A 57,671-nucleotide genomic window follows, 5' to 3' on the forward strand; every position below is an offset into this window, starting at 1 on the left:
GCCGCCAGCGTTCAATCTGAGCCATGATCAAACTCTTCAATTTAAGATTTTGTTCGGCTCAATGAATACTGAACATTACATAAGTAATGTTTGAATTGACTGTGCTGAATCCGAAGATTCAATGGTCACTTCGTTTCATTGAAACCTAATTTGATACCGAGGTATCTAATTGGATTATCATCAACGAGTGCCCACACAGATTGATAGGTCTATATTGTTAAAGAGCTTGCTTTGCGAGAAGTTTTTCTCTCAAAGCGGAGGAGCATTCTAGCGATTTAGTTGTTAGTGTCAAACACTTTTTTAAACTAATTTTTTGTAGAAGCTTTTTACCTCTTCGACCCTACTAAAGCCTTGTGGCGTCTGCCGTGTCGATGGATGCGCATTATAGGGAGAAGATTTTCTTTGGCAATACTAAAAATGCATTTTTTCTAAAAAAACATGCCAAATGGATACTTTCCATCCAACCCTAAAATTACCCAGAAATAACACTCAGGATTTATACAATTTACCCACAAAAAGCTGTGGATAACTACTCATCACTATCAAAGAAATAAGAAATACGCGAACGCGGATTTAGATACTCTTTTACTTTATCCGGTAATTTTGACGGATGAATCGCGTTAACTATCTTTATATCTTTTGAGGCAAGATCAATGATTGGCGCTTGCGTCCTTGGTACTGATGGATCGTAAACCAAGACATTCGGGAATAATAAATGCGATGCATTCACTGAGATAACCAGGCCGACCATATTATTAGAAAGCTGAACTACGGTACCCGGAGGAAACACGCCCATAAACTTAATTAGGATGTTCAGGTTCTCTTCTTTATATAGGTGTTTACAGTTCTTATATAAATGAGAGAGTGCGGTATAAGGAATCTTTTGATCTGAGACTATCGGTGTATGACACAAGTTATCAAACGCATTGGCTACAGCAATAATTTGAGCAAACTCGTTGATCTCATCTCCTTTCAGGCCTTTAGGATAACCAGACCCATCTCTTAGCTCATGGTGCTGCGCGATCACAATTCTCGCGACTTCGGGAAAAGCCTCGATTTGACTCGCAAGATCGACGCCATATTTAGTGTGCAACTTTAAGTAGTTGGTTTCTGGCTCTGTTAGAGGTAGTTGCTTTCTTAATATTGCAGTCGGGATTTTTATTTTCCCGATATCATGGAATAGTGCGGAGAAGGAAAGCTCTTTCAACTGTGCTGCTGAGTACCCTTTAGCACGGCCAATCATCATCGAGATAACAGCCACGTTCAATGAGTGGAAATAAATATCTTCAAACTCATTTTTTCCGTTCATCAGATGTAACGTAACATTATCATCGCACATTAACTTCTCGACGATATCTTCAATAAGAAGCTTTGCTTCATCAACTGCTGCTGTCGGACGGTTACGGATTTTAGTCATGACTGAACGCATACGTGCCAGAGAGCGCTCAAACTCTTTTTCACACTGAATCACGCGTCGACGGTATGCACTTAACTTTTCTATGCGGTTCTGTTTTTCTTGCCACATTTTTTGAGTTTCATGATCTAACGACGCTTCATTTGTTACTCTGTCAGCTTGTCTTTGATCAACAGGGAGTGGAACGGCATCGCTTTGCTCTGGATTAAAGTAAACGAACTTTACGCCGAGGTGGCGGATCATCTCGACTTGCTCTTGGTCTTTAATCTTAAAGCTATTGAGTAGAAAGGGGTGATCGTTCCACTTTAGCGGAAGACGGATATGTAATCCGGGTTGAATACGATCGACCGTTAGTTTAATGGCTGCCACTTATTCACTACTGATTTATATTTCTTAAGAGAGTTAGAATACTAGTAAATTTTGTGAATAAATTCATCAGTAACTATCAAAACATCAAACCGTTATTTCTAAGCGACTCACTTAATTAGATAGAAGTAAGCTACTTTAAGGAGCGATCTGCTTTGCGTATTTTAAGCTTGGCCTCGAACACTGGCTTTTCTATTACTTCTTGATCTTTGACTAGCCCCATTAACGTTTGTACCGCTACACGGGCCATGTCACTGATAGGAAAGTGCACTGCTGATACTGTAGGGTAAAGACTTTCACAAAGATCAACACTGTCAAAGCTAGTTAATGAGATTTGCTCTGGTACAGAAATACTGTGCTCGTGTAAGTACTGCATTGCGCCAACCGTCATTTCTTCACTGCACGAAAAGACAGCCGTCACATCAGGGTGTCGTTGTAAAATTGCAGCCATTGCATCATAACCACTTTGCCGACCATAATTCCCTTCTTCACACCAGCTTTCATCAATATCTATACCAGCATCCTTCATTGCATCAATATACCCAAGCTTTCTCAATACACTGTTATGACGTTGGGATGGACCGGCAATACAAGCAATCTTTCGATGACCACCAGCTAAAAGGTGCTCAACGGCAATACGGCTTGCATGATGATGGTTAAAGGTAACACAACGCTCTTCTATTCCTTCCACGTAGCGATCCAGAAGAACGAAAGGTGTTGGCTGTTTAGCTAATTCACGTAAGTCATCATCTGACAAATAACGACTATGAAGTACATAGCCGTCACAACGTAAATCATTAAAACGCTGAATTGCCTCTTTTTCACCTTGTGCAGAATGATGGCCTTGAGCTGTAATCAAAAACTTCTTATGAATATCCAGCTCGGTCTGAACCTGCTCCATCATCTCGCCAAAGAAGCCCCCCGTATAGTAAGTCACCAATAACCCAACCATATTACTGGATGAGGTTGCGAGTGAACGAGCAATTGCACTAGGACGATAATTCAATTGCGCCATAGCTTGCTCTACTTTTTTTCGAGTTTCCTCGCGAAATTTCCCCTCTCCATTAATAATTCGAGAAACGGTAGAGCGATTTACACCGGCGAGTTCGGCTACATCTTTAATCCTTGCCATAATGCTATTGGGTCCAACTGCAATTGTTATTAAATATTCGTTTGTGTAGAACGGCTGCCAGCAATTCGTAAGGTGCTATAGGGGGCGAAGCTGGCAGCCTTTAATCATACACCGACCATTTGATTGGTAGAAACAAGCTCAGAGTAATCCGTGACAGTTATGCCATGATGAGCTAACTGTTCTTTTAAAATGGGAGAGGTAAGAACTTGTAACTCTAGCTCTCGCTGAAGCGCATAGCCACTCTTTAAGATAAGCGCCTGATCGGCCTCTGCCGGGTGGCACATCACCTCAACCAAGTCATAGTCAGCTTTTAAGCTCAATAGATGTGCCATTAAGCCATCCAAGCTCACTTTTTGATCATAAAACTCATCAGTAAAGATATACCTGATTGTCATCGATTCTTGACACAAGCCAGTGCCCCGCAGTGGCACTCTGTATTCATTCGCTACTTCTTTAATAACGGGCAAAATTTGAGGGTGAGTATGCGCGTGATGATGGCTATCTAAGTGGCTTAGCTCTAACCCAAGCGATAAAAAATGTTCCACCTGAGCTTTTGCTTCATCATAAATGACCTGAGTTTCGAAGTCCTGCTTACTCCAAAGTTCGTCATAGTTGATAAAGTGCGCTCGGCCGTTGGTCAAGTTAGGATGCTTCGTTATAGGCACACCTGCTGTAAACCTAAGATGAACGCCAATTTTCAAGTCTGGATTATGGCGAGCTAGTTCTAAGGCATGTTGCTCAGCATCCATACCCACCATCATGGTGGTTGAATGAACCACACCTTGCTGATGAGCTTTAACGATGCCGCTATTTACACCTCTCGTTAAACCAAAATCATCAGCATTAAAAATGACTTTCATCGGCGCCCTTCCTTGTCTTACAACGTCGTTAGTTTAAATTGAGGTAAATACGGAGCGTTCACCGCTAGGATATCATCCAGGATTGACTTGGCGCGGCCAATGTCAGGCACCAATGGGTTATTGGTTAATGCCATAAGCGCCTTGTCATAATTACCTTCGACAGCAGCTTCTATTGTTAGCTGCTCATACGCTTTAACTTGATGGAGTAATCCTTTGATATTGTTTGACAACTCGCCAACCGCAAGAGGTTTCGCCCCCCAGCTACCAATCACGGCACTACATTCAATCACAGCATCGTCAGGTAGGCCGTTGATCGCTCCATTATTTAAAACGTTAACAACATGAATACTATTACGATTGTTATAAATTGAATCAACTAGGTTCAGTGATGCATCAGAATAATAAGCACCACCCCGCTCCTCTAACTCTTTCGGCTTATGATCGAGGGTAGGATCTTGATAGAGCTTAAATAGCGCATTTTCTGTTTCCATTACCTGCTCAGCACGAGTGCCTTTTTCATCGGCACTTTGTTTCTCTTCAGCAAGCATGGCATCAGTTTGGTAGAAGTAACGATGATAAGGACATGGTATCGCCCCCAGTGCTTTTAGAAATGCCGGATCCCACGGCTCTTCCCAGATATTCTTCATACTGAAGTTGGCACCATCACCGACTTTCTCTAATACCGTTTGAGTAATATCTTCCCCATTGAGCCATGCTTTGTGTACCCACACGAGATGGTTTAACCCAGCAAACTCAAGTTGCAGCTCTTTTGGCTCGCACTCCATCATTTCTGCAATCATCATTTCCATTGAAACGGGCACATTGCATAAACCAATACTCTTTACTTTGGTGTACTTACTGACCGCTTCGGAAACTAAACCCGCTGGGTTGGTGAAATTGAGCATCCATGCGTTTGGAGCCAACTCTTCAATGTCTTTACAGATATCCAGAATGACCGGAATGGTTCGCAGTGCTTTAGCAAAACCACCAGGGCCCGTTGTTTCTTGGCCGATGACGTCGTACTTGATTGGGATTCGCTCATCGTTAGCGCGTGCAGCAAGGCCACCAACACGAAACTGCGTCATCACAAAATCCGCATCTTTTATCGCAGCACGGCGATCGAAACCGGCTTTTATCTCAATTTTTGCTCCGGCTTTATCGACCATTCGCTGAGCCAATCCTTTGATGATCTCAAGCTTCTCAGCTCCTGACTCAATGTCCACAAAATGAATCTTCTTAACGGGTAAATATTCTAAGCGCTTAATAACCCCTTCAACCAATTCCGGGGTATAGCTACTACCACCGCCAATAATGGCAAGTTTGATCGCCTCTCTAGACATTTTCATCCCCCTTTATTTGTTCGAGTTTTTTTTGTTCAGTGCGACGATTTCTACAGCCATCTCTTGAGCCAAAATCGTAGTCATTAGGTGATCTTGAGCATGCACCATCACTAACGTCATCGGGACTTTCCCTTCTCCCTGATCTTCTTCAATAAGCTGAGTCTGTATTAAGTGGGCTTTATTAATGCACTCTCTTGCTTGAGAGAGCTTCTCATCAGCCGCTTCAAAATCTTGTTCTCGAGATAAACGCAATGCCTCGTAGCTTAAACTTCTGGCTTCACCAGCATTGCAAATGATCTCCATTACAACCAATTCTTGTTCCATCATTTTCTCTCCGAAAATCGGGCCGCGGTAATTGCGGCCCATTAAGCACAGTTAAGCAGTAACGCCTTCGCCTGACGGCTGCGTGTCACCTTTAGTTTCCTTCGTCGTTGGTAGTTCTTGCTCCAACATTTGCTTCTCAAACATTTTGAAGAATGGGAAGTAGATGATTAGATCAAGAATTAATAAACCAATGACGAGCAATACTGGCGCAAAGGTCCAACCGCTACCCCACGAAGCACCTATCAGTGCCGGTGTTGTCCAAGGTGTTGTAGCGACACCCATACCCACAAAGCCGACATGCACAGCAAAATACGCAATCGTAGCGTTGATGACTGGAGCGAAGACGAACGGGATAAACAAGGTCGGGTTCATCACAACTGGGCTACCGAAGATCACAGGTTCGTTGATTTGGAAAAAGCCAGGCACCGCACTCATTCGACCAATGCTCTTAAGGTGAACAGAACGGCTAAACGACATCAGCATAACAAGAGCAAGTGTTGCACCAGAGCCGCCAATAAAGATGTAAAAATCCCAGAACGGTTGAGTAAATACGTTTGGAATCGGTTCACCTGCAACAAAGGCTTCAATGTTGGCACCAATGTTGGTCAAAAAGATTGGAGAAAGCAGTCCAACAACAATTGCAGCACCATGAATACCCGCAAACCAAAGCAGCTGGCAAAGCAATAAAGCGCCAATAATGGCAGGCAATGAGTTAGACGCACTAATTAGCGGTTTAAAGATAGCCATAACAGCATCTGGAATCAGCATGTCGTACTGGGTTTGTACAAAAAGGCTAAGTGGATATAAGGTAATGAATATCGCTAAGACTGGTAGCAATACTTCAAATGATCGCGCAATCGCCGGTGGCACCTGCTCTGGCATGCGAATCGTAATATTGTGCTTTTTCATAAAACGGTAGAGCTCCACCGAGAAAAATGCACACATCACTGCGGTGAAGATCCCGGTTCCGCCCATGTGAGACATAGACAACGCGCCATCTTTAGCTGGGGCCGCAATGAGTAAAAAAGACATTAGTGACAATACAGCACTCGTGATCCCATCCATCTTGTAAGCCTTCGCTAAACTATAAGCAACGCCCAGCGAAACAAAAATGGTCATGATCCCCATCGACATGTTGTAGGGCATCATTATGGTATCAAAATGTGTAGTGGCGAAATCGAGCCAAATTCGACCAAAAGTAAAGGTTGTATCTTCGGCAAATGGGGGGAATGCAAAAATCAAAATGAAACTACCGACAATAATAAACGGCATTGCGACAATAAAACCGTCTCTCATTGCGCGAACATGGGGCTGATTCCCCACTTTAGCTGCTATAGGGGCTATATGCTTTTCGACTGCGCCTATAATTGCGTCATAAAGCTTCATAGAATCCATCCTTATTTTAGGCAAAAGAATCCCGCATCAAATATTTATATTTGATGTACAGTTATCTTTTTAATTTAAAACTATAGTTTAGTTAATTAATTCTAATGCTTGCTCTAGTACTTCTTCTCCCTTCATCATTCCATAATGCTGAGGAGAAATAGCATCAATGTTTTTACCATGCTCTTGCGCCGTTTTTCTTAGCTCTTCTAGCTGAAAACGTACTTGAGGCCCGAGAAGACAAACATCGTACTCTTTAATTACATCTTCAAACGCATTCACTGACATTGCATCAATTTTGCACTCAATTCCTTTACTTTCAGCAGCTTGCTCCATTTTCTTAACAAGCATACTGGTTGACATCCCTGCGCTACAGCATAAAAGGATCTTTTTCATAGCCTTACTCCCGTTGTGTAAATTTCAACCTGTAAAAACTGTAGCAAAAATAACCAAGACAAAAAAGCGCAACCGGTTGCATTATTCGTGAACACAATCCCAATTTAGAAAATACCACCTATTTTTTTGTAATTATTTAGGTCTAGGATAAAAGTCATAAAATAATTTAAGACATCACATTAAGTTTCAAATTATCAATATTTTACTACTGACAACGTCGTTATTAATTTCTTAAAAGGAATAGAGAATGAAATTTAATAAATTGGCTATTGCAGCGCTTGTAAGTGCCGCACTATCACAGCACTCATTTGCTCAAACCGACTCTAAAGGCACCATTTATCTAACGTTTGATGATGGACCAATCAATGCATCTATTGACGTTATTCAAGTACTTAACCAGGAAGATATCAAAGCGACGTTTTACTTTAATGCTTGGCATTTAGATGGAATTGGTGATGAGAATGAAGACCGTTCGCTAGAAGCCTTAAAGCTCGCATTAGACACTGGTCATATTGTCGCGAACCATAGTTACGATCATATGGTTCATAATTGCGTTGATGAGTTTGGACCGAACAGTGCTGCGGAGTGTAATGCGACCGGGGACCACCAGCTTAACTCGTATCAAGACCCTGTTTACGATGCCTCAATGTTTACGGAAAACTTATCTGTGTTAGCAAAGTATTTGCCGAACATTACAAGCTACCCGAACTACAAGGCAACAGAGTTTGCTAGACTGCCCTACACCAACGGTTGGCGCGTGACGAAAGACTTCAAAGCAGATGGGTTATGCGCCACGTCTGATGACCTGAAACCTTGGGAACCAGGATATGTATGCGATACATCCAACCCATCCAACAGTGTAAAAGCAGCTATCGAGGTTCAAAATATCCTAGCGAATAACGGCTATCAAACTCACGGTTGGGATGTGGACTGGGCACCCGAAAATTGGGGCATTGAAATGCCAGCAAACAGCCTTACAGAAGCAGAAGCATTTCTTGGATATGTGGATTCCGCGTTAAACACTTGTGCACCAACAACGATTAACCCGATCAACTCCAAAGCTCAAGAGTTCCCATGTGGTACACCTTTACACGCCGATAAAGTTATCGTATTAACTCACGAGTTCCTATTTGAAGATGGTAAGCGTGGCATGGGTGCAACGCAAAACCTACCTAAGCTCGCTAAGTTTATACAGTTAGCAAAACAAGCGGGTTATGACTTCGACACAATGGATAACTACACACCGAACTGGCAAGTTGGTCATAACTACGACGCTGGCGATTACGTCTTACACCTAGGTACTGTATACCAGGCTGTAACAAACCATACTGCACAACAAGATTGGGTACCGTCTCCAACCTCTAGCCTCTGGACAAATGCGGACCCAGCCACTAACTGGACTCAGAATGTTTCCTATAAACAAGGTGATGTGGTCACTTATCAAGGTTTGCGTTATCTAGTTGATGTACCGCACGTGTCCCAAGCAGACTGGACTCCGAACACTCAAAATACCTTGTTCACAGCTCTATAGGCTGTTCTTACTATCACCATGTAGTAGTTTGCGCGAGGCATACCCCTCGCGCTTTTTTTGTTTTGAAGATCCAGATACAACAAAGCCCCGACTTCCATCGAGGCTCTGTCTTAAAATATGGTACCTACGAGTGACTTGACTGGCAGGCACTCCTGACGCCACCGGGAAGGCAACGCTAACTTTCTTTTGATATTTACGAACACCTAAAACGACGAAAGGCCGCTATAAAAGCGACCTTTCTAATATGGTACCGGTGGGCGGACTTGAACCGCCACGCCCGAAGGCAACGGATTTTGAATCCGTCGTGTATACCAATTTCACCACACCGGCATCTTTGGGCTATTGCCCTTTGATGGTTGGCATTATACGTAAGCTTTTGACCTGCGCAAGCAGAAATACCTTAAATAACTATCGTTTGCTGATAATTTCGCCACAAAGTGTGACAAAGCTGTACTCATAAGAAACGTACGCTCCATTTTCTACTACTCTTCCAGATGAAAGTGAGTATACGAAACTCTTTTTAAATTCTATTCACTGTAATATCAGAAACATAACCATTCCCAATGCTCGACAACGCATTATGGAGCATCTCTGCGGCATCTTCTGCTTGCATGAAGTGACTCGTGTCCATCGTATTGCCGCTTGTTTTCCAGAATTCCGTATCCATTCCACCAGGATAAACCGCGATAATTTTCATAGGTTTTCCTTTTAGCTCCAAACGAACCGACTCAATTAATCCTTTGACGGCCCATTTCACTGCACAATACGTAGACTCTTGCGCTTTAGGTTGTTGCGCGGCAGTGGACATGATCATGACCACTTTTATTGGATGATCTTTGTAACGCTTTACTAACTCTCTTAACACATGAATCGCAGAATTCAGGTTGTTATCAATCAACTTTTGAATCTCTTCCGGCTCCTGCTCTTCCAGTAAGCCAAAATAACCACTTCCTGCACTATGAATGACCATTTCAGGCGGCTGTTTCATCCCATCAAAGAGCTGTTTCACACCTTGATGTAATGAGAGGTTGCAAGCTTGATAGCCGACGTTATGAGAGAGTTGTTTTGCTAGTGCGGATAGTTTTTCTGTATTTCTTCCTATTACATACGTCTCTTTGCCTTTCGCATCATAACGCTTTGCTAGTTCCGCCCCTAAGCCGCTACTTGCACCTGTAATTACAATCATGCGCTACCTCTTTTCAATCACATACTTTTAATTCATCTATCAATTAAGGTAACAGAATCGTGGTAATTCACACCTCAAGAGCACCATTCTTTGAAGCAAGCAGCTTTCTTACTTTCGTGATGCATGAAATATCAAGCAGAACGACGGGCATTTAACCTATGCTTAAGCAAGAATAACTTTCTGAATTTTCTATCGACTTTCTAGTGAGAACTGAATAGGAGCAAAGAATGACTGGGTCAAAATGGCAGTGGTTACTGAAACAGATGACACGAAAACTGTGGGTCCGGACGTCACTCTACGCATTACTAGCTGTTGCTACCGCCTTAATGTCGATTGTTTTAAACCAGTTCATTACTCTGCCCCCTGCCATCAACGTCAGCAAGGATTTGTTGAACAACATATTAAATATCCTCGCAACCTCCATGCTTGCAGTGACTACATTCTCTCTCAATATTATGGTCTCAGCGTACAGTGCCGCTAGTGCAGGGGTAACGCCGCGAGCGACAAAACTGTTGATGGAAGACAGCACAACACAAAATGCCTTAGCAACCTTTCTTGGCTCTTTTCTATTTAGTTTGGTAGGAATTATCGCGCTAGGTATTGGGGCCTATCATCAACAAGCACAAATTTATCTGTTCATCGTGACTATCGCCGTAATCGTGATGATCATACTCACTCTGCTACGTTGGATTCAGCACCTTTCCGTACTAGGAAGGGTCAGTGAAACCACTTCATACGTGGAGCAAGCCTTGTTAGATGCGATAAGAAAACGGGGCAAAGAGCGTTGGCTAGGTGCTCACCCGTGGAGCCACCCAGAACATAAACCCAGAGGAAGTAAACCTATTTTGAGCCAAGAAATTGGCTACTTACAGCATGTTGATATGCATCATCTCGATAGTATTGCTGAAGCAAACCAATGCACCATCTACCTTGAGCGACAACCGGGAAGTTTTGTGTACGTAGGTCAACCATTGGCTTGGGTTTGTGGAGAATTGCCAGACGAAAGCGAAGTAACGGCAGCCTTCACGATTCGAACGGAGCGTTCATATGATCAGGACCCTCGCTTTGGTTTAGTCGTTATGGCGGAAATCGCCTCACGAGCACTATCTCCGGCTGTAAATGATAATGGCACCGCAATTGACGTTCTTGGGCGTTCTGTACGAGCACTTTCATTATGGGGAGACCTACTCAGTGAGCCTCCTACCAAAACTCGATATCCTAGACTATTTGTGCCCGCATTGAGCTGCCAGGATTTGTTTGATGATGTCTTTTTGCCGATAGCACACGATGGTGCAGCGCAACTCCAAATACAGATTCGCCTACAAAAGGCCTTGCTAGCTCTCTCTAGTATGCACCCTAAGTTATTTTTGTCACCAGCAATCAAGCTGTCAGAAAAAGCTTTAGAGCTTTCGTTAAGCCAACATTATACCGAAGATGAGAAACACCAACTCTCTCAGCTATCTAATCTGGTCACAGACCAAAAAGCCAATGGTTAAGAGAGTCGAATTCAGTTGAAATATATTGCTGCACGGCCTCGTGTATCATGACATGTGCTGATAACGTAGGGCAGAAAAGTCTCTTCGTTTATACACAATTAAAGACTCTGTGCGTTAGGTCTCTTTTCTCTTGGTGAGGGAATCTATATTCTGACGCACAATTTTTAAGGTAAGTGATGGAATAATGACAACGTCTACAACTCTTCCACCTGCTGGTCTCTTTCGTCGACTTGCAGCGTTGATTTACGACACATTGATTATTATCGCAATTGAAATGATGGCCGCAGGTATTGTTATGGCCGTTGTGTTTGCACTAAATGCGGCAGGATTGTTGAGCTATGGCGAGTACGCTGATGCCGCAGATATGCTCGGAAAGCACCCTGTATTGAGCCCTCTATTTACACTTTATCTTGCGGGTGTGTGGATATATTTCTTTGTGTTCTTCTGGACGCGAGCAGGACAAACTCTTGGGATGCGCGCTTGGAAGCTTCGAGTTCGCAATGCCAAAGACGGAGCACCAATTACGGTAACTCAAGCTCTGATTCGTATTTCGACATCTGGCTTTGGCTTGGCAAACCTGACTGTACCGATTGATCCGAAGAAACGTGGTTTCCACGACATTTGGGCCAAAACAGAGGTTGTTGTATTACCTAAGGCAAATTAACTTGTCTAGGAACACAAAAAAGGAAGGCGTAATGCCTTCCTTTTACATTTGGTTCGGTAAAACTTGGTTTATTCGATGATGCTTCAGTTATAGCTTTCTTCGTAGCAGTGCAATCGCAATAGCTAAGAACACCAAACTCGGGGCCAAAGCACCAAACACTGGGGATATGCCATACACCAAGCTTAATGGGCCAAAGAACTCACTGGATATGTAAAAAGTAAACCCGGCAACCACGCCCGACAATACCCTTGCCCCCATGGTCACGCTTCTGAGTGGACCGAAAACAAAAGATAGCGCCATTAACATCATCACAGCAATTGAAAGCGGCTGAGTCAACTTACGCCAAAACGCCAACTCATAGCGAGATGCATCTTGTTCCGATGCTTTTAGGTAAGTCACATAATCATACAAACCGCTCAGTGACAGTTCTTCTGGCTTCACGGTCACCACGGCTAGCTTATCTGGTGCCAAAGAGGTGTGCCACTCCATCTGTTCGATGTCTTGCTTCGAAATTACGTTTTCATTTTCCATGTCCGTAATTTGTACGTAGCGCATCAGCCAGTTGTTATCTTGTTGGTAGTCGACTTCTTCGGCGAACATAACTTTTTGTAGATTCTTATCATCATCAAAACGCCACATATTTAAAGCATAAAGCTTGTCGTCTTCGACTTTACCGATAAAGATAAAGTCGTTTGCGTCACGAGCCCACACACCTGAGCGCACAGACACAATGCTACCACCTGATATCGCAAACGCACGTAAGTCACGGGCCATCTTCTGGGCCTCAGGAGCGCCCCATTGACCTAACGCCATAACGACAACCATGAGCGGGACGGCCGTTTTTAGTACCGATAACCCGATATCTAGCTTAGAGAAACCAGCAGCTTGCATCACCACCAACTCAGAGCTTGAAGCCAACATACCTAAGCCGATCAGGGCACCGAGTAATGCCGCCATTGGAAAGAACATTTCGATATCACGCGGCACACTGAGTAACACAAAGTACAACGCATGAGTGAGGTCGTACACACCTCGCCCTACTTTACGTAGCTGTTCTACATATTTGATGATGCCCGATAAGCCAACAAACGTCGCTAAAACCAAGGCAGTGGTAGAGATGATGGTTCTACCGATGTAAAGGTCTAAGATTTTGAACACAGCTTACGCGAGCCTCTTCTTGCGGAATTTGTCTTTTATTCGTCTAGCAGCAACGCTGTCCATCATATTCGCCATGATAGCAACAATCAGCAACATCGCATTGATTGGCCACATACCAATAGCAGCCGGGATGTCACCATCTTCTAATGCAGATTTGGTTGCACTGATCGCCAAGAAATACGCTAGGTAGATCAGAATCGCAGGCCCCATTTTGGCAAACCGTCCCTGACGCGGATTCACCGCAGACAAAGGAATAACGAGCATTGTTAAGAGTGGAATACACACAAATAACGAAATTCGCCATTGTAGCTCCGCTTGCGCCTCTGGATCTGGGTGACCTATCAAGTCAACCGTTGGGTATGCTTCCCAGTCTCGCCCTTTCTTTTTGACCTCACGTTGGCCGATAACACCTTCGTATTCATCGAATTTCGTGATCATATATTCAACGCGAGTAGGCACACCTTCATAACGCGTACCTTCTTTCATAGTGATGATCTGACGACCGTCCGAAAGCTCTTTTACTTCACCAGAAGATGAGAACATCACACTCGGTAACACTGAATCTCGAGGGCGCATCTGCGCAACAAAAACGTTGCTCAAGGTATTGTCTTTAATGTCATCGATGAACACAACCGATGAACCATCTGGTGTACCTTGGAACTGACCTTTTTTAAGTAGGTCAACGCTGTTTTCTGACGCTACCTGCTCATAAAGCTGCTCAACGCGGTCTTGAGACCACGGCGATAGCCACAACGCATTGAAAGCCGCCACCGCTGAAGTAATCAACGCTAGGTATAAGGCCGCTTGAACCAAGAATTTATTACCAATACCTGTCGCGTTCATTACGACAATTTCGCTCTCTGCATACAGACGACCAAATGTGATCAATATGCCGATATACAGACTTAAAGGCAGCATTAACAGACCCATTGCTGGCATGTTCAAACCAACAATCGAGAAAATCAATCCAGCAGGAATATCCCCATCAGAAGCATCAGCAAGAACACTTATGAATTTCTGGCTTACAAACACCAAAAAAAGTACGAAAAAAATCGCAAATTGGCTCTTGAGTGTTTCGCGGATCAAATATCTAACAATAATCACGCTGAAATTACCTATACAAAACTTGTTTTTTTGGTCGAATCACTATAGTTTCCCGTTGAACCATTTATTTTTTTAAAAATTATAAACTAGATGTTAGTCGCTTAATCAGCTCTGCATGTAAGCCTGGAGCTAAAATTCAACAAGTAAGCGATCATTATCTAACATTTAGAGCAATTTGTCTTCAGGATGTAGGAGTACGCATGGAGTTCAGTGTAAAAAGTGGCAGTCCAGAGAAACAACGTAGCGCATGTATCGTTGTTGGTGTGTTTGAACCACGTCGCCTTTCTCCAGTAGCCGAACAACTTGATAAAATCAGTGACGGTTACATCAGTTCACTACTTCGCCGTGGTGATCTAGAGGGTAAACCTGGTCAGATGCTGCTACTGCATCAAGTACCAGGTGTTTTGTCAGAGCGCGTTTTACTTGTCGGTTGCGGCAAAGAGCGTGAACTTGGCGAGCGCCAGTACAAGGAAATCATTCAAAAGACGATCAGCACACTTAACGAGACAGGCTCAATGGAAGCGGTATGTTTCCTAACTGAACTGCATGTTAAGGGTCGTGATACATACTGGAAAGTGCGCCAGGCTGTAGAAGCGACTAAAGATGGTCTATACACATTTAATCAATTCAAGAGCGTGAAACCTGAGACTCGCCGCCCACTGCGCAAGCTTGTTTTCAACGTACCAACGCGTCGTGAATTGAACTTGGGTGAAAAAGCAATCACTCATGGTCTTGCTATCGCATCAGGTGTCAAAGCCTCAAAAGACCTTGGCAACATGCCGCCAAACGTAGCTAATCCAGCTTACCTTGCTTCTCAAGCTCGTCGTCTAGCGGACGATTACGAAACCGTAACCACCAAAATCATTGGTGAGCAAGAGATGGAAAAACTGGGTATGACCTCTTACCTAGCAGTAGGCCGTGGTTCTAAAAACGAATCTATGATGTCTATCATCGAGTACAAAGGTAACCCTGACTCAGATGCAAAACCGATTGTGCTCGTAGGTAAAGGTCTAACCTTCGACTCAGGCGGTATCTCTCTAAAGCCGGGCGAAGGTATGGATGAGATGAAGTACGACATGTGTGGTGCGGCATCGGTATTCGGTACAATGAAAGCGCTAGCGAAGCTAAACCTACCAATCAACGTTATTGGTGTTCTAGCGGGCTGTGAAAACATGCCTGGCAGCAACGCTTACCGTCCAGGTGACATCCTAACGACCATGTCTGGTCAAACTGTAGAAGTTCTGAACACGGATGCTGAAGGCCGTCTTGTTCTTTGTGACGCACTGACTTACGTAGAGCGTTTCGAACCAGACTGCGTGGTTGACGTTGCAACGCTAACTGGTGCTTGTGTTATCGCACTAGGCCACCATATCAGCGGCGTAATCTCTAACCACAACCCTCTTTCTCATGAGCTAGTAAACGCTTCTGAGCAAGCGAGTGACCGTGCATGGCGTCTACCAATGGCAGACGAGTACCACGAACAGTTGAAGAGCCCGTTTGCGGATATGGCAAACATTGGTGGTCGCCCTGGTGGCACAATTACTGCGGGTTGCTTCTTATCTAAGTTCGCGAAGAAGTATAACTGGGCACACGTCGATATCGCAGGTACCGCGTGGAAATCAGGCGCAGCGAAAGGCTCAACGGGCCGTCCTGTCTCAATGCTTGTCCAATTCCTTTTGAACCGCAGCGGCCAAGAGACAGAAGAGTAATTTCTGAACAGAATCTAAAAGGGCCGCAAGGCCCTTTTTTATTATCCTAATTTTCTAAAATGAAAGTGGGACTTAAGATGGTCTTAGGAAGAGACCCAAGGCAAGTGAGAGAATGATGCAAACTGCAACCTTCTACATCATTAACGAAGAGAGCCCGCAAGCAACGGTGGCTGGCTTTGAAGAATACATCGTGTTTTTGGCTCAGCACTTTGCTCGCCAAGGCGCTAAAGTGTATTTAAACTGCCAAGACAAACCACACGCCGAGCAGCTCGCTGAAGCCTTTTGGCAAGTTGATGCAGACAAGTTCATGGCACATAACCTCGTAGGCGAGGGACCGAAATACGCCACCAACATTGAAATCGGCCATGAAGGTGTAAAACCTAATTGGAACCGTCAGCTGGTAATTAATTTGGCGGAAAATGAGACAACCTTTGCGAACAAGTTTGCTCAAGTGGTAGACTTCGTGCCCTGCGAAGAAAAAGCTAAACAACTCGCAAGAGAAAGATATAAAATTTACCGTCAAGCAGGTTACCAGCTGCAAACGATCGAAATTCAATATCCTTAACGGTCAATCCTTATAGTTAAGGCGATCTTGTTAAGATCCCTCACTTATAAAGATTGACTAAGATTCAACCATCAACGTATCCATTAAAAGAGCGCTATGGAAAAGACATACAACCCAACTTCAATCGAACAAGCTCTGTATCAGACTTGGGAAGAGAAAGGCTACTTTAAGCCACACGGTGACACTACTAAAGAATCATACAGCATCATGATCCCGCCACCGAACGTCACTGGTAGCCTACACATGGGCCACGCGTTCCAAGATACGATCATGGATACGCTTATCCGTTGTGAACGTATGAAGGGTAAAAACACCCTTTGGCAAGTAGGTACTGACCACGCTGGTATCGCAACTCAGATGGTTGTTGAGCGTAAGATCGCTGCAGAAGAAGGCAAAACAAAACACGATTACGGTCGTGAAGCTTTCATCGACAAAATCTGGGAATGGAAAGGCGAATCTGGCGGCACTATCACTAAGCAGCTTCGTCGTCTTGGCGCATCTGTAGACTGGGATCGTGAACGCTTCACGATGGACGATGGTCTATCTAACGCCGTTCAAGAAGTGTTCGTACGTCTATACGAAGACGATCTAATCTACCGCGGTAAGCGTCTAGTTAACTGGGATCCAAAGCTACACACCGCGATTTCAGATCTAGAAGTAGAGAACAAAGACACTAAAGGCAACATGTGGCACTTCCGCTACCCACTAGCAGATGGCGCAAAAACAGCGGATGGCAAAGACTACATCGTTGTTGCAACGACTCGTCCAGAGACCGTGCTAGGCGATACAGGTGTTGCAGTTAACCCAGAAGATCCACGTTACAAAGATCTTATCGGTAAAGAAATCATCCTTCCTATCGTTGATCGTCGCATCCCAATCGTGGGCGATGAGCACGCAGATATGGAAAAAGGTACTGGCTGTGTGAAAATCACACCTGCGCACGACTTCAACGACTACGAAGTAGGTAAGCGCCACCAGCTACCAATGATCAACATTCTGACTTTCGACGCGAACATCCGCGACTCAGCAGAAGTATTCAACACTAACGGCGAAGCAAGCGACGCTTACAGCACTGAGCTACCAGCTAAATACCACGGTATGGAGCGTTTTGCCGCTCGTAAAGCTATCGTTGCTGAATTCGACGAGCTAGGCCTACTTGAAGAAGTGAAAGATCACGATCTACAAGTTCCTTACGGCGACCGTGGTGGCGTGGTTATCGAACCAATGCTAACTGACCAATGGTACGTACGTACTGCGCCTCTAGCGAAAACCGCAGTTGAAGCAGTAGAAAACGGCGACATCCAATTCGTTCCTAAGCAATACGAAAACATGTACTTCTCTTGGATGCGTGACGTTCAAGACTGGTGTATCTCTCGTCAGCTATGGTGGGGTCACCGCATCCCAGCTTGGTACGACAACCAAGGTAATGTTTACGTAGGTCGCACTGAAGAAGAAGTTCGTAAGAACAACAACCTAGAGTCAGTCATTGAACTTCACCAAGACGAAGACGTACTGGATACGTGGTTCTCTTCTGCACTATGGACGTTCGGTACTCAAGGTTGGCCAGAGCAAACTGACGATCTGAAAGTATTCCACCCTTCAGACGTTCTAGTAACTGGTTTCGACATCATCTTCTTCTGGGTTGCGCGCATGATCATGATGACCATGCACTTCGTGAAAGACGAAAACGGCAAGCCACAAGTACCATTTAAAACGGTTTACGTTACTGGTCTAATCCGTGACGAAAACGGCGACAAGATGTCTAAGTCGAAAGGTAACGTACTTGACCCAATCGACATGATCGATGGTATCGACCTAGAGTCTCTCGTAGAGAAGCGTTGTGGCAACATGATGCAGCCTCAACTAGCGAAGAAGATCGAGAAGAACACTCGTAAGACGTTTGAAAACGGTATCGAAGCATACGGTACAGACGCACTGCGTTTCACTCTTGCAGCAATGGCATCAACAGGTCGTGATATCAACTGGGATATGAAGCGTCTTGAGGGTTACCGTAACTTCTGTAACAAACTATGGAACGCAAGCCGTTACGTAATGATGAACACAGAAGAGCAAGATTGTGGCTTCAACGGTGGTGAGATTGAATACTCACTAGCAGACAAATGGATCGAGTCTCAGTTTGAACTTGCAGCGAAAGCGTTCAACAACCATATCGACAACTTCCGTCTAGATATGGCTGCGAACACGCTTTACGAATTCATCTGGAACCAATTCTGTGACTGGTACCTAGAGCTAACTAAACCCGTTCTATGGAAAGGTACTGAAGCGCAACAGCGTGGTACTCGCCGTACACTAATCACGGTACTTGAGAAGACTCTACGTCTGGCTCATCCTGTGATTCCTTACATCACTGAAACTATCTGGCAAAGCATCAAGCCACTAGTTGAAGGTGTAGAAGGTGAGACAATCATGCTTCAAGCACTGCCTCAATTCGACGAAGCAAACTTCAACCAAGAAGCGCTAGACGATATTGAATGGGTGAAGGCGTTCATTACCAGCATCCGTAACCTACGTGCTGAATACGACATCAACCCTGGTAAGCCGCTTGACGTTATGCTGAAAGCAGCAAATGCAGAAGATGCCTCTCGTCTAGAAGCAAGCAAGCAAGTACTGATGTCACTAGCGAAGCTAGAAGCAGTACGCGTGCTTGAAACTGGCGAACAAACTCCTGCATGTGCGACAGCACTGGTTGGTAAGTCTGAGTTGATGATCCCAATGGCAGGTCTGATCGACAAAGATGCTGAGCTTGCTCGTCTAGATGGCGAAATCAAGAAGACTCACGGCGAAATCAAGCGTATCGAAGGCAAACTAGGTAACGAAGGCTTCGTAGCGAAAGCTCCTGAAGCAGTTGTTGCTAAAGAGCGTGAGAAGCTTGAAGGCTACAAAGAAACGCTAGCTAAGCTAGAAGAGCAGAAGACAACGATCGCTGCGCTTTAAGCCTCAGTGAAAGAGAAGAATTAACACTTCTCACTTTTTGGTTCAAAAGGTTGGTCATCATGGCCAACCTTTTTTGTATACATTTCACCAAAACCATCATCAATAGCTTCCCCCTATCACAACAATACTCATTACCCATTAGCATTAATGAGAATTATTATCGATAATAAACTCATCGAAACAAACACGATTGAGTAATTATCATGAAAAAGACACTAACTTTCGCAGCACTGCATTTTACTATCGCATTTAGTGTCGCTTACGTACTCACAGGCGACATTCTAATTGGTAGTTTAATTGCCATGATTGAGCCTTCAGTGAACACCGTAGCCTTCTACTTTCATGAAAAGGCATGGGCAAAAGTCCCAGCACTTAAAGCTCGTCAGTGGATGACCAAATTAAAAACCGCAAGCTTTGCGACCGTGCACTTCAGCGTCGCTTTTACCGTGGTTTACTTACTAACAGGTGATGCATTCGTCGGCGGCGTAATGGCGATGCTAGAGCCGAGTTTGAACACGGTGGCTTACTACTTCCACGAGAAAGTATGGATGCGTAAATCATCAGAAAAAGCTCCAGCACCGCAGTTTTGTTTACATCACCACGCTTAAACATGGAGGCTCACTACGTCTCCTAACGAGAAAAATGACATTTACCATTGACAAGGTTGCGCACCGCAATTAATTTAATTGCGGTGCGCAACTTTATTTTTAGAGGTAAGTGATAATGAACGCTCGTCAACTTCGACACTACTCCCGTCAAGCCGTCCGATTGCTTGGTATGCTTGATAAACAATGCGGCGATGTCGCTCTCACTCCAGTGCAAGCACACGCATTGGGTGAAATCCAATTGCAGCCATTGACCATCAATCAGCTGGCACAGCAGCTTAATGTCGACAAGTCCAACGCGAGCCGAACCGTTACTGGTTTGATTAAATTAGGTTTGGTCGAGAGCATCGAAAACCCAAAAGACAAACGTAGTCAACTCGTAGCGATTACAGAGCAAGGCCAACAGGCGTTATCACAACTGGACCAACAGCAAAACCACTTCTTTGAACAACTGCTTACCCAACTCGATGACAGCGAGCAAGAGCAACTCAAACTTGGTCTAGAGACTTACCTAAAAGGGCTAACAAAAGTGTGTCAGTCTGAGGAATACGTTCTTCGACCTCTTACTAAAGCAGACAACCCGCAAGTCGCAGATGTGATTCGTAAAGTCTCTGCAGAATACGGCTTAACCGCAGACAAAGGTTATGGTGTGGCCGATCCAACGCTTGATGATATGTATTCGGTTTACAATCAATGCGGGGCCGCCTATTGGGTCATTGAACATCGCGGAGAGATCATTGGTGGCGGTGGCTTTGCCCCTTTAGCGGGCGAGCCAAATGTGTGTGAACTACAAAAGATGTACTTCTTACCTCAAACACGAGGGCACGGTTTAGCCAAACGCATCGTCGCATTGAGCTTACAACTGGCGAAACAGTTTGGGTATCAGCAGTGCTATTTAGAAACGACAGAATGTCTAAGAGAAGCGGTAGGCTTGTATGAAAAGCTAGGCTTTGAGCATCTCGATGCCCCGCTAGGACAAACGGGGCATGATGCATGTGAAGTCGTGATGCTTAAAACGTTATAGCGCTTTATCCCCAAACTTAAAGTACAAGGTGGGTAACACAGAGCTCTTGGCTAAGTGCCACTTTAAATGCTTGGCGTTGCCCATCTAATTCCACCACGAGTTCGTAGAGATCTTTTGGATCGGGATCATTAAGATCGGCATACTTTGGTGCTTCGATCTGGAATAAAGCACTCGCATGATCCGCTCGGACATCGATAGGAATATGGTAAGTCATGCCATTAAACTTAACCGATGCCGATACTAAGCCCGGCGCAAAAGTTTGATAGTACAAGTCGACTTTAAACTCACAACCACCACCGTGGTGCCAAATCTGCTCGGTTGCTACACGGTCTAAACGCACATTGCGAATAAACTGCAGATACGGTTCTTGCCATACCCCTAAGCGCTCGTCACTCTTTTGGTATTCATGATCCGCAAGTGAGCACAACTCAGGTTTATCCTCATCCAACAGAAGATCTTCTTCTTCCTCAAGGAACAGGATCTCAAAACGGTTACGCCCCATCTGCATGAACGGACGAATGTCTTTCTTGTACACGCTTTGTGAGCCGTCACAGTCAAACAATGCTACCCCGTTCAAACGCACTTCTGCATGGTAATCCACACCACCCAACACCATTTCTACCGCAGGGAATGCCATCATGGATTCGTCCACTTCAATGTCGTGCATCAGGTGCCACTCTTGCTGACGAATCGCTTCTTCAGTCAGTTCAGCAGGCAATACCTGACTCAAAGGAGCAGGGAAAGTAATGTCATCCTGTGGGATAGAAAGGTCCGTCAGTGGAGAGACTTGCCATAAACCGGCGAGTGAGAGTTGCATATACACCTTGAGCTAGATCAATTTTCACGCATTATAGGGAGAAATCCCCTATAAACTCAATGTGAATTATTTATCGCCTCCACATTCGTCAGTTTTTCAAGGTATAAAAAAACCAGCGTTAAACGCTGGTTTTTCCAAAAGTAGTGAGCTTTGATTACTCGTCGTCTTCATCTTCTTCAGGGTAAAGCGCATCTTCGCCTTCGTAGTACGTACCCCAACCGTCATAGATGATGTCGTATTTTTCTGCCAAGTGAATCAATTTTTCAACTTGCGCATCAATCGCTTCTGCGTCTAGTGCGGACTCCATAGTCGCATCACAGCAAAGCAACTTGTTACCATCTTCATCTTCAGTTTCTTCTGCTTCAAGAACTTCAAAGCCCATCTTGAATGCTTCAACTACCGCTTTTTCTAGCGTGTCAAAATCTTCGGCAAACAGGTGGTGCTCAATTTCGTATAGCGAATCTGGATCGCTGCCATCTTCTAGCAATGCTGCAATGATATCGCGAGTCTCTTCCTTTTGAATCTCAATTAATTCTTCTACTGATAGATATTCATCTTCGTGAGACATGTTTTGGCTCCAGATTAGTTACTTGATGGAAACACAATACCCGATACTGAGTATGCTGATCCGGTGAAATATGGCATGGATTGCGATGAAAAGCCACAAACAAACATCATACCACTGCGATTCTTATCGGTTATTTGAATCTAAATATTAAACCGACCACACAAAGAAACAAAAAATTAACAAAGAATGGCATTTTTTAATATTCAGAACATCCTAATTGACACTTAATGTGGTTATTTTCTCTTTCTATGCGTGTTTATGATGCTTTCTTGAATACACTCACGTGTAAAACGAAGAAGCATAACGAATAAATTCACTTTAATAATGCATAATTTAGAATAAAAATGCAGGTTTTATGCACTGTGCGTATATTCTTTCTCAACGGGAAAATTAGAATAAAAACGCACGCACTCTAATTTTAGCAAAATAGCATTTATATCTAATAATAAATTTAATAAGAATCAAAATAAAAATAAAAAACTCACAAAACCAGAAATACCAGAATATAAACAAAACTTGATAACTTGCATCTTTCTAGGAAGCTTGTCATAACTAATGGCTGGAAAATTTGTAAGGATACAAAATGAGCAAGCTGTACGTTGGATCAGAAGTTGGTCAACTTCGACGAGTTCTATTAAATCGCCCTGAACGCGCCCTAACCCACTTAACTCCGTCAAACTGTCATGAGTTGCTATTTGATGACGTTCTTGCTGTAGAAGCGGCAGGTGAAGAGCACGATGCATTCGCACGTACGCTGCGCGAGCAAGACGTTGAAGTGCTTCTCCTCCACGATTTACTGGTCGAAACCCTCGCTGTTCCAGAAGCAAAACAATGGCTGCTGAACACTCAGATTTCTGACTTTCGTTACGGGCCAACCTTTGCGCGAGACCTACGCCAATACTTTTCAGAAATGGATGATGAACACCTTGCCTGCATCTTTTTAGGTGGCTTAGCTTACTCAGAGCTACCGATCTCCTCATCTTCTATGCTGCCAAAAATGAAGCGTCCTCTCGACTTTGTTATTGAGCCACTGCCTAATCACCTCTTTACTCGTGATACCTCATGCTGGGTTTATGGCGGCGTTTCTCTTAACCCGATGATGATGCCTGCACGCCAACGTGAAACAAACCACTTACGTGCGATTTATCGTTGGCACCCAATTTTTGCTGGCCAAGATTTTATCAAATACTTCGGTGACGATGATCTGCATTATGATAATGCGAATGTCGAAGGCGGTGATGTGTTGGTTATTGGTAAAGGTGCAGTTCTTATCGGTATGTCTGAGCGTACGACTGCACAAGGTGTAGAGAACCTTGCAGCAAGCCTATTTAAAGCAGGCCAAGCGACCGAAGTGATTGCAATTGATCTGCCTAAACACCGCTCATGTATGCATTTAGACACCGTGATGACCCATATGGATGTAGATACTTTCTCTGTCTACCCTGAGATCATGCGCAAAGATCTCGACACATGGCGCTTAACACCAAAAGGCAACGGTGAAATGCATGTTGAAGCCTCACATAACTATCTGCACGCGATTGAGTCCGCTCTTGGCTTAGATCAGCTGAAAATCATCACCACTGGTGGCGACAGCTATGAAGCGGAACGCGAACAATGGAATGACGCCAATAACGTTCTAACTGTAAAACCGGGCGTAGTAATTGGTTACGAACGCAACGTATACACCAACGAAAAATACGATAAAGCTGGCATCAAAGTACTGACAGTACCTGGTAACGAGCTTGGTCGTGGTCGCGGTGGCGCTCGCTGTATGAGCTGTCCAATAGAACGAGACGATATATAACTTACTCGTCCCTTTACATTAGGTGAATCAAAACTAAGGTTGATGTGAATACATCAACCTTTTTTAGCTTTAATTAAAAATAATTATTCACAATAAAAGCATTTATATGTTTTAATGAATTCTATTAATCTAATCACATGTACTAAGGGACGAGCTATGGCTTTCAATTTACGTAACCGCAACTTTTTGAAGCTATTGGACTTCTCAACCAAAGAAATCCAGTTTTTGCTCGAACTGTCTGCAGAGCTGAAAAAAGCTAAATATGCAGGAACAGAGCAGAAGACACTTCAAGGTAAAAACATCGCACTAATCTTTGAGAAATCTTCGACTCGTACCCGATGTGCGTTTGAAGTCGCTGCCTTTGACCAAGGTGCTCAAGTCTCTTACATCGGCCCTTCTGGCTCGCAGATCGGTCATAAGGAATCGATGAAAGACACCGCTCGCGTCCTTGGTCGTATGTATGACGGGATTGAATACCGAGGCTTTGGCCAATCCATTGTTGAAGAGCTTGGTACTTATGCTGGTGTTCCAGTGTGGAATGGTTTAACGGATGAGTTCCACCCAACCCAGATCCTTGCTGACTTCCTGACCATGCAAGAGCACGGCCGTGGTAAACAGCTACATGAAGTAACCTTCGCTTACCTAGGTGATGCGCGCAACAACATGGGTAACTCACTTATGGTGGGCGCAGCGAAAATGGGCATGGATATTCGCCTTGTCGCGCCAAAAGCGTTCTGGCCTGAAGAAGATCTCGTGGCAACTTGTCAAACTATCGCGCAACAAACCGGTGCAAAAATCACGTTAACAGAAAGCGTTGAGGAAGGTGTGAAAGGTTGTGACTTCCTATACACCGACGTTTGGGTGTCTATGGGTGAGTCTGCCGAGGCATGGGATGAACGTGTAGCGTTAATGACACCTTATCAAATCAATATGGACGTGATTAAGCAAACGGGTAATCCACATGTGAAATTCATGCACTGCCTTCCAGCTTTCCACAATGATGAAACCACCGTCGGCAAAGAAGTCGCTGAAAAATACGGTATGAAAGGCCTTGAAGTAACAGAAGAGGTATTTGAATCGGAATACTCCATCGTATTCGACGAAGCTGAAAACCGTATGCACACCATCAAAGCCGTGATGGTTGCGACGCTAGGAAGCTAAACCAGCGCGCAAAAACAGCCGATAAAAACCATGATGTAATCGCTTGCGCTCACGAAAGTTAAGCGTATAATGCTCGGCAATTTGTCTGAGGATTAAGAAATGACCACGCTGATTGCTGACGTAAAAACGCGATTTGCTCTCGCTAAGCGACTACGCTTACGTGGTGTTATTTTCGTTAATTCTATTGAATTTTAAAACCTCCCCATTGGGGAGGTTTTTTTATGTCCAAAATTCCTTTCGGTTATTTGGATGTAGTCATCAATGTTATAGGGAAGAAGATCATGGCGAACTCGCTTTACCAGAAGCACATCATCTCTATTCCAGAGCTTTCACGCGAAGAACTGGAACTTATCGTAGAAACAGCAGGTAGCCTTAAAAAAGCACCTCGACCAGAACTGATTAAAAACAAAGTCGTTGCAAGTTGTTTCTTTGAACCATCAACACGTACACGTTTATCGTTTGAAACAGCGATTCAGCGCATTGGTGGTGACGTGATTGGCTTTGATAATGATGGTAATACCTCTCTGGCGAAAAAAGGCGAAACACTCGCAGATTCAGTACAAGTCATCTCTTCTTACGTCGATGCCTTTGTGATGCGTCATCCACAAGAAGGCGCCGCTCGCTTGGCCTCTGAATTTTCAAATGGCGTGCCAGTGATCAACGCGGGCGACGGTGCAAACCAACACCCAACTCAAACGCTACTCGACCTATACACCATCGCGGAAACACAAGGGCGTCTAGACAACCTGAACGTCGCATTCGTAGGTGATCTAAAATATGGCCGCACAGTGCACTCACTGACTCAAGCCTTAGCAAAGTTTAACAACATCCGCTTCTTCTTTGTTGCACCAGATGCGCTGGCAATGCCAGATTACATCTGCGAAGAACTAGATGAAGCTGGCATTCAATATAGCCTACACACAGACATGGAAAGTGTGATTCCTGAACTGGATATTCTGTACATGACACGCGTACAGAAAGAACGTTTTGACGAATCGGAATACGCACATATTAAGTCGGCTTACATCCTAACGGCGGCACTACTAGAAGGCGCGCGTGAGAACTTGAAAGTGCTGCACCCACTACCACGTGTGGATGAAATTACAACTGATGTTGATAAAACGCCTCATGCTTACTTCTTCCAGCAAGCTCAAAATGGCGTGTATGCTCGCCAAGCACTGCTGGCGCTTGTTCTAAACGAAACACTGTAATCGAGGGGAAAAATCATGGCTAAAGAAACTCAATTGCAGGTAGAAGCAATCAAAAATGGTACGGTCATCGACCACATCCCTGCGCAAATCGGCATCAAAGTATTAAGACTGTTCGATATGCACAATTCATCACAACGCGTAACGATTGGACTGAACTTGCCATCATCAGCACTCGGTCATAAAGATCTACTCAAAATCGAAAATGTGTTTATCAATGAAGAGCAAGCGAGCAAGCTAGCGTTGTATGCTCCTCACGCGACCGTGAATCAAATCGAGAATTATGAAGTGGTGAAAAAGCTCGCGTTAGAGCTTCCTGAGCGCATCAATGATGTATTTGAATGCCCGAATTCAAACTGTATTTCTCATAATGAACCAGTAGAAAGCAGCTTTAGCGTGTTCGAGAAGAAACAAGAAATCCGCCTAAAGTGTAAATACTGCGAGAAAGTGTTCTCACGCGAGATCGTAACCGAGCGATAAACACGCCGCACGACTAGGCTGTGATACGTTTAAAATACCCTGCAATGTCAGGGTATTTTGCTCTTTACCTACCGAGGGTTTAGAGGCAAACTGAGAATCTTTATTCCCTACAACTGATGGAAAAAATCAAATGACGAAAGTACTTCACACTGAGTCTGCACCAGCAGCAATCGGTCCTTACGTTCAAGGCGTAGATCTAGGTAACATGGTTCTTACTTCAGGCCAAATCCCAGTAAACCCAGCGACAGGTGAAGTGTCTGCTGATATCGCAGAACAAGCTCGTCAGTCTCTAGAAAACGTAAAGGCTGTAGTTGAATCTTCAGGTCTTAAAGTATCTGATATTGTAAAGCTAACGGTTTTTGTTAAAGACCTAAATGACTTTGGCACAGTGAACGAAGTTTACGGCAAGTTCTTTGATGAGCACGGCGTAGCAAACTACCCTGCACGCTCTTGTGTAGAAGTGGCTCGCCTACCAAAAGATGTTGGCATCGAGATTGAAGCAATTGCAGTTCGCAAATAATTGTACTTGCTGACAAACATAAAAAACGGGTAGCTCAGGCTACCCGTTTTTTATTGTCTTTTCGTGATGATATCGCAGTAAAACTTAAGCAGCATTACGCTGTTTGACTTCTTCATCTAACGATTCAAGCTTCTCTTTCATCTGTTCACGACAGATATTCGCTAACTCGCGAATGCCCTCTTTACCATAGCCTTCAGTGCTGATTGGAGGTAGCATTTCAACAATCACATGACCATTGTTCCAACGGTTCAGCTTAATTTTATTCGTCGAGCTACATACGATAGGAATGATTGGCACACCTGCTCCAATTGCCGCATGAAAAGCACCTGTTTTGAATGGCAGCAAACCACGCCCACGAGAACGCGTGCCTTCTGGGAACATCCACACCGAAACATCACTTTCTTTCATGCTGCTCACGACCTGATCGATAGTACCTTTTGCTTTAGAGCGATTCGCTCGGTCAATCAGAATGTTACCCGTAAGCCAGTAAAGCTGACCAAACAGTGGCATCCAAGCCAAGCTCTTTTTACCTACTGTCACAACTTTCGGAGTCACAGCCGCAGAAACAGTAAACATGTCCCAGTTGTTCTGGTGGTTAGCAATGTAAACATGTTGGCCGCGTGAATACGCATCTTCAGGGATACGCAACTCTAACTTAATCCCAAACACACGAGACATCTTGGCAAACAAACGGCCAAAAGTGAAAACGTGCTTAGGGTTTCTAGGGCTTAATAGGCAGTAACCACAACCACCAATAAACATAACAATCGCAAAGATAGCGACAGCAAATACACGTAACAGTGCAATCATTCTTGTTCTCCAGGAACCGGCTTTTGCCAGATACAGCTATTAATATCTCTCTTTCCATAAAGGGAAAATATGGTCATGAGAGTGATATAAAAAAGCCGAAACTCAGGTTTCGGCTCTCTTGATATCCAAGTTACCTGCGGTGCAGTTTAACTTGCCTAGCTCACTCGCTCAATATTTGCGCCAAGTGCAGCCAGTTTATTTTCGATTTTGTCGTAACCACGGTCGATATGGTAAATACGATCAACGACGGTTTCGCCTTTAGCAATGCAACCTGCAATAACCAAACTAGCCGAAGCTCGTAGATCGGTTGCCATCACTTGCGCACCGCTGAGTGACTCAACATCACCACAGATAACCGTATTGCCTTCGATCTCAGCTTTAGCGCCCATACGCATGAGTTCTGGTACGTGCATAAAGCGGTTTTCAAAGATAGTCTCTGTGATCACGCCGCCACCTTTCGCCATCATGTTCAGAAGCGTAAATTGAGCTTGCATATCCGTCGGGAAACCAGGATGTGGCGCAGTACGTACACTTACCGCTTTTAGCTCGCGGTCGGTCATATCAACGGAGATCCAATCTTCACCCGTTTCGACAAGCGCGCCAGATTCTTCCAGCTTGGCGAGAACCGCTTCAAGCAAATGAGCATTAGTGTTGCGACATACCACTTTACCGCCAGATACTGCTGCTGCGACAAGGAATGTTCCCGTCTCAATACGGTCAGCAACCACGTTGTGTTTACAACCGCCTAGGCGCTCAACACCTTCAATCGTAATGGTATCTGTGCCAGCGCCAGAGATTTTTGCGCCAAGCTTATTTAGGAAATCAGCGGTATCGACGATTTCAGGCTCACGCGCAGCGTTATCTAGTGTTGTTGTGCCTTCCGCCAGCGCTGCGGCACACATGATGGTGATCGTCGCGCCTACGCTGACTTTATCCATCACGATGTGCGCGCCTTTTAGACGACCATCCACTTCTGCTTTCACATAACCATCTTCTAATGTAATGGTTGCGCCAAGCTGCTCTAAACCAGAAATATGCAGATCCACAGGACGAGCGCCAATAGCACAACCGCCTGGTAAAGAAACCTGACCTTGACCAAAGCGCGCCACCAAAGGACCCAAAGCCCAAATAGAAGCACGCATGGTTTTCACCAAGTCATAAGGCGCACAGTATTCTGTAATACTGCTTGGATCAACATGAACAGAGCCATTGCGGCTTACTTTCGCGCCTAAACGCTTAAGCAATTCCATGGTTGTATCGATATCACGAAGGTGTGGTACGTTTGCCACTTCTACTGGCTCTTCCGCCAAGATAGACGCAAATAAAATCGGCAGTGCTGCGTTTTTTGCACCTGAAATGGTCACTTCACCAACTAGTGGTTTATCTGACCCAATAACTCGAAACTTTTCCATCAATAAACCTTAAAGCGACATCAATTTCTTATCACGAGCCCACTCTTCTGGTGTGAACGCTTTGATTGATAATGCGTGAATGTCGTTACGCTGGATGTATTCCATCAGAGGAGCATAAATTAGCTGCTGCTTCTTAACGCGGCTCATTCCATCGAAACAAGCATCAACAGCAACCACTTCATAGTGGCTACCTTCACCTTTCACATGCACTTCTTGAAGGTTTAGTGCTTCTTCTAATAACTGTTGTACTTTTGCGCTATCCACAATTTACCCCTGATAATTCTGTATGTGTTTGGCCACTAAAGATTCAACATTGCTCAGTTGAAACAAAGTGCGCAGTTGCGCCGGCACGAAACTGAGCATTATATGACAGTTTTGCTTTTTTGCATGCTCTAATAAGTGGATTAACATCACCATTCCTGCAGAGTCGACGCGCTCTATCTCTTTTAGCGAGCATTCCAGCTCCGATTGAGCAGGTTGCCATTGCTGTGCATACGCCCACAATGAAGGCACTGTATCTCTATCAAGTGCCCCTGTTAGCTTAAGAATGTTTTGATCCAATTGCCACTGAGCGGGAGTCTGGGCCATTATTTCTTAGCCTCGAAGCGGATCGGTTCTGCGGCCAATTTTTCTAGGTCTTTAGCAACAGATAGAATACCTTCTTGACGAATTTTACTGTTCCATTCGGATTGTTTACTAGAAAGCAAACTAATGCCCTCTGCAATCATATCGAATGCTTCCCACTCACCAGACTGGTTGTCTTTACGCAGTTTAAACTCAAGTTTGATGTTTGGACGCGGAGTATCGATGATATCAACTTTAATGCTTGTAATACGCTTAGAGTCATCAATGCTAGGCTCAGGACCAAACTCAATTTTTTGGTCAGAGTATTGCGTCAACACTTGTGCATAAGACGCAATCAGGTACGCACGAAATGCATCGATAAACTCAAGTACATCTTCACGCTTAGCACCTTTTAAGTTTGGACCAAGAAGTTTTAACCCTGCATAGCGGTAGTTGACGTAAGGCATTAGCTCTTCTTCAACGATCACTTTAAGTAAATTTGGATCTTGTTTGATTTTCGGCTGTTCGGCTTTCAATCTTTCGAACGTGACTTCAGCTACCTGCTTCATCATCTTATAAGGTTCAGTTTTATCCACCTCTGCTGCTGTTGCTCCAAAGACGCTAAACACAGCACAAACTGAAAGTAGTAATCTCGCTAACATAGTTATTCCTTACTTGAGTCGTCTGAACCACCTACGCTGTATAGTACTTGACCAATTAAGTCTTCAAGCACAAGCGCCGATTTGGTGTCTTCGATGGTATCACCATCCACCAGCATGACTTCATCATCAAAAACGAAGCCAGGTACTAAACCAATGTATTGCTCACCAATCAGGCCAGATGTCAAAATTTGTACGCTCGACGTTTCTGGGAACTGATTGTATTTGCTATTGATAGATAGTGTTACAACTGGCAATAAGTTGTCTGGGTTAAGCGAAATACTACTTACTCGACCAATCACAACGCCCCCCACTTTTACGGGCGAACGAACTTTTAAACTGCCAATATTATCGAACTCGGCTTTGAGGGTATAAGTATCACCAGAGCCAATGCTTTTTACGTCAGCAACTTGAAAAATCATCACAAGAATCGCGCAAATTCCCGCTAATACAAAGCTGCCAACCCATAATTCAGTTTTACGTGTTTGTTGCATGATTAATTCCCAAACATCAATGCGGTCAGTACAAAGTCTAATCCTAGTACTGCTAAAGAAGAATGCACAACAGTGCGCGTAGTTGCTCGGCTGATCCCTTCCGATGTTGGAATAGCATCATAACCGTTAAATAGAGCGACCCAAGTAACCGTAATTGCAAACGCAAAACATTTGATCATACTGTTACCAATGTCTTGTCCTAGCTCAACAGAGGACTGCATCGCTGACCAAAAACTGCCGTGATCAACGCCTTTCCAGTCAACACCAACAAGCTGAGCGCCCCAAATTCCCACAGCCATGAAAATCATAGCCAGTAAAGGCATTGAGATAACCCCAGCCCAAAACCGTGGTGCAATCACTCGTTTCAATGGGTCTACCGCCATCATTTCAAGGCTAGACAGTTGTTCCGTTGCTTTCATTAGACCTATCTCTGCGGTTAACGCAGAACCGGCACGACCAGCAAACAAAAGTGCAGTAACAACGGGTCCTAATTCACGGAGTAACGAAAGCGCTACCATTTGCCCCAAACTGCCTTCTGCGCCGTAATCCACCAACACAACATAGCCTTGTAGACTCAAAACCATTCCAATGAACAGACCAGATACGACGATGATCGCCAGCGACTGAACACCAACAGAATAAAGTTGCTTAACAAGCAGAGGAAAGCTTCTGATCGGTTGTGGCTTAGAAAATAGCGCCCCAATCAACATGAAAGTCGCACGACCAAATGCTCCGCAAATAGAAAGCGTGCGTCGACCCAGCGAGGCGACAAAGTGAATGAAGTTATCGACCATCAAATAAGTCCTTTTCGATACTTTGAGAAGGGAAACGAAACGGTACAGGACCGTCGGCATCACCTTGTAAGAACTGCTGGACACGAGGATCAGAGTTTTGAGTCAGCTCTTCTGGCGTACCATAGGCGATGATTTTTCCATCGGCCATCAGGTATACCCAGTCAGCAATACTCATGACTTCAGGTACGTCGTGAGAAACCACAATAGAGGTCAAACCTAACGCTTGGTTTAGATTGCTAATTAGCTCAACCAAAACGCCCATAGTGATTGGGTCTTGCCCCACAAACGGCTCATCGTACATGATCAGGTCAGGATCAAGTGCGATTGCACGAGCCAAAGCAGCGCGTCTTGCCATACCACCTGAAAGCTCACTCGGCATTAATTGCGCCGCGCCGCGCAGACCGACAGCTTCGAGCTTGAGTAACACCATGGTGCGAATCAAATCTTCCGATAAATCGGTATGCTCTCTCAATGGAAAGGCGACATTATCAAAAACATTCAAATCAGTGAATAAAGCCCCTGACTGGAACAACATGCTCATTTTCTTTCGAGCATGGTAGAGTTTTTTACGCGAGAGAGAGGGAATATTGTCGCCATCAAACCAGATCTCTCCTTGCTCGGGATACAACTGACCACCAATCAAACGCAGCAGTGTTGTTTTACCAATTCCCGATGGTCCCATAATGGCCGTCACTTTGCCCTCAGGAACATGCAGATCAATATCATCAAAGATCATGCGTTCTCCCCGTGAAAAAGTGAGGTTGTTCACGGTGACTAAATCGTTGTTCGACATATCATCTCTTCTACTGTAGGAGCGTTGCAACTCACGGAATCATCAAGCAGATACTCATCGGAGTTGAATTCTACGTTTAATAAAGTAACGTCGGTACATTTATTAGGCTGCAATCATAAGCACATTGGCGTTGAATTTAAAGCACTGTTCAATTAAATAAAGTCGACTATATCCCTGCAATTTCTCATGGTTTATGACCTAATTAGCACGAAGTGTTTAAATCCTAGACCAGAATTGCTCATTTAAATGAGTGAGATTTACATACATTTTCGTTACTAACCTTTAATTTATTCTTCGTTTATCTTCCATTTTAGGCCGCAAAAGGTCAAAATTAGCGGTTATTCATTTTACTTATTTAATACTTAGGAATTCTCATGCTCGAAGCCGTTGCGTTGCTTATAGTCGGTCTTGTTTTGCTTGTTTGGAGTGCAGATAAACTTGTTTTTGGCTCTGCAGCGATAGCCCGCAACGTCGGTATTTCCCCGCTTGTCATCGGCATGACAATCCTTGCGATGGGCTCATCTGCCCCTGAGATGATGGTATCTGCAACCGCTGCTTGGGATGGTAAAACAGATACAGCGGTGGGTAACGTATTAGGCTCAAACATAGCGAACATTGCGTTAATCCTAGGTATTACAGCGCTGATCAAGCCTTTGTCGATTAGCTCCGCCGTCATCCGCCGAGAACTTCCACTCATGATAGCCGTAACCGTACTCGCTGGTATTCTGCTTTGGAATAGCCATCTCGGTTTTTATGAGGGTGTCTTATTGTTTGTACTCTTTGGGGCATTTTTATTTGCTATGTTGCAAATCAGCCGCAAAGAGCAAAAATCAGGTGATGTTTTTCTTGATGACCAAGAGTCAGAGATCCCAGAAGGCGTCAGTAACCCTAAAGCAATCATGTGGGTGGTTATTGGCTTGATACTGCTTCCTTTGGCAGCCAGCATGCTGGTTGATAACGCGGTAATTATTGCTAAACACTTTGGTATGAGCGACCTTGTTATCGGTCTAACTATTATCGCCATTGGCACTAGCCTGCCAGAACTAGCCGCATCACTTGCGGGAGTTTTAAAGGGTGAAGACGACATGGCTGTCGGTAACATTATCGGTTCGAATGTGTTTAACATTCTGGCGGTAATGGGGATTCCTGGCATCATTAATCCATCGGTGCTCAGTGAGTACGCGATGGGACGTGACTTCTGGGTCATGTTAGGAGTTTCATTGTTACTTGTCGCGATGTGTTTGGGTAAATCACGCAGTATTAACCGTATTGAAGGTGCCATCTTGTTTGTGTGCTTCTTAGGTTACCAAGTGTACTTATTCGCAAACATGACCGCTTAATTACCACGATCAATAAGTAGAGATCTGATATGTCCAATCAATTTGATTTTCGCGCTGCTGCTAAACAAGTTCTTGATATCGAAGTTGCTGCTCTGCAAGAGCTAGATACCTACTTTGATGATCAATTTGAAAAAGCGTGTGAACTTATCCTTTCCAACAACGGCAAAGTTGTCGTTATGGGTATTGGCAAGTCAGGCCATATTGGTAACAAGATTGCCGCCACTCTGGCAAGCACTGGGACTTCGGCGTTTTTCGTTCATCCAGGCGAAGCCGCACATGGTGACTTGGGTATGATTAGCCCTGGTGACATTGTGCTGGCAATTTCTAACTCTGGTGAATCAAACGAAATTCTGTCTCTATTTCCAGTATTAAAGCGCCTGAATATTAAGATCATCAGCATGACAGGTAAGCCAGAATCAAATATGGCCAAGCTGTCTGACTTACACCTGCAAATTACGGTACCTCAAGAAGCTTGTCCGTTAGGCCTGGCGCCAACTAGCAGTACGACTGCCACATTAGTGATGGGAGATGCATTAGCCGTAGCTCTGCTTCAAGCTCGTGGTTTTTCTGCCGAAGATTTTGCCCTATCTCACCCAGGTGGTGCACTGGGGAGAAAACTGCTACTTAAGTTGTCTGATATTATGCACTTTGGAGAAGCGTTACCTAAAGTTTCTCCTGACGCATTAATTCGCGATGCCCTGCTTGAAATTTCAGAAAAGGGGTTAGGCATGACAGCCATCGTCGATGAGCACGATGCTATGCTTGGTATATTCACCGATGGTGATTTACGTCGTACCTTAGACAAGCGTATCGATATTCATACGACGGCAATTGGCGAGGTCATGACGACAAACCCAACCACAGCACACCCTGATATGCTGGCGGTTGAAGGTTTGAACTTGATGCAGAATAAAAACATTAACGCTCTGATTTTATGTAAAGACGAAAAAATTGTGGGTGCACTGAACATGCACGATTTACTAAAAGCTGGCGTGATGTAATATCAGCACAAACATTTAAATCATTTATTAGACGAATAAAGGCAATGGTCAGGGAAGTACTGAGCTAAACGATAGGCCTTCATTATATGAGTTTTACTCGCCTTATTTATTTGCTCTTGATCTTCGTTGTAGCGTGGTGCGGTTATTACCTACTAACCCCTAAAGGCAACGACGCAATTCAAGTAGCACCAGATTCTGAACTGCCCATGTTCAGTGGTTCTGGATTAGAAAACATCACCTACGGTGAAGATGGTGTCCGCAGTTACATCATTCGCTCCACTAACTTAGACCATTATGCTAAGAGTGGAGATACTATTTTTAATAACCCGACTTTGATGGTTTACCGTGAAGGTAGCGTCATTGAATGGAAGGTGACTGCCACAAGAGCAGTGTTAGATGAAGACCAAGTTTTGACTTTATATGACAAAGTCTTAATGCAAAATCTTCTGCCTGGTGCGAGTTTTGATACCATGGCAACAGACAAATTGGTCATTAATCTAACCAATCGTGATTTTAAAGCTGACCAACAAGTAATGTTGGTTGGACCACAATTTGAAACTACTGGAGGCGCAATGCAAGGTAACTTAAAACAGCATACTGCGACTCTGACAGATGAAGTTCAAGGTCGATATGAAACCGTTACACCTTAGCCTACTGGCACTGGTATTGGCGGCGCCTCAAGCGCTGGCACTCAAGTCGGATACTCAACAGCCGGTTTACATAAACTCTGACACCCAACAGGTGGATATGAAGAGTAACCAGGTTGTTTTTGAAGGCGATGTATCTCTTAAGCAAGGGAGCATCAATATCGATGCTGATAGAATCGTGGTAACTCGCGATCCTAAAACCGAAGCAATTAAACAGATTCAAGCATTTGGTAAACCTGCGAAGTTTTCTCAGCTGATGGACGATGGTAAAACACTTAGTGGTCAAGCTACGGAGCTGGATTACCGTATTTCTACAGACGAACTGACCATGAAAGGTCAAGCGCAGCTGGCGCAAGACAACAACACCATCAAAGGTTCTTCGATTCGTTACCAAATTGGTAAACAAAAGCTAGTCGCAGATAGCTCTAAGGAAGAGCGCGTTACGACCATTTTGCAACCCAATCAGATAGAGAACTAATATGGCAGTACTGAGTGCGAAAAACTTGGCGAAAAGCTACAAAAAACGCAAAGTCGTCACTGATGTTAGCTTAGAAGTTGAATCTGGTCAGATTGTTGGGCTACTCGGTCCAAACGGCGCGGGTAAAACCACCTCGTTTTACATGATTGTCGGCTTAGTACCTCGTGATGAGGGCACCATTACCATTGACGACAATGACATCAGTATTTTACCGATGCATAGCCGTTCACGCCTTGGCATTGGCTATCTTCCGCAAGAAGCGTCGATTTTCCGTAAGCTTTCAGTAGAAGATAACATCATGGCCGTACTTGAAACTCGTCAAGAAATGACGAGGGAAGAGCGCCAAGATAAACTGGAAGATTTGTTGGAAGAATTCCACATCCAGCACATCAGAACCAGTGCTGGTATGGCACTATCAGGGGGTGAGCGACGCAGGGTGGAAATCGCTCGAGCTTTAGCGGCCAACCCTCAGTTCATTTTATTGGATGAACCTTTCGCTGGTGTTGACCCAATTTCGGTTAATGACATCAAGAAAATCATTGAGCATCTGCGCGATCGTGGTCTCGGAGTGTTAATCACTGACCATAATGTACGTGAAACACTGGACGTATGTGAAAAAGCCTATATCGTGAGCCAAGGGCACCTAATTGCATCGGGAACTCCGGCAGAAGTTCTCAATAATGAACAGGTGAAACAAGTTTATCTCGGCGAACAATTCCGTCTATGATTATATTAGGAACGGTAAGATTCTGAGCATTACAAGGTAAGTAACACTGAATGAAACCTTCATTACAACTCAAGCTAGGTCAGCAGTTAGCCATGACGCCACAGTTGCAGCAAGCGATTCGCTTATTGCAATTGTCGACACTCGATCTTCAACAAGAAATCCAAGAAGCGTTGGACTCAAACCCATTATTGGAAGTTGAAGAAGGCCAAGACGAGCCTCTAGCAAACGGTGAAGATAAGTCAGCGGTCGAGGCTGCTGATAGCAACAGTGCTAGCGAACCAACAGAAATTGACGTTCCAGATAGCTCCGATGTGATAGAGAAATCAGAAATTAGCTCTGAACTTGAAATCGACACGACTTGGGATGACGTCTACAGCGCGAATACTGGTAGCACTGGCTTAGCTCTTGATGATGATATGCCCGTCTACCAAGGCGAAACCACTGAATCGTTACATGATTACCTCATGTGGCAGCTTGACCTAACACCATTCAGTGAAACCGACCGCACGATTGCATTAGCGATTATTGACGCTGTTGACGACTACGGCTATTTAACTTTGTCGCCTGAAGAGATTCATGAGAGCTTCGATAATGAAGAGATAGAGTTAGACGAAGTAGAAGCCGTTCGTAAACGCATTCAACAATTCGATCCTCTTGGAGTTGCATCACGTAACTTACAAGAATGTTTGTTACTGCAACTGACGACCTTCCCAGAAGACACGCCGTGGCTTGCTGAAGCCAAAATGATACTTGCGGATCATATTGATCACCTAGGCAACCGAGACTACAAGCTCGTCATCAAAGAGACTAAGCTGAAAGAAGCCGATCTTCGTGAAGTCTTAAAGCTTATCCAACAGTTAGATCCTCGTCCAGGTAGTCGCATCACTCCTGATGATACCGAGTACGTAATTCCAGACGTATCCGTTTTTAAAGACAATGGCAAATGGACCGTTTCTATAAACCCGGATAGCGTGCCAAAATTAAAAGTAAATCAACAATATGCTCAATTAGGCAAAGGTAATAGCGCGGATAGCCAGTACATCCGCAGCAATTTGCAAGAGGCAAAATGGTTAATTAAGAGCTTAGAGAGTAGAAACGAGACGCTACTCAAAGTTGCAAGATGTATTGTTGAACATCAACAAGATTTCTTCGAGTATGGTGAGGAAGCCATGAAGCCAATGGTACTCAATGATGTCGCTTTGGCTGTGGACATGCATGAATCCACGATTTCTCGTGTAACAACGCAAAAGTTTATGCATACACCACGTGGTATTTTTGAATTGAAGTACTTCTTCTCTAGCCATGTTAGTACTGACAACGGCGGAGAATGTTCGTCAACAGCAATTCGTGCACTCATTAAAAAACTGGTCGCAGCAGAGAATACTGCCAAACCACTGAGTGATAGCAAGATTGCTGCTCTTCTGGCTGACCAAGGGATTCAGGTCGCAAGACGTACGATAGCCAAATATCGCGAATCCTTGGGAATTGCCCCTTCAAGTCAGCGTAAACGCCTATTATAAGGCACTAACTGAAAAGGAAAGTCTATGCAAATCAATATTCAAGGCCATCACGTTGATCTTACCGATTCAATGCAAGACTATGTAAATTCTAAGTTTCAGAAGCTCGAAAGGTTCTTCGACCATATCAATCAAGTGCATGTTGTACTAAAAGTTGAAAAAATTACTCAAATCGCGGAAGCTACGCTTCACATAAATCAAGGCGAAATCCACGCATCAGCCGATGACGAAAATATGTATGCCGCGATCGATTCGCTGGTAGATAAATTGGTTCGCCAACTTAATAAGCACAAAGAAAAACTAAACAGTCATTAATCATGCAACTGAGCGAAATACTGTCATTGGACTGCACCAAAAGTGCGGTCCACTGCACGAGTAAAAAACGCGCCCTTGAAATGATCAGCCGTATCGTGGCTGATCAAACGGGCCAAGATTCTACCGAGCTGTTCGAATGCATGCTCAATAGAGAAAAAATGGGCAGTACCGGTATCGGAAACGGTATTGCGATCCCTCACGCGAGAATGCAATCAAGCGACAAGGCCATTGCTGTCTTACTGCAATGTGATGAAGCAATCGAATTTGATGCGATTGACAATCGACCTGTCGATCTTCTTTTTGCGCTCCTTGTACCAGAAGAACAGTGCAAAGAGCACCTCAAGACTCTATCCTCTATGGCAGAACGTCTGAGCGATAAGCAAGTATTAAAACTACTGCGTAATGCTCAGAGTGATGAAGAACTTTACGACATCATGATTCACCAATAAGCAGGACTAACTCCATGCGACTAATCGTTGTTAGCGGGCACTCAGGTGCCGGTAAAAGTATTGCGCTTCGTGTACTGGAAGACTTAGGTTACTACTGTGTTGATAACCTGCCAGTTAACTTGCTGGACGCATTTGTTCATTCTGTTGCTGACAGCAAACAGAATGTTGCAGTCAGCATTGATATTCGTAATATTCCTAAAAAGCTAAAAGAACTGACGAGTACACTAGAACAGTTAAAAACTGAGCTTGATGTGACCGTGCTTTTCTTGGACGCTAATAAAGAAACGCTACTCAAACGCTACAGCGAAACACGCCGAATTCACCCGTTATCTTTAGGTGGCACCTCCCTCTCGCTCGATCAAGCCATCGAGCGTGAGAAGCAAATTTTGACGCCACTCAAAGCGCATGCAGATCTGGTCCTAAATAGTAGTGGGCAGTCTTTGCATGAATTGAGTGAAACCGTGCGTATGCGCGTTGAAGGCAGAGATCGCAAAGGGCTCGTTATGGTATTTGAGTCTTTTGGTTTTAAATACGGCCTGCCTTCCGATGCCGATTACGTATTCGACGTTCGCTTCTTACCTAACCCACATTGGGAACCAGCACTACGCCCGCTTACAGGTCTGGATGCTCCTATCGCCGCATTTTTAGAGCAACACCAATCGGTGTTAAGTTTGAAATATCAAATTGAAAGCTTTATAGAGAATTGGTTACCTCTGCTTGAGAAAAACAACCGCAGCTACCTGACCGTTGCAATCGGTTGTACTGGTGGTAAGCACCGCTCGGTGTACTTAACTCAGCAAATCGGTGAATACTTCTCCAACAAAGGACACCAAGTACAAATTCGCCATACCTCACTAGAGAAAAACGCTAAGGAGTAGCCGTGGAGTTAAGTCGTAAAGTATTGATTCAAAACCGCCTTGGCTTACATGCTCGTGCAGCAGTCAAACTGGTCGAACTGGCACAGAGCTTTGAAGCGGTCATCACCATCGACAATGAAGAAGACAAAACCGCCACAGCAGACAGCGTAATGGGCCTGTTAATGCTAGAGTCCGCTCAAGGGCAATACGTTACGATCCACGCAACGGGTGGGCAAGCGGAAGAAGCACTGGATGCCGTTTGCCACTTGATCGAAGATAAATTTGATGAAGGCGAGTAGTTTACTCGCTTTTTTCTTACCTCCCATTATCTTTCTCTTCCCTGACCTAATAAATAAATTTGCTTAGTATCATAAGTTGTTATTAAAAGGCGCCTAGAATTAAGTTATTATTCAACGCATTGTAAATATCAGGAATTGGGAGGAATGAATGGCAGAGCAAATTGAATTCGACCAAGCTCACCAAGCCCTCCAAGAAGTCACAGAAGCGCTAGAAAATGGCCGCTTCGTCCATGTTCGTCGTCAATTACAGGACATGGAACCTGAGGATATCGCTCACCTTTTAGAAGCCTCCCCACGTAAGAGCCGTGAAGTTCTTTGGCAACTCACCGACCCTGAAGATTATGGTGAAATCCTTGACGAGCTGAACGAAGACGTCAAAGACAGCCTCGTATCCAAAATGGCACCAGAAGCGCTTGCAGAAGCGACAGAAGGCATGGATACCGATGACGTGGCTTACGTACTGCGTAGCTTGCCTGACAACCTGTCACGCGAAGTCCTGTCGCAAATGGACTCCTCTGACCGTCTACGGGTCGAAACCGCCCTATCCTACCCAGAAGACACCGCGGGTGGACTGATGAACACCGACGTCATCACAATTCGTGGTGACGTAGATGTGGACGTAGTTTTGCGTTATCTACGTATGAAAGGCGAGCTTCCAGAAGCTACGGATGCCCTGTATGTGATCGATGAAGAGAGTAAGCTCATCGGTGAACTGCCGATCACGACGCTTATTACCACTCAGCCAGACGTAAAAATCATTGATGTAATGGAAGACGCGGACGAGGCCATCACCGTCGATACTAGCGACTCAGATGTTGCGAGTCTGTTCGAACGCCGTAATTGGGTATCTGCACCTGTTGTTGATGAAAACTTGCATTTGGTCGGTCGTATCACCATCGATGACGTGGTTGACGTTATTCGTGAAGACGCGGAACACTCGATGATGAGTATGGCGGGTATGGACGATGACGAAGATACTTTCGCGCCTGTTGTAAAATCAGCTCGCAAACGCAGTATCTGGCTTGGCGCTAACGTATTAGCCGCCCTTGCTGCTGCTTCCGTTTCTAATATGTTTGAGGCCACATTAGATCAAATGGCGGCCATTGCGGTATTGATGACGATTGTTCCGTCCATGGGTGGTGTCGCTGGTAACCAAACCGTCGCACTAGTGATTCGTGGTCTTGCTCTTGGTCATATCGGTGACTCAAACAAACGTGAACTGTTAATGAAAGAAGCCTCGATCGGCTTACTCAACGGTATCATGTGGGCGCTGATTATTGGTGGTATTGTTGTTGCTTGGAAAGGTAACTGGATGCTCGGAGGAATCATTTCCGCCGCCATGCTGACCAACTTATTGGTCGCAGGTATTGCCGGAGTAACGATTCCAATCCTATTGAAAAAAATGAACATCGATCCTGCTTTAGCTGGTGGTATGGCATTAACAACGGTGACGGATGTGATTGGTTTATCTGTCTTCTTAGGGCTTGCCACAATACTGATTACCTAACAGAAAAAACGAAAAAGCCTGATGAACACATCAGGCTTTTTTGATTCTGAATTGCTAGAAAAGCTTATTCACCCGCCACTTTAATGGTATCCAGTAGGATAGAGCCCGTTTGGATTTGTGAGCGCGTTTCAATATCACTACCAACCGCCACAATCTTGGTGAACATGTCTTTTAGATTACCTGCGATGGTAATTTCTGATACTGGGTATTGGATTTCGCCATTCTCAACCCAGAAGCCTGCGGCACCGCGAGAGTAATCACCCGTTACCACGTTCACACCTTGTCCCATGACTTCTGTCACTAGAAGACCAGTACCGAGCTCTTTAAGCATTTGTTCGAAGTTTTGGCCTGTCGACTTCACGTACCAGTTATGAATCCCACCAGCGTGACCTGTCGGCGTCATCTTCATTTTACGTGCGGCATAACTGGTTAACAGATAAGTTGCTAGCACACCGTCGGTAATGATCTCACGGTCTTGAGTGTACACACCTTCACTATCGAATGGACTTGATGCCAAACCACGCAATACATGCGGACGTTCTGAGATATTGAACCATTCAGGAAGCACTTGTTTGCCTAGATGGTCAAGTAAGAAAGAAGATTTTCGGTACAGGTTACCACCGCTGATCGCCATAACGAGATGGCCAATCAAGCCTGTCGCAACATCAGCCGCAAACATGATTGGGTATTGACCTGTTTTTAGACGCTGCGCATCTAAGCGGTTAACCGTATTCTCTGCCGCCTTACGACCCACCGTTTCTGGGGTCCATAAGTCATCACGATGACGTGCCACGGTGTAGCTGTAATCACGTTCCATCTCGCCGTTTTGACCAACGCCAATTACACAACAGCTAGTACTATGGCGGCTAGACGCATAACTAGCTAATAAGCCATGGCTATTGCCATACACTTTCACGCCGTAATGACTATCATAACTCGCGCCATCACTTTGCTTGATTGCTCTGTCATAACTTAGCGCTTCTTTCTCAGCGGCAATCGCCACATCGGCAGCATAGTCTGGATCGGGTGCGTCAGGGTGGAAAAGATCAAGCTCAGGGATCTCTTGCACCATGTATTCTTTTGCTGCAGGGCCTGCAAATGGGTCTTCAGATGTGTAATGTGCAATATCTAGCGCCGCTATAACGGTTTGCTCGATTGCAGCTTCACTTAAATCAGACGTGGAAGCACTGCCTTTGCGTTGACCTCGGTAAACGGTAATGCCCAGCGCACCATCGCTGTTGAACTCGACATTTTCTACTTCACCCATACGAGTTGAAACACTTAAACCAGTGCTTTTAGTAATTGCGACTTCGGCGGCGTCAGATTTTGCCGATGCAAGCTTTAAGGCTCTTGCGACGGCTTGCTCTAGCTCGGTACGTTGCTCAGCAACCTGCTGTTTAATATCCATTGTCTTTCACATCTTGTCTTTGATGAACAATAGGATAACAAGAATTTCGCTTTCTCCCCATGATTCTTGTTAAAATAGTCATAATATTAATCAAAACACAGGCAACTGAAATGGCACGTAAGAATCAAAAAGCGCCATGGGAACCAGAAGAAGAGATCATCTGGGTAAGTAAATCCGAGATGAAGCGAGACATGGAAGAACTGCAAAAGCTAGGTGAGGAGCTTGTCGGCCTCAAACCTTCAGTTCTAGAAAAGTTTCCATTGAGTGAAGATTTGCGAGAAGCAATTGCTGACGCGCAACGTTTTAAAAATGAAGCGCGTCGTCGCCAATTACAACGTATTGGTAAATTGATGCGTTACGAAGATCCAGAGCCAATCCAAGCCGCACTGGATAAAATTCGTAATAAGCACTCTCAATTAACGGCGGTATTCCACAAACTTGAAGCGTTGCGTGATCGCGTAGTGGAAGAAGGTGACAAAGCCATTGATGACGTAATGGAAATGTACCCAGAAGCGGATCGTCAGCGTCTACGCCAACTTGCTCGCCAAGCAGCGAAAGAGAAAAAATCTGGGAAACCAGCAAAAGCGTACCGCGAAATCTTTCAGCTCCTTAAAGGTCTAAACGAAGAAGAGTTTTAATTCGAGGGCTCACGCAATGAGCATTCGATTTAAACGCAAAAAGCAGACGTCAATGTCTGCTTTTTTTATCTTTGGTTTTACAGTCAGCATTACACTAAGCGATTAACGCGGTCTCCGCGCTCGAAAGCGTTAATGTTCTCAATCAGGATTTCCGCTAAACGTTGGATAGATGAGTCGCTGCCCCATGCAACATGCGGTGTCAATAACAAATTAGGTAAACTCATATTGGCAATCAGCGGATTGCTCTCATCAGCCGGTTCTTGTGTAAAAACATCAAAACCAGCCGCTGCAATTTCTTGCTGTTTTAAGGCATCCACCAGTGCGCTCTCATCCACCAAACCTCCACGCCCTGTATTAATCAAAATGGCGTTGGACTTCATTTGTTTCAACTCTGCTTGACCAATTAAATTCTGAGTATGATCGTTGAGCGGGCAATGCAAAGTCAGCGCATCGGAGCGTTTTAATACTTCCTCAAACGACACATAACCTTGTCTACATTCTGCCGCCCCTTTACGCTCAGAAAACAACACGGTCATTCCTAACGCTTGAGCCAGATTCGCCGTCGCTTGCCCTAGTGCCCCACTACCAACAACACCTAACGTGCTACCACCAATATCCCCGATTGGGTGAGTAAAAAAACAAAACTGCTGGTTACGCTGCCACTCACCTGCGGCAATATCTTGGTGGTACCCAAATAAATTCCGTCTTAAAGCGAATAACATTGCCATCACGTGCTCGGGCACCGAACGCGTCGCGTAACCACGTACATTAGCAACCGCAATATCATGATTAGCACAGTAGTTCACATCGACGTTGTTAAAACCAGTTGCGGCAACCGCGATCATCCGTAATTTTGGTAGTTGCTCTAATACATGTTGGTCAAGCAGGACTTTATTGCTAATCACGATATCGGCATCTGCTAACCTTTCTATTACCTGCCCAGGCGCAGTTAGGTCGTACTCACGCCAGTGGTGCGGAAAGCCAGGTCGTGGGATCTCAATATGTTCTGGGATGGTCGCTCGATCTAAAAATACGATGCTTGGCAAAGACATAACAACTCCTTGTTCACGGCTGAAAGACAGGATACATCAACCACAGTAACGAAATAGCCAAAAATAGCGAACTAGAAAGAACCGCTGTTGAGTGCAATTGGCATTAAGGGTGTGGCAACGTTTTATAATCAGGCAATGTACGCTCTGGCGAAAAATAGTTAAAGATCATCGCCTCGGCTTCAGAATAAAAGTCACAGGGTACAAAAATACTGCTCAGCTGATCCGTAGCTGGATGATAAAAACTTAGCTCCGCAGCGTGCAACTCTAAACGTTCTGAAAACTGATACGCCTCTTCGCTTGCATAAAACTCATCACCCACAATCGCATGACCAATCGCCATCAAATGCACGCGTAACTGATGCGATCGACCAGTAATGGGGAGTAACCGCACAACGGTCGTATGGGTGCCATCAGGGTGCACTTCACGCTTCACTACTTGGAATAAAGTTTGAGATGGTTTGCCGTCGTCAAAACATACTTTTTGTCGTGGACGATTTGGCCAATCACAAATTAATGGAAGATCAATATTCCCTTCTTGCGGCTCAACATGCCCCCAAACACGTGCGTAATACACCTTGTGAGTGAGGCGATATTGGAACTGCTTTTTTAATGCTCGCTCCGCGGGTTTGTTTTTCGCCAGCAACATCAACCCTGATGTCGACATATCCAAGCGATGCACAACTTGAATTTCTGGATGCAACTCTTTGAGGCGGCTCCACATGCTGTCGTAATGCTCTGCAAGGCGACCAGGTACAGACAGTAACCCAGATGGCTTATTCACTGCCAGAATGTCGTCATCCTCAAAAACGATATCGACCCAAGGGTCGGTGGGAGGGGTATATTCAAGCATTGCCATGGGAGATCTCTACAAAATAAAAACGCCGCGATTATATACCCAAATAGCACCCAGATGCAGGGTTCGGAAGAAAAGTTCAACCCAATAAAACAAAGTCAATCCTTTAGCATAAAAACTAAAAATAGCACGTTGTAAATTTAGTTTGACAACAAGACGCATAACTGAATAGAGTGCTAGATGCACACAGCATGATATTCGCAAAGAATACTTAAAATAAACACACCAAAACACAGCATTTAAAAGACATTACCGTTGCGCAGTATAGGGCGAGCGCTCAGCCTGTCATGTACTGCGGTATGTATCTCTTTAGAAAGATACATAAGATAAAAAGGACAATAAGCAATGGACTCCGCCGTTATAGATAAACCCCAATCCAAACTTTCCTTATTTTTTCGTTCGCTAGGCCCCGGCATATTAATGGCATCTGCTGCGGTCGGTGGCTCTCACCTCGTGGCATCAACCAAGGCTGGTGCGATTTATGGTTGGCAATTGGCTGCACTGATTCTGCTCGTAAACCTGTTTAAATACCCTTTTTTCCGAGCGGGCGTACAGTACACCATGGGGACAGGGCTCACCTTGGTTGAGGGCTACGCGAAATTAGGTCGGCCTTATCTATGGCTATTTCTATTTCTTAGCGTGGTATCGGCCGTCATCAATACCGCCGCTTTGTTGATGTTTAGCGCTAGCTTGCTGGGCTACTTCATTCCGTTTTCACTATCAATGGCATCACTCAGCATCATTGTGATTGTCACCTGCCTGATCATATTATTTGCTGGCCATTACAAAGCGCTCGATACGCTATCTAAAGTGATCATGTCGGTGTTAACCATCGCGACTTTACTCGCTGTTTCTATCGCCTTTGGTAACCCTGTTGAACAAGTAGCCAACTTCGAGCCGCCGTCACCTTGGTCTATTGCGGCTATTGGTTTTATCGTCGTGACAATGGGGTGGATGCCTGCACCGATAGAGATCTCCTGTTTAACCTCAGCATGGCTAAAACGCCAATCAAGCCAGCAAGAAGTAACATACCGCTCTGCTCTATTTGACTTTAATGTCGGTTATATTGGCACGGCGTTTCTTGCCATTATCTTTGTATCGCTAGGCTCTTTGATGCTTTATGGTTCTGGCGTTGCGCTTGAAAGCTCTGGCGTTGGCTTCTCCCACCAATTGGTTGGCTTATATGCGGCAACGATTGGCGAATGGTCTCGTTACTTGATCGCGGTAATTGCGTTTTTCTGTATCTTTGGCAGCACGATTACCGTTATTGATGGCTATTCGCGCGTTATTTCTGACTCTCAACGTCTACTGCGCTCACAACCAGACACTAACCCTAAAGCCACATCAGCGATCATGCTGGTGGTAGCCTTACTTGCATTAGGTATTGTGGTTTTCTGGGCTTCTGCGTTATTGCCTATGCTGAACTTTGCGATGATCCTCGCCTTTATGACCACGCCATTCTTTGCTCTGCTAAATTACACATTAGTGAGCAAAACCGAGTTACCTGAGCCTTTGGCTGTTGGACCTAAACTGAAGTGGTTGTCGATTGCAGGCCTGATTTACTTGTTTGGCTTCTTGGCTGTGTTTATCTGGTGGAAGTGGTTGATGTAAATGAGATAGCTATCAGTGATTAATGCATTCCGCATAAAGAAACTAAACCGTAAATAAAGAAAAAGGTCTTCAACTGAAGACCTTTTTAAATGAGCAATAAACACTTACTTAGTTGTGGCTCACCACAATCAAACGCAGCGAGTCGAGCTGAACCTGAGCTTGGTTGATATAACCAGTAAGCTCTTTAATTTGTGCGTCGATAGCTTCAATTTCTTCGTCACGAATATTTGGGTTCACCGCTTTCAGTGCTTGCAAACGCTCAAGCTCTGCATTCAAACTGTGCTGCATATCTTGATGAGCTTGTTTGCGTACTTCTTCAACCTTCTCTTCAATAAGAACATCACCGGCTTCAATTAAGCGGTGTACATCTTTCTGTACCGACGTAACCAACTTGCTACCTAAGTGACGGTTTACAGGGCTGAGCTGGCGGTTAAAGCTTTCAAACTCCACTTGAGCAGACAAATCATTACCACGCGAGTCCATCATTAAACGGATTGGCGTTTTCGGTAAGAAGCGCGCGATACCACTGCGTTTTGGCGCTTGCGCATCTACCGCGTAAATCAACTCAAGAAGAATAGTCCCAACTGGTAACGCTTTGTTTTTCAATAGAGATACCGCAGACGTCCCCACCCCTTCACTCATAAGAAGATCGATACCACCCTGGATCATTGGGTGTTCCCAACTGATAAAGTGCATATCTTCACGAGATAACGCTGTATCACGATCAAACGTGATCGTCGCTCCTTCGTATGGCAGACCTGGGTAGCTTGGCACCATCATGTGCTCAGATGGGGTCACAATCAGGGCGTTTTCACCTTTATCGTCTTGATTCAAGCCAATCGTGTCAAAAAGAGAAAGTGCGAAGGTGACCAGATTGGTATCGCCGTCGGTTGATTCAATTTTCTCAACGATTTGTTGTGCTTTTTCCCCTCCATTTGAATGCATTTCTAATAGGCGATCACGGCCTTGCTCCAATTGGGATTTCAGCTCTTTATTCATTTTTGCTGACGCTTCAATGATCTCATCTAGCGTGCTGGTATCACCAGAGGCAAGAATTTCAATCAGATCATCGGAGTACTTATCGTAAACAGCACGGCCTGTTGGGCAGGTTTCCGCAAAAGCGTTCAGGCCTTCATCGAACCAACGTGCTAGGATCGCTTGCGATGTGCCTTTCAGGTAAGGAACATGAATGTCGATATCGCGATTTTGACCGATACGGTCCAAACGACCAATACGTTGCTCAAGCAAGTCTGGGTTGAATGGCAAGTCGAACATGACAAGTTGGTTGGCAAACTGGAAGTTACGACCTTCAGAACCGATTTCGCTACAGATAAGAACTTGTGCTCCACCTTCTTCTTGCGCAAAGTAAGCCGCCGCTTTGTCACGTTCAAGAATCGACATACCTTCGTGGAAAACGGTGGCGCGGATACCTTCACGCTCACGCAGTGCTTGCTCCAATTGCAGTGCGGTACTCGCACGAGAAGCAATCACGAGGATTTTCTCGCTGCGCTTCTCTTTTACTTTTTCAAGCAACCAATTCACACGCGAGTCAAACTGCCACCAGCTCGCGTCATCGCCTTCAAATTCTTGGAAAATTTCTTCCGGGTAAAGGTTCTTCATCGCACGTGCTTCAGAACTCATCTTACCGCCAATCATCCCAGCAACACGCATTGATGTAGTGTATTGCGGTGGAATATCCATTGGCATCAGATGCACGTTACGCTTAGGGAAGCCTTTGATGGCCGCGCGCGTGTTACGGAACAGAACACGCCCTGTACCATGACGATCCATCAAGTTATCGATCAGCTCTTGGCGTGCCGACGCTTTAGCTTCTTCGTCCGCTTCACTTTCGATAATGCGGAAAAGTGGTTCTACGTCTTGTTCAGACAACAACTCAGTGATCTGGTTTTTTGCTTCATTAGGTAGCTTTTCACCGGAAAAGAGTGAAGTAATCGCATCTGCTACGGGTGCGTATTGCTCTTCTTCCTCAACGAATGCTTCGTAATCATAGAAGCGGTCTGGATCCAACAAACGCAGACGAGCAAAGTGACTCTCACGACCAAGCTGCTCTGGCGTTGCAGTCAGTAGCAACACACCTGGAGTACGTTCAGCCAAGCCTTCTACCACTTGGTATTCACGGCTCGGTTTATCTTGGCTCCATTCAAGGTGATGCGCTTCATCGACAACCAGTAGGTCCCATTCACCTTCCAGTGCTTGTTCAAAACGCTTGCGGCTCTTGCGTAGGAAATCCAAAGAACACAGCACATATTGCTGAGTATCAAATGGGTTTTCTGCATCCGCAAACGCTTCGATACAGCGCTCTTCGTCAAAGATAGAGAAATGCAGATTGAAACGACGCATCATCTCAACCAGCCATTGATGCTGCAGTGTTTCAGGCACCACAATCAAAATGCGTTCGGCACGACCAGACAGAACTTGTTGGTGGATGATCATGCCCGCTTCGATGGTTTTACCCAAACCTACCTCATCCGCCAACAAGACGCGTGGCGCGTGACGACGGCCAACTTCGTGCGCGATGTAAAGCTGATGAGGGATCAAACCTGCACGCATACCACATAGGCCACGCATTGGGCTCTTATGCTGCTCAAACTGGTTGGTTAGCGCACGGTAACGCAGAACAAAGTTGTCCATACGGTCGATTTGACCGGCGTACAACTTATCTTGAGGTTTGTTAAAACGAATTTGGTTGCTAAGGAAAATCTCACGCAGAACAACAGCGGTTTCTTGCGTGTCTTCACGAGTACCGAAATAGGTGTAAAGACCTTCATCTTCCAGTACTTCTTCTACTTTTAGAGACCAACCTTCTTGGCAATCGATGACATCCCCAACATTAAAGGTGACTCGGGTAACAGGTGCATCGTTACGTGCGTAAACTCGGTTTTCCTCTGACGCTGCAAACATCAATGTCACAGTACGAGCATCCATTGCTACAACGGTACCTAAACCTAAATCGCTTTCCGTATCGCTAATCCAGCGCTGCCCCAAAGCAAATGTCATGAATTGACTACCTCGTTATTAGTTCTTGATTCGTATTTCTTGTTGGTCTACTCATGCCCGTGGGCATGGATAATAGTTTAGATCTGATTCTGGCTTCTGCTATGCCGATAGCATTCGTCATTTCAGTATGAACTGAGTATTTTTTAAGCCAGCTCAACATGATAAATCGGACGTAGCCTATACGCAGAAAAAGGTCGCTAATCTTACTTGAAGCTGTGATTTAGGTCACGCCGAAACCGCACCAAGCAGAAACTTTTTTTCCCAAACTCTAAATGCAATCAAATTGTAAAATACTCAAGCCAATTATTAAGTTGTAGAACGTAAATATTACGTATACTTCTAATGAGGGGCGTTTAAAACCATTGCATATGATTTAAGCGCGTTAGTACACGATTAGGATCAACACGGGTTTGCAGTAAGTTGTCTTGCTACTCGGTTGCACACTAGCCGACATCAGCCCGACAACCTCTATTGCAAGCAATCAGAGTTAGGTCACTTCACACCTATTTGGAAACGACCTAACAACTCGCATGCAGAGCCGTACTACGGCAAGGAGACGCTATGGGCGATACCGATCGGAAACTGTTTGTACTCGATACCAACATTCTTCTTCATGAACCCTTTGCCATCTTCTCTTTCCAAGAACACGATGTCGTTATCCCCATGACCGTGTTGGAAGAACTCGACCGAATCAAAGACAGCAAGCGCGACGTTGCAAGAGATGCGCGCGTAGCTATTCGCACCTTGGAAGATTTGTTTAAAGAAGCAACGCCAGATGAAATCTCTGAAGGTATTCCTGTTTCTAAAGACAACCCCGACCAAGGTACCATTTCCATTTTGGCGGATTTTGAACTGCAGGAAACCGTCAAAGCCTTCGCCGACAAGGCCGGTGACAACCGTATTCTCAACGCGGTGCTTTATCTGCAAAATAAACGTGCACCACGTGAAGTGGTACTGATCACGAAAGACATCAACATGCGTCTGCGAGCCAAAGGGGCTGGTGTACGCTTTGTTGAGGACTATAGAACCGACCAACTGATTGACGACATTCAATACCTAACCAAAGGCTTTCAATTGCGTGAAGGTGATTTCTGGAGCGGTATTGAGGAAGTAGAAAGCTATGCACTGGGCGGAAAAACTTACCACAAACTCAGTCGCGAACCCTTCGACCCAACCTTTATCAACCAATACGTTATTGATGAAGACAGTGACTTTGCTGGTCGCGTAGAAACCATCAATGAAGACAAGCTAACGCTTCTCGACCTGAGCCGCGAACGTCTAATGCATCGTAAGGCTTGGGACATCACACCTAAAAATATCTACCAGGGAATGGCGTTAGATGCCTTACTCGATCCAGAAATTGACTTGGTGATTCTAACGGGTGCAGCGGGTAGTGGTAAGACATTACTGGCAATGGCAGCAGCATTGGAGCAAACCATTGAAAAAAGCATGTTCGATAAAATTATCGTAACACGTAACACGCCAGATATCGGTGAATCCATCGGCTTCTTACCCGGCTCCGAAGAGGAGAAAATGATGCCGTGGTTAGCGGCGGTGACCGATACCTTGGAAGCACTACATAAACACGATCACTGCACTGAAGGCTCATTGAAGTACATCTGCGATAAAGCCAACATTCAATTTAAATCGATCAACTTTATGCGTGGCCGTTCGATTCAAAATGCGTTTGTACTGCTTGATGAGTGTCAAAACCTCACTGCATCACAAATCAAAACCATCATTACCCGCTGTGGCGAAGGAACCAAAATCGTCTGCTCCGGTAACTTGGCGCAGATTGACTCTCATTACCTCACCCCAGTGACATCAGGATTGACGTACATGGTTGAGCGCTTCAAGAACTTTGAAGGCAGCGCAAATATTCACCTCAACGGTGTGGTTCGTAGCCGCTTGGCGGAATTTGCTGAAGAAAACCTGTAATTGACACCGACTCACAAAGCAAAAGAGCGCTCTAATGAGCGCTCTTTTTATAACGATTCGACTGAGTTACTCAGTGCCACCCACTGTCAGTGAGTCCAGCTTCAAGGTCGGCTGACCAACACCAACCGGCACACTTTGACCTGCTTTACCACATACGCCAACGCCCTTGTCGATACTTAAGTCGTTACCGACCATAGACACTTGCTGCATTGCTTCGATACCTGAGCCAATCAACGTCGCACCTTTAACAGGGCGCGTAATTTTACCGTTTTCAATCAAGTATGCTTCGGATGCAGAGAACACAAACTTACCCGAAGTAATGTCCACCTGGCCGCCACCAAAGTTTGGCGCATACAAACCTTTCTCGACCGTCGAGATAATTTCTTCTGGCGTATGTTCACCTGGAAGCATGTAGGTGTTGGTCATGCGAGGCATTGGCAAGTGTGCATACGACTCACGACGACCGTTACCCGTTGGATTTACACCCATGAGCCGCGCGTTTAGCTTGTCTTGCATATAGCCTTTCAGCACACCATTCTCGATAAGCGTGTTGTACTGACCGTTTACCCCTTCATCATCCACATTCAGTGAACCACGAAGGTCTTTTAACGTGCCGTCATCGACGATGGTACACAGCGAAGACGTCACTTGTTGACCCATTTTGCCAGAGAAAACCGAAGATTCCTTCCGGTTAAAATCACCTTCTAGGCCATGACCTACCGCTTCGTGTAGCAACACGCCAGGCCAGCCAGAACCCAATACCACTGGCATCATGCCAGCTGGTGCTGCTTCTGCTTCAAGGTTGATTAACGCCATGCGAATCGCTTCGTCTGCGTAATGAAAAGCTTGTTTCACACCATTGCTTTCCGTTAAAAAGAAATCGTAACCGAAACGGCCGCCGCCACCAGCACTACCGCGTTCACGTCGTTCACCTTTTTGTGCGAGCACGCTAATAGACAAACGCACCAAAGGACGAATATCGCCTGCATAAGTACCGTCTGTTGCCGCAACAAGCATCTGCTCATGCACACCGCTGATGCTGATCGAAACTTCTTTAATCAATGGTTCTTTAGTGCGGATGTAAGCATCTAGAGATTTGAGTAATTCTGTTTTTTGCTGCTTTTCCCATTCAGCTAGTGGATTCACAGCCGCGTAGTACGCTTGGTTTTCGGTGCGTTTAAACGCTTGGACTTTGCCATTTTGCCCTTGCTGAGCAATACCGCGCGCCGCCATTGCACTCTGCTTCAGGCCTTCAGGCTGGATTTGATCAGAGTAGGCAAAGCCTGTTTTCTCGCCAGTTACTGCACGGACACCAACACCACAATCAATGTTAAAAGAGCCATCTTTGATGATGCTGTCTTCTAGAACCAGAGACTCATGCCAGCTGGACTGAAAGTAAATGTCCGCATAATCGATCTGGCGCGTCGCAATGCTGGCAAGCGTGTCAGCAATGTCTTGTTCTGTCAGACCATTTGGGGCAAGGAGTGCCTGTTCTATTTGGTTTGTGCTCATAGTTAGCTCTTTTATTTCCGTCTCAATTCATTTTGAAAGCGACTGTGTTGAGTCAGCGGCATATTCTGCCTTACTTGTTGGCTTTGTGACAAATCTATCTCAGTCACCAATAAACCTACTTCATCCTGAAGCTGTTTATGGATACGTCCCCAAGGGTCAACGACCATTGAGTGTCCCCATGTTTTTCGTCCACATGGATGCGTTCCAGTTTGTCCGCTTGCCAAAATCCAACATTGTGTCTCAATCGCTCTAGCTCGCAATAATACTTCCCAGTGAGCTTGCCCCGTCACAGCGGTAAACGCAGCGGGCACCGCAATGATATCCGCCCCTTCTTGACGCAATACTTTATAAAGTTCTGGGAAACGTAAATCATAACAAATACTCAATCCAACACTGCCGATATCAGTTTCCGCAACGACTATTTGATTACCCGCCATAAACGTATCCGACTCACGATAACTACCATAACCATCGGCTACGTCGACATCAAACATGTGCAGTTTGTCATAGTGAGCAATGCATTTACCGTGCGGCGGTAATACCAGTGTTGTGGTCGTGACACCTTTTGCGGTTTGAATGGGCATGCTTCCGACAATCAGTGTTAACTGGTTCTTTCTTGCGATTTCACAGAGCCGCTGTTGAATCATGCCACTGCCAAGTGGCTCTGCATGTTGATGATAAGCTTCGCGACTGGAAAATAGCACTGTATTTTCAGGAGTAAGAACAAGTTTGGCACCTTGCTTGCTTGCTAAAGCACACTGTTTTTCAATGAAGTCCAAATTCACGTTAATATCCGGACCCGAAGTCATTTGAATAATGCCAACACGTTCCATGTGTTTCCTCCCTATTCCATTATATTCGGTGAGTTATTTGGCCTGTTCACGCAGTTTTTCTGGCAGCTTGTATTCACCTTTACTTCGCGAAATTTCTTTCACCGTTGGTGAATCTAGTGGGCCTTTCACTTCATAATTGACTTGAGTGAAGACCTCAACCACCGGAGATATCACCGTAGAGATGGCCAAGACATACAAAGCAGTTTGAGGCGCAACGGCAAACGCGGTCAGCATTGGTAGGCCTGATGTGATGTCTGGTGTGAATTTCACTTCCGCATCAACCATTCTGCTGTTCATATTAGCGATGCCGCGGATTTGCATTTCCCCTGCTAACGCATCCATTACGATATCATTGGTGATAAACACACCGTCTTGGATTTTGCCCGTTCCCGTGATCGAGTTGAATGCCATGCCTTTATCGAATACGTCGGTAAAGTCGAGCTGCATCTTACGGATGATAGAATCCAAGCTAAACAAGCCTAACAAGCGTGCCGCACCACTAACTTCACTGATCACGCCTTTACCAAATTCCGTTGAGACGTTTCCTTGCAAGGTTTGTGTCTTCATTGACCAAGGTGCGCCGTCCCATTCCATATTGGCATTGATCTCAAATGGTGCTTGTTGAATGCCTGATGTAATACCAAAGCGCTCCATAAGATCGGTGTTGTTATCACCTTTCATTTTCATGGTTAAGTTGGAATGGCTACTCTCTTTCGTCAGGTCCCACCAACCACTCATATCAATGCGGTTTTTACCGCTACTAAAGGTGATATTTTTCCACTCCAAACGGTTCTGGCGACGCTGCAAATCAACATTCACTTTGCCCACTTTGTAGCCTTGCAGCCAAAAATCATCAATGTTCAAAGTTAAGTTTGGCATCTCTGCGTGAAACTTGCGGTCAAAATTGGTAATCAAAGGTGCGTTTTGATCTTCACTCGCAAAGATTGAGCTGCGCTCTTTGGTCATCTCTTCAAACCCTGGAATGTACAGATGCAAGTGCTCTAAAGAGACCGATAGATCATAGGGTTTCAGATAGTTAGCTTTCCCTTTAACCTCTTGACTGTCCACATCGAGTTGCCAACTCAAATTTTTCTTGCTTGCTGAAAAATCCACATCATGAAACTCAATCCCACCGAGCTGTAAGTTTGGCGTTTCAACTTCAATGCGTGTCGGCAATGGAATGGTCGGCGTTTTCATGCTTGCCAAAACAGACGATGACGGCTTGCTCTCAGAGACCTGCGCAAGCTCCGCCCATTGGTCTAAATTCAGTTCTTCGACACGCACCGAAGCATCGTGCCCGACAATAGGACTAATCCGGAAGCCACCTTTGCCAACCATTAAATGAGTCGCAGTCAGAACCGGGACATCGCCAGCGATATCTATCTCAGTTTGATACTTCACATTTGGGATCTGTAGTCTTGCTGAAATACTCTCTTGGTTACCGGATGCTTGCAGTTTCGCTTGCCCAGACTCACCAATTTTTTTCGCTAAAGGATAAGGATATTGACTAGCCAGACGATTTAGCTGCGCCAGCACTTCAAGCTGATAAGTGAAACCAACATCATTGAGTTGCAAGTCAATGTCCATTTGCCACGGCGCATGGCCAGAAACAAGGTTTAACCAACGCTCACCGACATAGGGTTTGAGAGGCTCGACATCCCAATCTCCTAATGTATTAATTGTCACGTTGTAGCCTTGCTCCGCACTCTCTCCATGGAAATCAAGAGAGATAGGCTGTTGTAATAATTCGGCCGACAAACCCGATGTGGTAACCACATCATTGTCGAAGGTGATACGCCCTGTGGCGTTTTCAAGCGTCATTGGCGGCGCTTCAATATCAACACGATTTTCTGTTAAATCGGCATAACCCCAAGCGCGAGACTCTTTCTCAAAATCAAACGGTATATTGAGTTGAAACTCAGAGTAAACGGGACCACTCACTTGCAGCGCTGTCAATGCGGCACCGACTGAATCCACTAATGGCGTCGCCATCATGTAGTCACGGACTTCATTACCCGGCGCGCTTGCTTTCGCTTCAATCTCGATGTGTCCACCTTCTGCCAACTCAGGGATTCGCCCAGTGATACGCTTGGCATGAACGCCATTTAGTGTGGCTGATTTTGAATCCAAATACATGGCATCATTTTCAAACAGCAAGTCTAGCTGCAAATCCGTGATGGTTGGCCATGCCGTATCAAAGCTAAATTTCGCGTCTTTTAATCCAACCCAAGCTTGGAACATGCCATTATGTTCTTTGTAAGGAAAATCACCTAACTCGCCATACCACAACAATTTCGCTGTATTCACTTTTCCGCCCTGAATCGCGGTCGAAAGATAGTCGGTCAAGTCTTGTCCAAGTGCCAGAGTCGGTAGAT

The 57,671-nt window shown here is 45.0% G+C and carries 55 protein-coding genes and 1 tRNA gene (1 of these 56 running past the window's edge); 28 read left to right on the forward strand and 28 right to left on the reverse strand.

The annotated features are described in order from the left end of the window. Positions 1-529: 529 nt before the first annotated feature. From R7P80_RS26160 to R7P80_RS26190, 7 genes are all read right to left on the reverse strand, one after another. Positions 530-1,783 (reverse strand): HD-GYP domain-containing protein, encoded by a 1,254-nt coding sequence (locus tag R7P80_RS26160; protein WP_005381029.1) that lies wholly within the window; start codon positions 1,781-1,783, stop codon positions 530-532. A gap of 130 nt (positions 1,784-1,913) precedes the next feature. After that, a complete protein-coding gene (locus R7P80_RS26165) occupies positions 1,914-2,912 on the reverse strand; it encodes a LacI family DNA-binding transcriptional regulator (RefSeq protein WP_225492027.1) in 999 nt (332 codons plus the stop codon). A 104-nt stretch (positions 2,913-3,016) separates the two neighbouring features. Beyond that, the gene (chbG, locus tag R7P80_RS26170) at positions 3,017-3,772 is read right to left on the reverse strand and encodes a chitin disaccharide deacetylase (RefSeq protein WP_054579416.1); all 756 of its coding nucleotides are present in this window, start codon (positions 3,770-3,772) and stop codon (positions 3,017-3,019) included. A gap of 17 nt (positions 3,773-3,789) precedes the next feature. Further along, on the reverse strand, positions 3,790-5,112 hold the full coding sequence (locus R7P80_RS26175; RefSeq protein ID WP_005381048.1) for a 6-phospho-beta-glucosidase: 1,323 nt from the start codon (positions 5,110-5,112) through the stop codon (positions 3,790-3,792). 12 nt (positions 5,113-5,124) lie between these two features. Continuing rightward, a complete protein-coding gene (locus R7P80_RS26180; protein ID WP_225492044.1) occupies positions 5,125-5,436 on the reverse strand; it encodes a PTS lactose/cellobiose transporter subunit IIA in 312 nt (103 codons plus the stop codon). Between the two features lie 51 nt (positions 5,437-5,487). Then, entirely contained in the window at positions 5,488-6,822 is a 1,335-nt protein-coding gene (locus R7P80_RS26185; RefSeq protein WP_005381064.1) for a PTS sugar transporter subunit IIC, read from the reverse strand. An 87-nt stretch (positions 6,823-6,909) separates the two neighbouring features. Beyond that, entirely contained in the window at positions 6,910-7,215 is a 306-nt protein-coding gene (locus R7P80_RS26190; protein ID WP_170894144.1) for a PTS sugar transporter subunit IIB, read from the reverse strand. Positions 7,216-7,462: 247 nt separating this feature from the next. Here R7P80_RS26190 and R7P80_RS26195 point away from each other — a divergent pair, with 247 nt between their 5' ends. Beyond that, the gene (locus tag R7P80_RS26195; protein WP_170894145.1) at positions 7,463-8,746 is read left to right on the forward strand and encodes a carbohydrate-binding protein; all 1,284 of its coding nucleotides are present in this window, start codon (positions 7,463-7,465) and stop codon (positions 8,744-8,746) included. A 245-nt stretch (positions 8,747-8,991) separates the two neighbouring features. Here the strand turns inward: R7P80_RS26195 and R7P80_RS26200 are convergent. Beyond that, a tRNA-Leu gene (locus tag R7P80_RS26200) sits at positions 8,992-9,076 on the reverse strand. Between the two features lie 190 nt (positions 9,077-9,266). Then, positions 9,267-9,932, reverse strand: coding sequence for an SDR family NAD(P)-dependent oxidoreductase (locus R7P80_RS26205; RefSeq protein ID WP_225492028.1), 666 nt, complete (start codon positions 9,930-9,932; stop codon positions 9,267-9,269). Between the two features lie 227 nt (positions 9,933-10,159). Between R7P80_RS26205 and R7P80_RS26210 the strand changes: the two genes are divergently transcribed. Together R7P80_RS26210 and R7P80_RS26215 are read left to right on the forward strand one after the other, a co-directional pair. Further along, entirely contained in the window at positions 10,160-11,428 is a 1,269-nt protein-coding gene (locus R7P80_RS26210) for a DUF2254 domain-containing protein (RefSeq protein WP_005385537.1), read from the forward strand. Positions 11,429-11,612: 184 nt separating this feature from the next. Beyond that, positions 11,613-12,092 carry an RDD family protein gene (locus tag R7P80_RS26215; RefSeq protein WP_005381070.1) on the forward strand — a complete coding sequence of 160 codons (480 nt, stop codon included), beginning with the start codon at positions 11,613-11,615 and terminating at the stop codon, positions 12,090-12,092. An 87-nt stretch (positions 12,093-12,179) separates the two neighbouring features. On the opposite strand, the gene lptG is transcribed toward R7P80_RS26215, so the two are convergent. Further along, positions 12,180-13,250, reverse strand: coding sequence for an LPS export ABC transporter permease LptG (gene lptG / locus R7P80_RS26220; RefSeq protein ID WP_115386303.1), 1,071 nt, complete (start codon positions 13,248-13,250; stop codon positions 12,180-12,182). 3 nt (positions 13,251-13,253) lie between these two features. Next, positions 13,254-14,354 carry an LPS export ABC transporter permease LptF gene (gene lptF, locus R7P80_RS26225; RefSeq protein WP_005381072.1) on the reverse strand — a complete coding sequence of 367 codons (1,101 nt, stop codon included), beginning with the start codon at positions 14,352-14,354 and terminating at the stop codon, positions 13,254-13,256. A gap of 200 nt (positions 14,355-14,554) precedes the next feature. On the opposite strand from lptF, the gene pepA reads away from it, so the two are divergent. From pepA to R7P80_RS26250, 5 genes are all read left to right on the forward strand, one after another. Continuing rightward, positions 14,555-16,063, forward strand: coding sequence for a leucyl aminopeptidase (gene pepA, locus R7P80_RS26230; RefSeq protein WP_005381073.1), 1,509 nt, complete (start codon positions 14,555-14,557; stop codon positions 16,061-16,063). A gap of 115 nt (positions 16,064-16,178) precedes the next feature. Further along, positions 16,179-16,628: a DNA polymerase III subunit chi gene (locus R7P80_RS26235; protein ID WP_031777270.1), complete on the forward strand. Its 450-nt coding sequence runs from the start codon at positions 16,179-16,181 to the stop codon at positions 16,626-16,628. Between the two features lie 96 nt (positions 16,629-16,724). Next, positions 16,725-19,583 carry a valine--tRNA ligase gene (locus tag R7P80_RS26240; RefSeq protein ID WP_213986828.1) on the forward strand — a complete coding sequence of 953 codons (2,859 nt, stop codon included), beginning with the start codon at positions 16,725-16,727 and terminating at the stop codon, positions 19,581-19,583. Between the two features lie 203 nt (positions 19,584-19,786). Next, positions 19,787-20,191: a DUF2061 domain-containing protein gene (locus tag R7P80_RS26245; protein ID WP_005381078.1), complete on the forward strand. Its 405-nt coding sequence runs from the start codon at positions 19,787-19,789 to the stop codon at positions 20,189-20,191. Between the two features lie 115 nt (positions 20,192-20,306). Then, on the forward strand, positions 20,307-21,212 hold the full coding sequence (locus R7P80_RS26250) for a bifunctional helix-turn-helix transcriptional regulator/GNAT family N-acetyltransferase (protein ID WP_080996155.1): 906 nt from the start codon (positions 20,307-20,309) through the stop codon (positions 21,210-21,212). A 16-nt stretch (positions 21,213-21,228) separates the two neighbouring features. Here R7P80_RS26250 and R7P80_RS26255 read toward each other — a convergent pair whose 3' ends face one another. Continuing rightward, a complete protein-coding gene (locus R7P80_RS26255) occupies positions 21,229-22,029 on the reverse strand; it encodes a glycosyl hydrolase 2 galactose-binding domain-containing protein (RefSeq protein ID WP_050941213.1) in 801 nt (266 codons plus the stop codon). Between the two features lie 154 nt (positions 22,030-22,183). Continuing rightward, positions 22,184-22,597 (reverse strand): ribonuclease E inhibitor RraB, encoded by a 414-nt coding sequence (rraB, locus tag R7P80_RS26260; RefSeq protein ID WP_005381081.1) that lies wholly within the window; start codon positions 22,595-22,597, stop codon positions 22,184-22,186. Between the two features lie 583 nt (positions 22,598-23,180). Between rraB and arcA the strand changes: the two genes are divergently transcribed. The 6 genes from arcA (at position 23,181) to R7P80_RS26290 (ending at position 27,770) form a co-directional block, all read left to right on the forward strand. Beyond that, positions 23,181-24,401 carry an arginine deiminase gene (gene arcA, locus R7P80_RS26265; protein WP_005381082.1) on the forward strand — a complete coding sequence of 407 codons (1,221 nt, stop codon included), beginning with the start codon at positions 23,181-23,183 and terminating at the stop codon, positions 24,399-24,401. Between the two features lie 156 nt (positions 24,402-24,557). Continuing rightward, positions 24,558-25,562, forward strand: a complete 1,005-nt coding sequence (locus tag R7P80_RS26270) for an ornithine carbamoyltransferase (protein ID WP_053303448.1) — start codon at positions 24,558-24,560, stop codon at positions 25,560-25,562. 99 nt (positions 25,563-25,661) lie between these two features. After that, positions 25,662-25,757, forward strand: coding sequence for a hypothetical protein (locus R7P80_RS26275; protein ID WP_005381084.1), 96 nt, complete (start codon positions 25,662-25,664; stop codon positions 25,755-25,757). Between the two features lie 86 nt (positions 25,758-25,843). After that, positions 25,844-26,773 (forward strand): aspartate carbamoyltransferase, encoded by a 930-nt coding sequence (gene pyrB / locus R7P80_RS26280; RefSeq protein WP_005381085.1) that lies wholly within the window; start codon positions 25,844-25,846, stop codon positions 26,771-26,773. A gap of 15 nt (positions 26,774-26,788) precedes the next feature. After that, positions 26,789-27,250 (forward strand): aspartate carbamoyltransferase regulatory subunit, encoded by a 462-nt coding sequence (gene pyrI, locus R7P80_RS26285; RefSeq protein WP_005381086.1) that lies wholly within the window; start codon positions 26,789-26,791, stop codon positions 27,248-27,250. A gap of 130 nt (positions 27,251-27,380) precedes the next feature. Continuing rightward, positions 27,381-27,770 carry a RidA family protein gene (locus R7P80_RS26290; RefSeq protein ID WP_005381087.1) on the forward strand — a complete coding sequence of 130 codons (390 nt, stop codon included), beginning with the start codon at positions 27,381-27,383 and terminating at the stop codon, positions 27,768-27,770. Positions 27,771-27,854: 84 nt separating this feature from the next. On the opposite strand, the gene R7P80_RS26295 is transcribed toward R7P80_RS26290, so the two are convergent. The 8 genes from R7P80_RS26295 to mlaF form a co-directional block, all read right to left on the reverse strand. After that, positions 27,855-28,580, reverse strand: a complete 726-nt coding sequence (locus R7P80_RS26295; protein WP_005381088.1) for a 1-acylglycerol-3-phosphate O-acyltransferase — start codon at positions 28,578-28,580, stop codon at positions 27,855-27,857. A gap of 155 nt (positions 28,581-28,735) precedes the next feature. Then, a complete protein-coding gene (gene murA, locus R7P80_RS26300) occupies positions 28,736-29,992 on the reverse strand; it encodes a UDP-N-acetylglucosamine 1-carboxyvinyltransferase (protein WP_225492029.1) in 1,257 nt (418 codons plus the stop codon). 9 nt (positions 29,993-30,001) lie between these two features. Further along, entirely contained in the window at positions 30,002-30,256 is a 255-nt protein-coding gene (gene ibaG, locus R7P80_RS26305; protein ID WP_005381092.1) for a BolA family iron metabolism protein IbaG, read from the reverse strand. 3 nt (positions 30,257-30,259) lie between these two features. Further along, positions 30,260-30,580: a lipid asymmetry maintenance protein MlaB gene (locus R7P80_RS26310; RefSeq protein ID WP_005381093.1), complete on the reverse strand. Its 321-nt coding sequence runs from the start codon at positions 30,578-30,580 to the stop codon at positions 30,260-30,262. After that, a complete protein-coding gene (gene mlaC / locus R7P80_RS26315; RefSeq protein WP_005381098.1) occupies positions 30,580-31,218 on the reverse strand; it encodes a phospholipid-binding protein MlaC in 639 nt (212 codons plus the stop codon). The genes R7P80_RS26310 and mlaC overlap by 1 nt, the downstream gene beginning before the upstream one ends. 2 nt (positions 31,219-31,220) lie before the next feature. Beyond that, a complete protein-coding gene (gene mlaD / locus R7P80_RS26320) occupies positions 31,221-31,709 on the reverse strand; it encodes an outer membrane lipid asymmetry maintenance protein MlaD (RefSeq protein WP_005381099.1) in 489 nt (162 codons plus the stop codon). A 2-nt stretch (positions 31,710-31,711) separates the two neighbouring features. Then, positions 31,712-32,503, reverse strand: a complete 792-nt coding sequence (gene mlaE, locus R7P80_RS26325; protein WP_005381100.1) for a lipid asymmetry maintenance ABC transporter permease subunit MlaE — start codon at positions 32,501-32,503, stop codon at positions 31,712-31,714. Next, on the reverse strand, positions 32,493-33,296 hold the full coding sequence (gene mlaF / locus R7P80_RS26330; RefSeq protein WP_005388422.1) for a phospholipid ABC transporter ATP-binding protein MlaF: 804 nt from the start codon (positions 33,294-33,296) through the stop codon (positions 32,493-32,495). Before mlaF ends, mlaE begins: the two co-directional genes overlap by 11 nt. 374 nt (positions 33,297-33,670) lie before the next feature. Here mlaF and R7P80_RS26335 point away from each other — a divergent pair, with 374 nt between their 5' ends. The 11 genes from R7P80_RS26335 (at position 33,671) to mgtE (ending at position 42,433) form a co-directional block, all read left to right on the forward strand. After that, complete coding sequence (locus R7P80_RS26335; RefSeq protein ID WP_005381102.1) at positions 33,671-34,636, forward strand: calcium/sodium antiporter; 966 nt, start codon at positions 33,671-33,673, stop codon at positions 34,634-34,636. A 29-nt stretch (positions 34,637-34,665) separates the two neighbouring features. Further along, positions 34,666-35,637, forward strand: a complete 972-nt coding sequence (gene kdsD / locus R7P80_RS26340; RefSeq protein ID WP_005381104.1) for an arabinose-5-phosphate isomerase KdsD — start codon at positions 34,666-34,668, stop codon at positions 35,635-35,637. 86 nt (positions 35,638-35,723) lie between these two features. Beyond that, on the forward strand, positions 35,724-36,287 hold the full coding sequence (lptC, locus tag R7P80_RS26345) for an LPS export ABC transporter periplasmic protein LptC (RefSeq protein WP_005381106.1): 564 nt from the start codon (positions 35,724-35,726) through the stop codon (positions 36,285-36,287). Then, positions 36,268-36,762, forward strand: a complete 495-nt coding sequence (lptA, locus tag R7P80_RS26350) for a lipopolysaccharide transport periplasmic protein LptA (protein ID WP_005381109.1) — start codon at positions 36,268-36,270, stop codon at positions 36,760-36,762. The genes lptC and lptA overlap by 20 nt, the downstream gene beginning before the upstream one ends. Before the next feature lies 1 nt (position 36,763). Further along, entirely contained in the window at positions 36,764-37,489 is a 726-nt protein-coding gene (gene lptB / locus R7P80_RS26355; RefSeq protein ID WP_005381111.1) for an LPS export ABC transporter ATP-binding protein, read from the forward strand. Between the two features lie 50 nt (positions 37,490-37,539). Next, entirely contained in the window at positions 37,540-39,009 is a 1,470-nt protein-coding gene (locus R7P80_RS26360; RefSeq protein ID WP_005381112.1) for an RNA polymerase factor sigma-54, read from the forward strand. Between the two features lie 24 nt (positions 39,010-39,033). Further along, a complete protein-coding gene (gene hpf / locus R7P80_RS26365; protein ID WP_005381114.1) occupies positions 39,034-39,321 on the forward strand; it encodes a ribosome hibernation promoting factor in 288 nt (95 codons plus the stop codon). A gap of 2 nt (positions 39,322-39,323) precedes the next feature. Beyond that, positions 39,324-39,770 (forward strand): PTS IIA-like nitrogen regulatory protein PtsN, encoded by a 447-nt coding sequence (ptsN, locus tag R7P80_RS26370; protein WP_005381116.1) that lies wholly within the window; start codon positions 39,324-39,326, stop codon positions 39,768-39,770. 14 nt (positions 39,771-39,784) lie between these two features. Further along, a complete protein-coding gene (gene rapZ, locus R7P80_RS26375) occupies positions 39,785-40,648 on the forward strand; it encodes an RNase adapter RapZ (RefSeq protein WP_054577138.1) in 864 nt (287 codons plus the stop codon). Between the two features lie 2 nt (positions 40,649-40,650). After that, positions 40,651-40,926: an HPr family phosphocarrier protein gene (locus R7P80_RS26380; RefSeq protein ID WP_005381120.1), complete on the forward strand. Its 276-nt coding sequence runs from the start codon at positions 40,651-40,653 to the stop codon at positions 40,924-40,926. Between the two features lie 148 nt (positions 40,927-41,074). Next, entirely contained in the window at positions 41,075-42,433 is a 1,359-nt protein-coding gene (gene mgtE, locus R7P80_RS26385) for a magnesium transporter (RefSeq protein ID WP_005381121.1), read from the forward strand. Positions 42,434-42,497: 64 nt separating this feature from the next. Here the strand turns inward: mgtE and pmbA are convergent, their stop codons facing one another. Beyond that, a complete protein-coding gene (pmbA, locus tag R7P80_RS26390; protein ID WP_225492030.1) occupies positions 42,498-43,841 on the reverse strand; it encodes a metalloprotease PmbA in 1,344 nt (447 codons plus the stop codon). 110 nt (positions 43,842-43,951) lie between these two features. Between pmbA and yjgA the strand changes: the two genes are divergently transcribed. Then, on the forward strand, positions 43,952-44,479 hold the full coding sequence (gene yjgA, locus R7P80_RS26395) for a ribosome biogenesis factor YjgA (protein WP_033907410.1): 528 nt from the start codon (positions 43,952-43,954) through the stop codon (positions 44,477-44,479). An 89-nt stretch (positions 44,480-44,568) separates the two neighbouring features. Here yjgA and R7P80_RS26400 read toward each other — a convergent pair whose 3' ends face one another. After that, entirely contained in the window at positions 44,569-45,531 is a 963-nt protein-coding gene (locus R7P80_RS26400) for a D-2-hydroxyacid dehydrogenase (protein ID WP_064354322.1), read from the reverse strand. Between the two features lie 103 nt (positions 45,532-45,634). After that, positions 45,635-46,387, reverse strand: coding sequence for a bifunctional tRNA pseudouridine(32) synthase/23S rRNA pseudouridine(746) synthase RluA (rluA, locus tag R7P80_RS26405; protein ID WP_042523486.1), 753 nt, complete (start codon positions 46,385-46,387; stop codon positions 45,635-45,637). 342 nt (positions 46,388-46,729) lie between these two features. On the opposite strand from rluA, the gene R7P80_RS26410 reads away from it, so the two are divergent. Further along, positions 46,730-47,995, forward strand: a complete 1,266-nt coding sequence (locus tag R7P80_RS26410) for an NRAMP family divalent metal transporter (protein WP_031780527.1) — start codon at positions 46,730-46,732, stop codon at positions 47,993-47,995. 108 nt (positions 47,996-48,103) lie between these two features. On the opposite strand, the gene rapA is transcribed toward R7P80_RS26410, so the two are convergent. Further along, a complete protein-coding gene (gene rapA, locus R7P80_RS26415; RefSeq protein ID WP_005381132.1) occupies positions 48,104-51,013 on the reverse strand; it encodes an RNA polymerase-associated protein RapA in 2,910 nt (969 codons plus the stop codon). A 561-nt stretch (positions 51,014-51,574) separates the two neighbouring features. On the opposite strand from rapA, the gene R7P80_RS26420 reads away from it, so the two are divergent. Beyond that, complete coding sequence (locus R7P80_RS26420) at positions 51,575-52,951, forward strand: PhoH family protein (RefSeq protein WP_005381133.1); 1,377 nt, start codon at positions 51,575-51,577, stop codon at positions 52,949-52,951. 66 nt (positions 52,952-53,017) lie between these two features. Here R7P80_RS26420 and tldD read toward each other — a convergent pair whose 3' ends face one another. The 3 genes in view from tldD to R7P80_RS26435 are tightly spaced (at most 33 nt apart) and all read right to left on the reverse strand, a layout consistent with a single transcriptional unit that may run on beyond the window. Further along, positions 53,018-54,463 (reverse strand): metalloprotease TldD, encoded by a 1,446-nt coding sequence (tldD, locus tag R7P80_RS26425; protein ID WP_005381134.1) that lies wholly within the window; start codon positions 54,461-54,463, stop codon positions 53,018-53,020. Between the two features lie 11 nt (positions 54,464-54,474). Further along, on the reverse strand, positions 54,475-55,296 hold the full coding sequence (locus R7P80_RS26430; RefSeq protein WP_225492031.1) for a carbon-nitrogen hydrolase family protein: 822 nt from the start codon (positions 55,294-55,296) through the stop codon (positions 54,475-54,477). 33 nt (positions 55,297-55,329) lie between these two features. After that, a protein-coding gene (locus R7P80_RS26435) for a YhdP family protein (RefSeq protein ID WP_225492032.1) crosses the window boundary here: on the reverse strand, positions 55,330-57,671 show its 3' portion. The gene runs 1,540 nt beyond the window's last position; 2,342 of the gene's 3,882 nt are visible here — the last part of the coding sequence; its start codon lies beyond the right edge, outside the window; the stop codon is at positions 55,330-55,332.

Origin of the sequence: Vibrio sp. 2092 (assembly GCF_033339635.1) — a bacterium.
Classification (GTDB): Bacteria; Pseudomonadota; Gammaproteobacteria; order Enterobacterales; family Vibrionaceae; genus Vibrio; species Vibrio alginolyticus.

Coding starts and splice junctions, on each gene's coding strand:
- R7P80_RS26165 (WP_225492027.1), bottom strand. CDS start 2,912: ATGGCAAGGATTAAAGATGTAGCCGAACTCGCCGGTGTAAATCGCTCT.
- chbG (WP_054579416.1), bottom strand. CDS start 3,772: ATGAAAGTCATTTTTAATGCTGATGATTTTGGTTTAACGAGAGGTGTA.
- R7P80_RS26175 (WP_005381048.1), bottom strand. CDS start 5,112: ATGTCTAGAGAGGCGATCAAACTTGCCATTATTGGCGGTGGTAGTAGC.
- R7P80_RS26180 (WP_225492044.1), bottom strand. CDS start 5,436: ATGGAACAAGAATTGGTTGTAATGGAGATCATTTGCAATGCTGGTGAA.
- R7P80_RS26185 (WP_005381064.1), bottom strand. CDS start 6,822: ATGAAGCTTTATGACGCAATTATAGGCGCAGTCGAAAAGCATATAGCC.
- R7P80_RS26190 (WP_170894144.1), bottom strand. CDS start 7,215: ATGAAAAAGATCCTTTTATGCTGTAGCGCAGGGATGTCAACCAGTATG.
- R7P80_RS26195 (WP_170894145.1), top strand. CDS start 7,463: ATGAAATTTAATAAATTGGCTATTGCAGCGCTTGTAAGTGCCGCACTA.
- R7P80_RS26205 (WP_225492028.1), bottom strand. CDS start 9,932: ATGATTGTAATTACAGGTGCAAGTAGCGGCTTAGGGGCGGAACTAGCA.
- R7P80_RS26210 (WP_005385537.1), top strand. CDS start 10,160: ATGACTGGGTCAAAATGGCAGTGGTTACTGAAACAGATGACACGAAAA.
- R7P80_RS26215 (WP_005381070.1), top strand. CDS start 11,613: ATGACAACGTCTACAACTCTTCCACCTGCTGGTCTCTTTCGTCGACTT.
- pepA (WP_005381073.1), top strand. CDS start 14,555: ATGGAGTTCAGTGTAAAAAGTGGCAGTCCAGAGAAACAACGTAGCGCA.
- R7P80_RS26235 (WP_031777270.1), top strand. CDS start 16,179: ATGCAAACTGCAACCTTCTACATCATTAACGAAGAGAGCCCGCAAGCA.
- R7P80_RS26240 (WP_213986828.1), top strand. CDS start 16,725: ATGGAAAAGACATACAACCCAACTTCAATCGAACAAGCTCTGTATCAG.
- R7P80_RS26245 (WP_005381078.1), top strand. CDS start 19,787: ATGAAAAAGACACTAACTTTCGCAGCACTGCATTTTACTATCGCATTT.
- R7P80_RS26250 (WP_080996155.1), top strand. CDS start 20,307: ATGAACGCTCGTCAACTTCGACACTACTCCCGTCAAGCCGTCCGATTG.
- R7P80_RS26255 (WP_050941213.1), bottom strand. CDS start 22,029: ATGCAACTCTCACTCGCCGGTTTATGGCAAGTCTCTCCACTGACGGAC.
- rraB (WP_005381081.1), bottom strand. CDS start 22,597: ATGTCTCACGAAGATGAATATCTATCAGTAGAAGAATTAATTGAGATT.
- arcA (WP_005381082.1), top strand. CDS start 23,181: ATGAGCAAGCTGTACGTTGGATCAGAAGTTGGTCAACTTCGACGAGTT.
- R7P80_RS26270 (WP_053303448.1), top strand. CDS start 24,558: ATGGCTTTCAATTTACGTAACCGCAACTTTTTGAAGCTATTGGACTTC.
- R7P80_RS26275 (WP_005381084.1), top strand. CDS start 25,662: ATGACCACGCTGATTGCTGACGTAAAAACGCGATTTGCTCTCGCTAAG.
- pyrB (WP_005381085.1), top strand. CDS start 25,844: ATGGCGAACTCGCTTTACCAGAAGCACATCATCTCTATTCCAGAGCTT.
- pyrI (WP_005381086.1), top strand. CDS start 26,789: ATGGCTAAAGAAACTCAATTGCAGGTAGAAGCAATCAAAAATGGTACG.
- R7P80_RS26290 (WP_005381087.1), top strand. CDS start 27,381: ATGACGAAAGTACTTCACACTGAGTCTGCACCAGCAGCAATCGGTCCT.
- R7P80_RS26295 (WP_005381088.1), bottom strand. CDS start 28,580: ATGATTGCACTGTTACGTGTATTTGCTGTCGCTATCTTTGCGATTGTT.
- murA (WP_225492029.1), bottom strand. CDS start 29,992: ATGGAAAAGTTTCGAGTTATTGGGTCAGATAAACCACTAGTTGGTGAA.
- R7P80_RS26310 (WP_005381093.1), bottom strand. CDS start 30,580: ATGGCCCAGACTCCCGCTCAGTGGCAATTGGATCAAAACATTCTTAAG.
- mlaC (WP_005381098.1), bottom strand. CDS start 31,218: ATGTTAGCGAGATTACTACTTTCAGTTTGTGCTGTGTTTAGCGTCTTT.
- mlaD (WP_005381099.1), bottom strand. CDS start 31,709: ATGCAACAAACACGTAAAACTGAATTATGGGTTGGCAGCTTTGTATTA.
- mlaE (WP_005381100.1), bottom strand. CDS start 32,503: ATGGTCGATAACTTCATTCACTTTGTCGCCTCGCTGGGTCGACGCACG.
- mlaF (WP_005388422.1), bottom strand. CDS start 33,296: ATGTCGAACAACGATTTAGTCACCGTGAACAACCTCACTTTTTCACGG.
- R7P80_RS26335 (WP_005381102.1), top strand. CDS start 33,671: ATGCTCGAAGCCGTTGCGTTGCTTATAGTCGGTCTTGTTTTGCTTGTT.
- kdsD (WP_005381104.1), top strand. CDS start 34,666: ATGTCCAATCAATTTGATTTTCGCGCTGCTGCTAAACAAGTTCTTGAT.
- lptC (WP_005381106.1), top strand. CDS start 35,724: ATGAGTTTTACTCGCCTTATTTATTTGCTCTTGATCTTCGTTGTAGCG.
- lptA (WP_005381109.1), top strand. CDS start 36,268: ATGAAACCGTTACACCTTAGCCTACTGGCACTGGTATTGGCGGCGCCT.
- lptB (WP_005381111.1), top strand. CDS start 36,764: ATGGCAGTACTGAGTGCGAAAAACTTGGCGAAAAGCTACAAAAAACGC.
- R7P80_RS26360 (WP_005381112.1), top strand. CDS start 37,540: ATGAAACCTTCATTACAACTCAAGCTAGGTCAGCAGTTAGCCATGACG.
- hpf (WP_005381114.1), top strand. CDS start 39,034: ATGCAAATCAATATTCAAGGCCATCACGTTGATCTTACCGATTCAATG.
- ptsN (WP_005381116.1), top strand. CDS start 39,324: ATGCAACTGAGCGAAATACTGTCATTGGACTGCACCAAAAGTGCGGTC.
- rapZ (WP_054577138.1), top strand. CDS start 39,785: ATGCGACTAATCGTTGTTAGCGGGCACTCAGGTGCCGGTAAAAGTATT.
- mgtE (WP_005381121.1), top strand. CDS start 41,075: ATGGCAGAGCAAATTGAATTCGACCAAGCTCACCAAGCCCTCCAAGAA.
- pmbA (WP_225492030.1), bottom strand. CDS start 43,841: ATGGATATTAAACAGCAGGTTGCTGAGCAACGTACCGAGCTAGAGCAA.
- yjgA (WP_033907410.1), top strand. CDS start 43,952: ATGGCACGTAAGAATCAAAAAGCGCCATGGGAACCAGAAGAAGAGATC.
- R7P80_RS26400 (WP_064354322.1), bottom strand. CDS start 45,531: ATGTCTTTGCCAAGCATCGTATTTTTAGATCGAGCGACCATCCCAGAA.
- rluA (WP_042523486.1), bottom strand. CDS start 46,387: ATGGCAATGCTTGAATATACCCCTCCCACCGACCCTTGGGTCGATATC.
- R7P80_RS26410 (WP_031780527.1), top strand. CDS start 46,730: ATGGACTCCGCCGTTATAGATAAACCCCAATCCAAACTTTCCTTATTT.
- rapA (WP_005381132.1), bottom strand. CDS start 51,013: ATGACATTTGCTTTGGGGCAGCGCTGGATTAGCGATACGGAAAGCGAT.
- R7P80_RS26420 (WP_005381133.1), top strand. CDS start 51,575: ATGGGCGATACCGATCGGAAACTGTTTGTACTCGATACCAACATTCTT.
- tldD (WP_005381134.1), bottom strand. CDS start 54,463: ATGAGCACAAACCAAATAGAACAGGCACTCCTTGCCCCAAATGGTCTG.
- R7P80_RS26430 (WP_225492031.1), bottom strand. CDS start 55,296: ATGGAACGTGTTGGCATTATTCAAATGACTTCGGGTCCGGATATTAAC.